Source organism: candidate division WOR-3 bacterium (assembly GCA_039804165.1).
GTDB lineage: Bacteria > Hydrothermota > UBA3072 > UBA3072 > UBA3072 > JAFGHJ01.
Map to the genome: position 1 here is coordinate 1 of JBDRZZ010000005.1, position 57671 is coordinate 57671.

Here is a 57671-nt window from a genome sequence, read left to right on the forward strand (position 1 = left end):
ATCAAAGGGTTGCATATTTTTATAACCTCGTCCTATTGATAATAAAACATATATCTTCCTTTCATTGTTCATCTTTAAAAGGAGGATATTTATTTTAACAATCATTGCAACTCCTTAATTCTTCTAACCAACAATTTTTAGGTTTATATTTAAGTCTACCCTCTTTATCCCCAAAACCTCCACAAAGTGTCCACCTGCTTTGGATTTAACAGTATTTAACTCCACGACTGCAAACATTCCATCGTAGACATATTAAGTTGTATCAACTTTGGTTGCAGAACTATCTATCTTCCTTATCCTCCACCCTTCCGAGGAATACAGGAATTTAAGTTTATGGATTTGGACACCGGTAGATTGAGTTATCTTTTCAAGTCTTCCTTCTGTGTCGTAGGAGAAAGCATATCCACCTGTTGCAGTAAGGAGGTCTCCTCTATTGTTGTAGGTATATTGTTCCCCGAGTTCGGTTATACTCAACAATCGGTTGTTGTCCGTGTTGTAGATATACTCCAGATGAGAAGGATAACCGATAGCAGTTCTTTCTGTCCTATTCCCAACAGGGTCGTAGGTGTAAACATATTGTTGAGATGTAGGCTTCCCAGGTTCTCTAAAAACCGACTTTTTCAATCTGTTCAAATTATCATATCTGTATATCTGCTCTTCTTCGGTTCCGTCCGGAAGTTTGATGTATGAGTAGTTCCTGTTTGCTCTTCTGTCATATTGGTAAGTTATTTTTGCATTCTGAAGGGTATCTCCTTTTTCAAGCCTGATATCATCTACCCAGACTGCTCCATTACCTCTAATTCTTTCTATATAAAATATCCCTTTCAGGTTGTTGACATCGTATCCTTCATCATCTATGGTAACCGTTACCTTCTTCCAATCCTGCGTTCCCGTAATCCTTTCCGACCACCTATCAGCAAGAACTCTTATGCTATCAGGATAATCAGCCCATAAAATCACTCCTATCCAGACACCATCTTCGAGACCACTTGTTTTTATCCATGCGGAAGCTTCGAATGGGTAACCATAATCTGATAAATCGAAGTGCTGAAGGAGAAATTCTACATCGGAATATGGCTCTGTAGGAGAATAGGGGGAATATAACGAGTAATTACCTTCCTTTTTGACTGAACTCGTTACCTGCCAGGAATGATACGGATTTCCAGTTCCGTGAGTATTTCCGCAGGAAAATTCTACAATATTATCCGTAGCGTCAATATACCATTTTGTTGCTCCAGCTTGCGGATAACCATTCCAGCCTGTTAAATTCCCTGTTTCAAAGCCAGGATTAGTGAGGAGATTTGTTATATTATGATTCAAACCTGTAAAGATTTCGGTTATTTCTCCTCTCTTTCCAATTTGATAAGATTCCGAGAGTCTATTTGAACCTCCGGATATTTCCGGATATGAGATTTCTTTTAAGGCATTATTGTCATAGTAGGAAAGATCCCACCTCTTCCCGGCTACGGTTGTGGATATATCTCTTCCTGCATCATCATACTGGAAGGTCTGCTCTAAATATACCTGGGACGGATTCCCGTATTTGTAGGATTTAAAGTGTGTTTTTCTTCCAGAGAGGTCGTATTGGTAAACATTGGTATATAGGGAGTATACCTTTACAGTGTCAAGATTTCCAACATCATCCCGTTTGTAGATAATATCTCCTGTTTTATCTTTTGTTCTTATTATCTCACCGACTTTGTTGTAATAGTAAACGAGAGAATCGGATGGATTGTAACTATTGTAATCCGAGAGGCTGTTGTAATACAGTTTCTTTTTGAGTCTGTCTCGTTTATCATAGAGATATTGTGTAACTTCTCCATTTCTATCCATTTTAAACAGTAAATAACAACCGCAGGGATAGTAACCGAGAGAGTCTTTCGTTCCATCGGGATAATGAGTGGAAACGAGTTTGTCTTGTTTATATTTGTAATTTATCGTTTTATTGTTCGCATTGGTAAATTTTACAAGTTTTCCATCCTGATTGTAATCGTATTTCGTTGTATAAGTCTGGGCTCCTGCATATTCCTTTACCTGTTTTAGTTTCCCAAAGGGACGGGATTTATATTCATGGGTTGTGACCGAGTTGCCCAGTGTATCAAGGGATTTTTTCTGAATCAGGTTTCCTGCTTTATCATAGATAAATTCTTCATAATCACCATTTGGATAAACAATCTTTGATAGTTTACCCATAACATCATATTGATAGCGAGTTGTGTCAATTACAAGAGGATTAACTCTTGCTTCTATCTTCTTTTCGATTTTACCAAGATTATTGTATGAGTAAATTGTAAGAATGTCATTATCTTCATCCCCATCTCTTCCAATATCTACGCCGCTCTTCAAAAGGAATGGACCATTGTCGTTATCGCTGTACTGGTAGTATGTTATAACCCCTTCTGGGTCTTCAACCCGAAGGAGATTACCAACAGCATTATAGTCGTAGTCCGTGACTATGTCCACAACCCCTTTTCCTGCAACATATCTATCATCAAGGATGATTTTATCTGTGTAATTATTTGCGTCGTAGGTATATACGGTCTTTCTTCCTTCCTCGTCAATGGTCCAATCGAGGCGGATATAGTAAGGATTATCAGGGTCTGGACGGGAATAATGATTGAGAACCGAATCTCTTCCGGGATATACGATTTTGGTTGGATAAGAAGAATATCTTGTTTTATTTCCAACTGTGTAGGCGTAATATTCGTATCGAATGGTATCACCGTCGGGTTCAACGACAAGAAGAGGATTATAATCGGAGTCATAGCTGAGATAGCGAGTTGTTTTACCTGCAACTGTTACCGAAGAACGCGTTCCAATGGGATTGTATCTGATTATCTCTAAATAGTCATAACCCGTGGTTGAAGGGGTGAAAGAGGTATCATTCGGGTCGTGAGCCCCAAGCTCTGGCAAATCTTCCCAGTGGTAAACATATACGGAGTCAACACGATGATTTCCAGAATAGAATCTCTTTATATAACTCTTTTCCAGAATTGTATCTCCGGATACTACTTCCTGATAATAAACGCCTTCAACCGGGTATTTCCCATACCAGTTATTTACTCTATAGCCTGTTAGACGATGGTTGTTGTAAGCTGTTAGGCTCGTATCATTGTCCTCGTTATACGCTCTCTGGGGAGGAATCCAGGTAACTATATCGGTTTTTAAATCCACACCAGTATCTACTCCGGGAACTAAATCTCTATTGTAATAGTATCTATCAAAAACGATTATTTCATTCCCTGGGGTGTGTTTTATTATCTGAGATAAACGGCAAAGAGTATCTATAACTCCCTGATAAAGAGAGTTAATTTTTATATATTTATATTCCATCCACTCATTTTTTCCTGAAATTTTGACTTTCTCCAGCATTGGGGAACCGCAGTAAATTTTGTAATAAAATTTTAAACTATCTCCCCATTTATCTATTACATATTTTAAAGTGTCTGCGCTATATCCAAAACGCAGAGTTGTTTCATCAAATTGTCTTACAGAATCAATTAAAGCAACCCGAGGAAAAACACTGCTTCTTGAATAAAATTCAATAGTTCCATCCGATTTTATGTATTTCCAGTGATTCGCATCTATTTCTACGAGACCGTTGTGAACTTTATAGACATTTGCAAAGACTATGGAATCACCACCGCTTTTTTTAACATAAATCACATCGCGGATCTCGTTTCCATCCCTAATCTTATAATATATATTCCCAGAATCTTCCATTATTACTAGAAACTTAACATAATTATGCATCCAGCCACCTTCCCCGAATGGAAGTAATAATTTGTGATATGTGGGTTTATCTACAAAGTAAATATTCCTTTCCCTGCTTTTATAGGTTCTAATTAAACTTACGCCATTGGAATTACCCGAAGAAAGGTCCGTTGATTCCAAATTGAAAGACCCATCCATAATATTTACAGGGTCACCTGCCTCTGAACATTCATCAGGTATCTGGTCAGCTTTAATAACTATAGTCCAAGGAGGACCGTCCAATTCTCCGGAAAATTGTCCGCACCTACCCGGATATACTTTATCAGTTACAGAAGAACTAATCGACGGAGGGATAAAAACACCTCCTTGAATATACCTAACACAGCCTGATTCTCCTACTACTCTTCCCCAAGAACGCATACCCCCTACTCCTAAGTAGCAGTAAGGATTAGGATAGGGAGCTTTAAAAACCATGGTACTTGGTGGGTCAAAACATTGCCCTCCACCTAAATAAATAACACAACAAGAGAGATGTATTACCTGACCTGGAATAGCATAAATTGTATACCCACCGTTCATATTTGTCCATCCTTGAGCCTTTAACCCAATCGCTCCCATCATCAAACAAAAGACCAAAATACTTAATTTTCTCCTGAAAAACATATTACACCTCCTAACAAAATCAAATATCAAAATTTAAAATGCAAAATGACAGCCGTCGGCGAACGGCATAAAAAATTTGTGTCATTAGTGTGATTCGTTGTTTCTATTTTTAATTCAGTTTTGAATTTTAATCTGTCATTTTGCATTTTGATGGTTGATTTTTGCGTTATCTAGTTATCTTTGATATTTTCTGCCTCAATTCTCTATTTTCTCTCCTTAAATCTCCAAGTTCCTTCTTTAATTCAGTTAATTCTTTATTTTGCTTGATTACATACAGTGTCAATTCTTCAACTTTTTCTAAAAGTTTTGCCTGTAGTTCTCCAACCGGGATACCTTCTTCTGTTACCTCCTTGGCTGTTGGAATACCAGGAAGGCTCTTTTCTTTTTTGATATGCTGTTCAAGTTTATTAAGAGGCATTAATCGGTAATTATCCGCAAAAACAAAATCAGGCCAGCCTGTTAATTTAACTTTTATTTCCTTGGTCGTAATTACTCCATTGACAGTTAGTTCCGACTGAGGATTTGTTACTCCGATACCAACTTTACCTGCATTGTAATAAATATTGTTTCCGTTCTTCAACCACTGCAATTGCCAGGTTCCAACACCACTACCATTAGAGGTTAAAACATAACCATTCATTGCACCTGTTGGTAATCTGAAACCTGTCATCTGAACTGTTCCGGCTACATCTAATTCATAACTGGGATTTGTTTTCCTTATACCAACACGACCCCATGCTTGAGAACCTGTGTGAGCGAGGATTACATGGTGCTGGTCACCTCCTCCGGTTCCTCCGTAAAGGTAAGCTTCACTGGAACTATTCAGCTTGAGAGTAGCCGGAGAATAACTTCCAGGGCTACCTTCGATAGTTAAATTCCCACCTGAAGTGATTTTATAGTTACCTGAAATTTTGAGGTTTCCATTAACTTCCAGTTTCTCTTCCGGATTCGCCGTCCCGATTCCGACTTTATCCGAGCTTGTTGTTAATCTGACAACAGTTCCATCATCAGTCCAACCACCTTGTCCATAGGCAACCCAACTAACCAACAACAACACGACAACTAAACTTAACTTTTTCATAGAACCTCCTTTCGTATAAAAATCAAATATTAAAACATTTAATTGTTTCGGGTTTCGAGTTGTGAGTTTTGGCTTGTCCATTCATTTGAACTTGCTCCCTTTTAAAAATCTCGTAACTCAAAACAGCAGTTGATATTTGTGGAGTTTGTACAATTTGTTGTTCCTTTGCTAAATCCTAAACTCGAAATCCTAAATCCTGATTCCCGATTTCCCATTTTTATTCCTTTTGCAAAGATAAATCTTTGCCCGCCAGTTGATTTTGCAAAGCCTTTTGGTTTGCCCTACATTTCTTATCTTTTTTGCAAGGCTTTTGCCTTGCCCTACGGTTAATTTTTCCATTTATAGAAAATTATATGGAAAAATAATGCAATTTTTGTCAAGGGGAAAATATTGCATTAAAATTTTTTTTTATTATATTAAAAAACAAAGATAGAAAAGGAGGTTCTTTTTATGATTTCATATAAAGAATTGGGTTTTGTGAATACTCGTGAGATGTTAAAAAAGGCTCTAGAAGGAGGTTATGCTGTTCCTGCTTATAATTTTAATAATATGGAACAACTCCAAGCAATTATTACAGCTTGTGTGGAAACTCAGTCTCCCGTGATTTTACAGGTTTCAAAAGGTGCGAGAAAATACGCAAATCAAACCCTTTTGAGATATTTAGGTGAGGGTGCTGTTATGATGATGAAAGAATTGGCAAAAGAAAAGGGGTTAAAGGAAATACCCCTCGCTTTACATCTTGACCATGGAGATTCTTATGAACTTTGTGTTTCTGTTATTGAGTCGGGTTTTTCCTCTGTAATGATAGATGGATCTTCCCTTCCTTTTGAGGAGAATGTTGCGCTTACAAAAAAGGTTGTGGATTTTGCTCATAAATATGATGTTACAGTAGAAGGAGAACTTGGAGTTTTAGCTGGTATAGAAGAAGAAGTCTCTGCAGAGAAAACCCATTATACAAAACCTGAAGAAGTTGAAGAATTTGTTGAAAGGACAGGGGTTGATTCTCTTGCAATTTCAATAGGAACTTCTCATGGCGCAAACAAATTTAAGCCTGAACAATGCACAAGGAATGAGGATGGAATATTAATTCCACCTCCTCTTCGTTTTGATATCCTTGAAGAGGTTGAAAGGAGAATTCCGGGATTTCCAATAGTTCTTCATGGTTCTTCTTCGGTTCCTGCTGAAGCTGTGAGAATTATTAATGCAAATGGTGGTGAACTTAAAGATGCAATAGGGATTCCAGAGGAGCAGATAAGAAGAGCTGTAAAATCAGCAGTTTGTAAAGTGAATATTGATTCTGATGGTAGACTTTGGATGACTGCAGCGATAAGAAAATACCTAAAGGAACATCCTGCTGAATTTGATCCAAGGAAATATTTAGGACCAGCTAGGGAAGCCTTAATAAATATGTATAAACATAAAAACGAAAATGTCTTGGGTTCAGCAGGAAAAGCTTAAGAAATTTTCTTTCTGGCAAGAGCTGCACCTTTTACCATATTTTCAAGCTTTTTAAAGGCTACTTTCCAACTTCTTGTTCTAAGGCCGCAGTCAGGATTTACATAAATTTGCTCGGGGTCTAATATTTTAGCGGCTTTTAAAATTCTATCTCTTATTAGTTCTGGAGGTTCTATTTTATCGGAATGAACATCGAGAACCCCAAGGCCAATCTCTTTATTATCAGAATATTTCTTCATCAGTTTGAGAAAATCATAGTTTTCACTCTGGGCGAATTCAAAGGCGTATTGAGAGCAATTTTTTACTTTCAGAATTTCGGGATAAAGAATAGAATAGTCGCTAAAACATATATGGAGAATGAATTTACATTTTTTAATCCCCTCTATTGAGTTATTTAAACTTTCTACGAATATTCCTATCTCTTCAGGTTCGGTAGTGGCGGCAGGTTCATCTATTTGGATAATTGTAGCCCCTGCTTTAAATAGAGCGAGAATATTTGGCCGAATTACATTCTTTGCAAGATTTACGGCAAGCTCATAATTTGCTTTATGGAGTGCCTTTTTTCTATTTTTTTCTTTTTTAATCCATTTTTTTAGATAATATTCATTAAAAGACCAGTTAGTAAATGTGTAGGCTCCTGTTATTGGAATTTTAACTGGTTTTTTTGTGAGAGTTTTAACATAGTTAAATTCTTCAAGATGATAAGGGAATTTCAGTTTTGGCTTTCCAATACATGCTGCTTTTTTGTAATATTTGTTGTCAAAACTTCTAACTTCTCCGTAAAACTTAAAACCTTCAATCTTAGAGATTGGTTCTTGATACATTTCAGTTCTTTGTTGTTCTCCATCATATATAATGTCAAGACCAATCCTTTCAAAACATCTTACCACAAGAAGACTGGAGAATTTTTTTAATTCTTCTTTGTCTTTTTCTTCCAAAATTTCTTTATTTATTAGAAATTCTAATTCTTCTTTTCTTTCAATTTGAGAAAACTTAATCCAGTGCTGAAGTTCTTCATAATCCTCTTCTTTAAGAGGCAGATTTCTCATTTTTTTTATAAGCCAGTTAGGTCTTGCAATACTACCAATTTCTTGAGTAAGGAATTTCATAATCTCTCCTTAAGAGAAAGCCTCTGCAATTCTTCTTAATACCTCAAGTTTACTAATCGCTATCTCATAGGGTAAGAATTCTAAACTCATATTTGGACATATAAAAAATTTTTCTATCTTAAATTTTGAGATAACTTTTTCTACAAATTTTTTTGTTTGAAGTTCTTCTTCAATAAGAGAGATTTGAGCATCAATACACCCTATTCCTATTCTTTTTTCCATTCTTAAGTTGAGATTTTCAATAGAAGTAGATAAAAAATCTATAATAATAGAGTTTACAGGTAAGAAAAGCAATTCTTGAAGGTGAGAAAAATCTCCCCACGGAATGTGGAGGGTAGTTTCTATTTTAAGGTTTTTCGTTAAGAGGGTATAGCATTCCTTCCATAAGGGATCGAATTTTAAAAAGGCAATTGAAGGTTCTGAAAATTGGATGCAACTTACTCCCTTTTTTTCGAGATATTCAGAAACATCTCTAATGACTTCTGTAATCATAAATAAAGTGTCTTTTTTGTAAAAGTCTTCACTCAAATAAAAAAAACTGATGGGTCCTGGGATAATAACTTTTCTTCTTTCTGGGATTAGAAATCCATAAAAGAAATTTTCTATCTCCTCAGGATTAAATTTAATTTTTCCTTTTATTAAAGGTTTTCTATAAAACGTATTTGTTCTGAAAAACCTTGTTAACGCTCCACATTCAATTCCATTTGCTTTTACAAAAGGTCTTAAAAGATCCTGCCATAGGAGATTGCCATCAGTTATATATTCAAAGTCTTTTTGATAATCAATAAGTTTTCTCACATCTTTTTCTCTAATCTGTTCAAGTTCTTCTTTATCCAACCTTCCTCTATCATAGTCTCTTGTTGCTTTAATAAGCTCTGGTGAACGGGGGAAAAATCCTGTAAGTTCGGCTATAAGCATTTGTTTCCTCTATAAGTCTAATAAATTTTTTAAGAGTTCAATTTTCTTCTTTGGAAGCATTAAACACACTCCATTTGTAATTTCTTTTAAATTTCTTATAATTTCCTTTGCTATTTTTATTCCTTCTTTATCCGCTCTTTTTCTAATTTCCATTGGGATACTTATTCCTGGAACTTCATTATGGAGATATTCTGCTTGTGTAGAGTTTAAAAGGGGCATAACCCCTGCAAATATTGGAATGGATAATTTTTTTACTTCTTCTGCAAGAGGAATAAATTTTTCTAAATCAAATACAGGTTGTGTAATAAAAAATTCTGCACCGAGTTCTATTTTTGAATTCATTCTTGAAATTTCTATGTTATTTAATTCTACGCCTAAGGCTGCCCCAACCCATAAATTCGTTGGAGATTCAAGAGGATTCCCAAATATATCTTTTCCTGAGTTTAAGGTTTTAATAATTCGAATGAGTTCTTTTGATGTTAATTCCTGGGGAGAAGATAAAATAGGAATTTCTATAGTTGGAGTATCTCCTGTTAATGCTAAAATATTTTCTATTCCAAGAGCGGAAATAGATAGACACTCAGATTGTAATCCAAGAATGCTTTTGTCTCGGGTTGTTTTATGTAGAATGACCTCAAGGGATGTTTCTTCTTTTATTCTATGGGCTAAAGCGAGTGGGTCCATTCTAACTTTTCCCATTGGACTATCCGAAATAGAAACAGCTGTAATTCCTATTCTTTCTAATTCTTTGGCGATTTTTATCTCTTCGTCTAAGATTGTCCCTCTTGGGGGTTCTAATTCTACAATTAAAATAAATTCCCTTTTTGTTTTTTCTTTAAGAGTTGTTGTTACAACCTTTGGTTTATAGACCTCTTTTGTTTGAAGCCTCCCATTAAAGGAAATTTTTTTTCTAACAACTTTTTCTCCTTTTAGGTTTTCAGCAAGCATTTTTATGTGTTGGGGTGTTGTCCCACAACACCCACCAATTATTGATACTCCAATAGAGATTAACTTCTTAGCGTAATGGAGGAAATATTCTGGATTGTATGGATAAATGAATTTTCTATCTATAAATCTTGGTAGTCCTGCATTTGGCATTGCGGATAACCATTTTGGTTCGACGAGTAGAAATTTCTTTGTGGAAGAAAAACTTTCTTGAGGACCAGAGCCACAATTTACACCCATAATTTCTACATCTTCTTTTTTAAGAAAGTTAGCAATATCTTCTGGATCAAAACCTTTTAAAGTTCTCCCTTCATTTGAAAAGGAAAAGGAAACGATGAAAGGAGAATTTTCTTTCCTTACCGCATTTATGGCTGCTTTAGCCTCTTCTATATCTGACATTGTTTCTATGATTATTAAGTCAACCCCTCCTTCGAGAAGAGAAGTAATTTGTTCGGAGAAAATCTCTTCGATTTGAGAAAAAGGAACTTCTTCTTTTCCGTTGAGCAATCTTGTTATTGGTCCAACAGAACCAGCCACAAAGGCTCCTTTTCCTGCCTCTTTTGCAATTTTTGCTCCTTTATAATTAATTTCTTTAGTCTTTTTTCCAAGACCATAATAGAGGTCTAAAACTAAGCGATTTGCTCCAAAGGTGTTGGTTTCAATGATTTCTGCTCCAGCTTCGCGGAAAGCTCGATGAACCTCTTGAACGATATTAGGCTCAGAGATGTTAAGTTCTTCGAAACATCTACCTTTTGGAATACCAAGAGAATAAAGAGAGGTTCCCATTGCTCCATCAGCTATAATAACTTTTTCCTCTTCTAAAGTTTCTAAAAAATTCAATTTTTCTCCTTTGGTTTTCCAATAATATTAAATCTTATTGAGCTGTCAATAGGAGATTCTAAATTAAGTTTACTTCATAAGAAGAAGAATTTCTTCAAGGATTGAGATAGTTGCAATTTTATCAAGAGGTTCATTTTCATTTCCGCATTTAGGCGAAAAGATGCAAGATGGGCATCCATTTTCACATGGACAATTTCTTACAAGCTCATAGGTCATTTTTACTATTTCTCTAATTAAATCAAAAGCTTTTTCTACTAAGCCTATCCCACCTTCAAAACCATCATAAATGAAAATTGTGGGTTGGATTGTGTCAGGATGGAAAGGAGTAGAAACGCCTCCAATGTCCCATCTGTCACACATAACATAAAATGGAATTACCCCGATCATTGCATGTTCAGCCCCATGAAGACCTCCCATAAAGCACTCTAAAACATTCTCCGAATTCTTTTTTATTTTTTTATCTTCTTTTCTTTTTTTCCATATTTTCTCTTGAATTTCAGGAAGAGAGAACCAAAGACTTAATGTTTTAAATTCAAGAGGTGGTAAGTCAAGCTCTTCTTTTCCTATTACCTTATCGTATTTCATTATTTTATATTCAGTGTATTGCTCTTTCACATTTACTCTTCCTAAACATACAGAAAAGCTCCCAATTTCCTTTTTCTTGATTTCTTCTAATATTTTTATTTCTACATTTTTTAATGCTTCTGTATGATAATCGACCTCTTTTTTCTCTACCTGGACTATACCTTTCTCTAAATCTAATTTTTCAACAATGTAAGTTTCTCCTTGGTGAAGGAAAACAGCTCCTTTATGAGCTTCTCTAAAGGCTTGTAATCTATCCATTGTTTCAATTACTTTTCCGTTAGAGATAACTTTAAAAATTGAAGAAGAAATATTATCAAGGCTAACACCTAAAGTAGCTCTTGTTTTGCCTATATAAACCCATCCATTTTTTGTTTTTTCTACTAGGCCTTCTTTTCTCAGAGCTTCTAAAAATTCTCTGGTTTTTTTGCCAAAATAGAGTTCATCTTCTGGCAGTTTAATAGGTAATTCTGAGGCAGCACAGAGAAGATGTCCAGAAACTATGTATGGATTTGATAAATCAATTATTGCATTTTCGTGAGATTTCTCAAAGAAAATTTTTGGGTGTTTCATAAAATATTGATCCAAAGGATTCTGGAAGGCAATAAGAACTGCAATTGAGTCCCTATTTCCTCTTCCTGCTCTACCTATTTGTTGCCAAGTTGAGATGATTGTTCCTGGATAACCTGATATAATTACACTATCTAAAGAACCAATGTCTATTCCTAATTCTAACGCGTTTGTTGAAGTAATACCTTTTAATATGCCATTTTTTAAATTATTCTCTATCTCCCTTCTTTCAGAAGGAAGATAACCGGCTCTATAGGAAGTTATTTTACTGATCAAGTTGGGTTCTTTTTCCTTTAATTCCTCTTTTGCCCATAAAATGATTAGTTCAGCCATTTTTCTTGAGGAGGTAAAACAAAGGGTCTGAAGATTGTTTTTTACAAAAAGTAATAATAAATCTTTTGCTTCTTGATGGGTAGAGAACTCTCCAGCTCCATCATAATAAGGATTATAAAAAATAAAATATTTTTTCCCTTTTGGGGAGCCATCTTTATTTATGAGAGTAAATTCAAGACCTACTAATTTATTGGCAAATTCAAGAGGATTGGCAATTGTAGCTGTAGAGATTACAAATTGAGGATTTGAGCCATAGAAATTACAAATTCTTTTTAACCTTCTTATTAAAAAGGCAACATTTGATCCAAAAACACCTCTATATCGGTGAGCTTCATCCAGGACAATAAATTTTAAGTTACTAAGGAAATTTTCCCACTTGTAATGCCAGGGTAAAGTTTGGTGGAATTCGTAGGGATTGCTTATTATTATTCTTGAACTTTCTCTAATTTTTCCTCTCTTACTAGAAGGAGTGTCTCCATCGTATATTGCAGGGTTTACCGATATTCCGGAGAGATTTTCAAACTCTTTTATCACTTTAAGTTGGTCATTAGCAAGAGCTTTTGTAGGATATAAATAAAGAGCAGTTGCATTTTTGTCTTGATTGAGTTTTTCAAATATTGGAATTGTAAAAGAAAGTGTTTTTCCAGATGAAGTGGATGTTGTTATTATAACATTTTCCCCTTCAATTAAGGCTTCTATTGCTTCACACTGATGGTTATAAAGCTTAATTTTCTTTTTGTTAAGATAATTATTTATTTTTGTAGAAAAAGCCTTCTTTACTTCTCCAAAAATGGGATTTTTTTGGGGTAATATTTCAATATGTTCTATTCTTTTTTTGTATCTTGGATTTTCTTTTAGGAATTTTAATACTTTTTCTATAAAGTTTTCCATTCTTCGTGTAATTTTGAGAAGATTTTGGTAAGAGTTAGAAGGTCCTGCCTATTATGCTCAATTATTGGAATTAATGGACCTGGATTTCTATTTCTTAAGTATGTGTTATAAAATTCCGGAACAAGAGCACTTGGAACATTTACTTTTCTATTTAGGCCAAGGAGTTTTTTTTCTAATGTTGTTAATCTATAATCCGGAAGTTTTTCTTTCCAAGCTCTCCTTGTAAAGAAAAGAAGGTCAAAGTGAAGATTATCAAAATTCTTTTTTATTCCATAATATGCAAGGCGCTCTTTTATATAAGGGATATCAAAGGTTCTTCCATTAAATGAAACTATAGCAGAGTTCTCTTTTAAATTGGTAAGGAAGCTTAAAAGAGCAGCAGGTTCTTCTTTAATCTCGCGGACAAGATACTGATTTATTAAGGCTTCGTTTCCTTTTACATGTAAAACTCCGTAAAGGATAATAGGCCTTGTAAAAAGCCCCATTGTTTCTACATCTAAGATAATGAAATTCTCTTTTTCGCAAAAGCAAGAAATTTGGAAATTTAGAGGATGAGAGCTTGGGAATCTTTCCTTAATTGCCTCAATAATCCCCTTTATATTGTTAGTATTAATAAGCTTAAGAAGTCTTTTTGCGCTTTCTCCAAAGCGTGGATGGTTTTTTAAATCTTCCAATGTTTTATAACCTTTATGTTTTAATAGATTCTCGTTTTTTTCTCTTATCCCATAGATTAACTTGAAGTTTAGGAGTAAATTCTCTTTTATCTTATTTTGATTAATTATATTCAGGTTCAATTTCTCTATACTTTTAACAAGGTAACATTTTCCCCTTTCTGTTTCTATTTCTTCTCCTGGGATTACTTCTTCCAGGTTTTTCCCCTTATATTTTTCTACCAACATCTGTTTTAATCTTTGTGCATATTTATACTCATAAAAGTTTATCCCGTAGGCAAAGTAAGGAAATTTGAAATCTTCTTCCTTATCAATAATTTCATATTCTCTCTTATCTAAGATTTCTTTCCATTTTTTCCCTATTTGAGTAAGATCTATTCTTTGGTTTTTTATATTCATCTTTAACTTTTGCTTTTTTAATATTCTACATTCACTATTTATTTGTCAACTGGATTAAGTTTCTCTTGACAAAATTTTGTGCTCAAATATTCTTTTTAAAGTAGGTTTTAGATAAAATGCGGATAAAAATAATAGAAGTTGGTCCATTAAGGACAAATTGTTATATAATAACACAGCAGGGGATAGGAATAATTATAGATCCTGGGGGAGAGGAAGATAAAATAATTAAAGGGGTGAAAGACTTTAAGATAAAAATGATACTCCTTACTCATAACCACTTTGACCATATAGATGCTTTAGTTCCTGTTGCTAAAGCCACAGGAGCTCTTATTGCAATTCATCCTTTAGATTCTATTAATATTTCATTTAGAGAACTCAAGGATGGAGAAAGGCTTTCTTTTGAGAATAGAGATATTTTAGTGATTCATACACCAGGGCACACTCCTGGTAGTTGTTGTTTCTATATTAATGGATTTCTTTTTTCGGGAGATACTATATTTGCTGGTGGTTGGGGTAATACAATGTTTCCGGGAGGGAATGAAGAGGTTCTTTTTGATAGCATTAGAAATAAAATAATGAACTTGCCAGAAGAGACAATTATTTATCCGGGGCATGGAGAAAATACAATTTTGGGAAAAGAGAAGCCTTTGTACTTTTAAGAAGATGTTAAGAAGGAATAAGAATCTAAGGATAGAGTGGAAGCCTATCCCAGAGATTGAGGAAGAATGGAATGGAATTTTTAAACTCACAGAAGAAAAAGCTCCTTTTCTTTCTTTTGGATGGTTTTATTCTTTAAGTAAATATTTATTGAAGAAAGATTTTAATGTTATGGTTTTATATGATGAATCTGAAATCGTTGGAATTATTCCAGGAGAAATAAAAAATAGAAAACTTTCATTAATTGGAGACGAGAGAGTGACGGATTTAAATGGAATCTTATTTAATCCTAAATATTCAGAAGATGTAATTAATACTTTGTCTTCCTTTATAAAAGAGAAAGAATTAAGATTTGAACTATATCCAATTCTTCCTGAATCTCCTCTTATGAAGATTTTTCCAAATGAGTCTAAAAAAGAATTAGTTAATATAATTCCAATTTTGAAGCTTCCAAGAAGTTGGGAAGAGTATTTAGAGAATTTACCTTCAAAAGAGAGACATGAGGTAAGAAGAAAATTAAGGAAAGTAGAAGGGTTAAAGATAAGGAGCCTTAAGGGAGAGGAAATAAAAGAGTTATTTATAATGATGGAGTCTTTCCCTCAAAAAAGAGAGTTTCTAACTAAAAATATGAAAAAATTTTTTTTAAATCTTGCTTTATACTTGGAAGGGGAAAAACTCTTAAGATTAAAGGCTTCTTTTTATAAAAGAGAGATTTTAGCGATCTTATTTTGTTTCCAGAGTGAAAATACAATTTATGCTTTTAATTCTGCATATAACACTAAATTTTATAAACTTTCTCCAGGTTTTGTTTCTTTTGCAATGGATATAAAAGAAGCTATTGAAGAAGGATTTACTTATTATAATTTTCTTAGAGGAGAGGAGAGATTTAAATTTGACCTTGGTGCAAGGAAAACATACACATGGAAAATAAAAAGATGAGAATCTGCGTTATTTCATATCACTCGTCACTTCTTCATCCTGTGGGAGAGGGATTCACTGGGGGAATGGATATTTATCTTTCCAATTTATATAGAAGGTTAAGTAAGGATTTAGAGGTGGATATTATGTGTAGGGGAGAGGGAAATAGAAGGAAAATTGAAAATTGTAATTTAATATATATTAACTCTATAAAACCAGAGGATTTTTCAGAAAAAATCATTCATTTTTTGAGTAAGAAAAGATACCACCTCATTCACTCCCATTACTGGCTTTCTGGAATTGTTGCCATGAAAATAAAAGAGCTATTCCCTTTTATTCCCTGGGTTCATACTTTTCATACAATTGAAGCTTTAAAGGGAATTTCAAAGGATTCTTTAAGGATGGATATAGAAGAAGAAATAATTAGAAAATGTGATTTGATAATCTCCTCTACTTTAAAAGAAAAAAATTGGATAAAAAAGATTTCTCCAAAAGCCTTTGTGGAGGTAATTCTTCCCGGTGTATCTTTTAATGATTTTCCTTTTAAGAAAGACGGAAGTAAAAATATCCTCTTTGTGGGAAGATTAGATCCTATAAAAGGAGTTGACATTCTCATTGAATCCCTAAGGTTTTTAAAAGGGGATTTTTCCTTGACCATAGTTGGTGGCCCTTCGAAAGATGAATCTTATTTTGAATACTTAAAATCTATAGCGCAAAATTATCCCGTGAGATTTTTAGGAAGAATTCCTCACGAAAAGCTATATAAGATTTATTGGGAGTCTTGTATGTTGGTTCTCCCTTCTTATTATGAGTCTTTTGGTCTTGTAGTTTTAGAGGCAATGAGCTCTGGAAGACCTGTTGTTGGTTTCTCTGATACATCTATTTCTGAAATTTTAGGAAAAAGAGGAGTTCTTACAGAAAGGAAACCCAAAAGCTTAGGAGAGGCTATTAATTTTCTTCTTTCTAATCCCTCTAAGAGAAGTGAACTTGGTGTAGAGTTAAAAAATAGGGTTTTGAAATTTAGTTGGGAGGAAACTGGAAGGAGGTATATTGAAGCCTATGAGAAAATTATCAAGAATCACTCTATTGGTAATGGCGCATCCTGATGATCCTGAGATGAGTTGTGGAGGGAGTGTTGCGAAATGGGTAAAAGAGGGGGAGGTTTATTATGTTATTGTTTCTGATGGAGGAAAAGGGAGTTGGAATAAAGATGAGAAACCTTATTCTGTATCAAATAAAAGAGAGGAAGAACAAGAAAGATCAGCTAAATATCTTGGAGTTAAAAGAGTGATATTCTTACAACATCCAGATGGAGAATTGGAAAATATTCCTACCCTAAAAATTGAAATTGCTGCTCTTATAAGGAAAATAAAACCATATAGAATAGTGACAAACGATCCTTGGGCAAGATTTTTTCATCCTGATCATAGAATTGTAGGACTTGCAGTAATTAGTGGAATTATGATTGCAAGAGACTGGCATTTTTATCCTTTTTTAAGAGAAATAGGTTTAAATCCCTTTAGACCAGAAAAATTATTACTTACTCCAACAGATACACCTAATCTTATAATGGATATAACAGAAACGATAGAAAAGAAAATAAAAGCTCTTAGATTTCATAAAAGTCAGATAGAAAATCATCCTAAGTGGGAAAACAATATTAGAAAATGGGCAAGAGAGATTGCGAAGAATTCTGATTTTGAATATGGAGAGGCTTTTTATGAAATGGATCTTTAAGATTAAAAACAATGATTTAGAATTAGATAGGTATGATTATTATATTCTCTTATTTTTCTTGGTAGGGGAAAATCAAGTTCTATACCTTGACGGATAATTAAAACAGTATTTTTGGAAAAATCTATTTCTACTCCAAAGATAGCTCTTTGCTCAGTTTCTTTTTTTTCGTTTAATTCTCTTCGCGTTTTTTGGAATCCTGTTTCAAAAGAAATCAACTCTGATTTAGAAAAATTCCAAATTAAACTCATTCCCAACCACCTTCTTTTATAAAAAAGAGAGTCCTTCTCAATTGCTTTCCAATTCATTGGTAGTCCTAAATAAAATAAATTTTTTTGTGAGAGTTTTATATTTACAAAAGGTTCTGTAAAAAGGTTTATTTTCTTTTCTTTCAATGTATCCATTTTTGAAAATTCTAAGAGGATTCCCGGGTGAAACTTTTCAATCAACCTGTAATAAAGAATGTTTGTTATTTCCATATTTCCTTTATCAAGACTTTTATAATAATTGTAAAACAAATCGGCTTCTCCATTGCTTATAATACCTTCCAAATTAATTTTAATAGGGGTTTCTTCTAAGTAATTATTATTTTGAGAAAGTATATTTAAAGAGTGATTGTTTTTTATTTCTTTCCAGAATCCAATTCCAATCCCTATGTATTTTTCTTTTGAAATAAGGAGAGAAAGGGAAAGAGGATTTTTGCTATTTACCCATCTTAATCTGAATAAATGCTCTTCTTCAAATTCATCTTCTTCCTTTTTGCTGAAATTATATTGAAGAAAAAAAACTTGAGAAAGAGGGATCCAGAATTTTGCTTTATATGTCCAAGACCATATATCTTTTCCAAGCCGGTTTTCTATTACTTTAAGTCCATTCTTAGAGGAGAGAAATTGTATCTCTTTTTCTATGGGTAGAAAAGAGGAGCTTTTATCCATCAAATAAAGAGTGTTATCATCTCCAAATAAAGAAATTATGAGTATTATTATCATTTTATTAAAAGAGATAGATCTATAGATTTATAAGAATGAGTCAAAGCCCCAATAGAGATATAATTTACTCCGGTTTCTGCTATTTTCCTTACGTTGCGTAGAGTTACGTTTCCAGAATATTCAAGAGTAATATCCTTCTTTTTTGCGATTTGGACAACTTTTTTTACTTCTTCTAAAGACATATTATCTAAAAGCAAATGAGTTGCTCCACATTCGATAGCCTTTTTGGCTTCTTCTATAGTTCTAACTTCAATTTCCCCTTTTACAAAAGAAAGAGCATTTTCTATTCCTCCAGCAATTTTTATGTGGTTGTCTTTTATTAAGACTTTATCGTAAAGTCCCATTCGGTGATTATTTCCTCCTCCAACACAAACCGCATATTTCTCTAAATATCTAAGATTAGGGGTTGTTTTTCTGGTGTCAAGAATTAAAGCATTTGTCCCTTTTATTTTTTCTACAAATTTTCTTGTTAAAGTGGAAATTCCACTTAGTCTTTGAATGAAATTTAAAACAACTCTTTCTCCTTTAAGAATTGCTCTAGTATTTCCTTTAAGACGAATAATTTCTCTTGGAGGAATCCATACTCCTTCTTCTACAAGAATTTCTGTTTCTACTTTTCCTAACTCATTAAAAACCCAATTTGCAATTTCAAGACCAGAAAGAACAGCTCTTTCTTTGGTTTTAATTATTCCAAAAGATATGTGATTCTTAGGAACTATTTTTTCGGTTGTTATGTCTTTTTCACCTATGTCTTCCTTTAATGCTTGTCTTATTAAGGGGAGAACCTTTTCTTTCTCTAATCTGTTCACGCATTATCCTCCTTATTTCATCTCTTATTTTTGCTGCTTTTTCAAATTCAAGGACTTCTGCAGCTTTTTTCATTTCCTCTATAAGAGACTCAAGAACTTCTATCTTTTCTATTTCTGATGAAAATTCTTTTGGTATTTTGAGTTCTATTTTTATCTCCTCTTTCTTTTTCTTTTCTCCTGCGACCATAGTTGTCATCATTATTTGTTCCTGAGTTTTTTTTATGCTTGTTGGAGTAATGTTGTGTTTTTTGTTATATTCTAACTGGATTTTTCTCCTTCTTTCAATCTCTTGAATTGCTCTTTTTATAGCAGAAGTTTCTTCGTCAGCATAAAGGATTACACGACTTTCGATATTCCGAGCGGCTCTTCCGGCTAATTGTATTAAAGAGATCTCTGAACGAAGAAAGCCTGTTTTATCTGCATCAAGAATTGCAACAAGAGTTACTTCTGGTAAATCTAACCCTTCTCTTAAAAGATTTATACCAACAAGGACGTCAAAATCTCCTAATCTAAGTCCTCTTATTAGATCCATTCTTTCTGGGGCATCTATTTCAGAATGTATATATCTAACCTTTAAGCCAACTTCTATTAGATATTCTGTAAGTTCTTCTGAAGACTTCTTTGTTAAGGTGTTTACAATAACCCTATTTCCTTTCTCAACTTCTTTTCTTATTTCTTCTATGAGATCATCAACCTGATTTTCCGTTTTTCTTATTTCTATTGGTGGATCTACAATTCCAGTAGGGCGAATTAATTGTTCTACAACTACTCCACCAGATTTCTTGATTTCCCATTCTTGAGGGGTTGCAGAAACGTAAATTACCTTATCAAGTTTTGATAGAAATTCTTCAAAATTTAACGGTCTATTGTCCAAAGCGGAAGGAAGACGAAATCCATACTCAACCAAGGTTTCTTTTCGCGATCTATCTCCTTCATACATTCCTCTTATTTGGGGGATGGTTCTATGAGACTCATCAATGATAACTAAAAATTCAGATGGGAAATAATCTATTAGTGTGTAAGGAGGTTCTCCTTCTTTTCTTCCTGATAGGTATCTTGAGTAATTTTCGATTCCGGGACAATACCCAACTTCTCTTAAAAATTCAATGTCATAGCGTGTCCTACTTTCTATTCTTTGCGCTTCTACATATTTTCCTCTTTCAAGAAAATATTTTATTCTTTCTTCAAGTTCTTTCTCTATTTCTTCTATAACAATTAAAGTCCTATCTCTTGGAACAACAAAATGATTTGCTGGATAAATATAAAGTTCTTCTACATCCTCTAACTTTTTTGCGCTTATCGGGTCTATAGAGTATATTTGCTCAATTTCATCTCCAAAGAACTCAATGCGATAACCCTTAAATTCGTAAGAAGGAAATAAATCAATTATATCTCCTTTAACCCGAAAATTACCCTGTTCAAATTCAATGTCATTCCGCTTGTATTGATTTGCAATTAATTTTTTTATTAGTTCGTCTCTCTCTATCTCCATATCCCTAAAAATCTTTATTGTTTGACTTGAAAAGTCTTCTGGGGAGCCAATTCCATAGATGCAGGAAACAGAAGCAATGATAATTACATCTTTTCTTTGCAAAAGAGAGGTTGTTGCTCTTAATCTTAAGCGTTCTATTTCTTCGTTAATGGATGCATCTTTTTCTATATAAGTATCACTTTCTGGAATATAAGCTTCTGGTTGATAATAATCGTAATAAGAAATAAAATATTCAACAGCACTTTCTGGAAAGAATTGCTTAAATTCTCCATATAATTGAGCCGCTAATGTTTTATTATGAGAAATCACAAGGGTTGGAAGTTCTAACCTTTCAATTACATTTGCCATAGTAAATGTTTTTCCTGAACCTGTTACTCCTAAAAGAACCTGATGCTTCCTTCCTTTTTTTATGCCTTCTACGAGTTTTTCTATGGCTTCTGGTTGATCCCCTGTTGGTTTATAATCGGAAAAAAGTTTGAATTTACCTGTCATATAAAAAAAATAAGATAACTTAATTTTTTCGCAAGGAGTTTAAAAAAGTTTGAATGGAAAATTTATTTTTCTAATAAACTTGTGAAATCTCCTGTTGTAATACTAAGCTTTATATACCATTTATGAAGTGGAAATTTTGGAGCTTCTTGGACCTCCAATTCTTTTTCTCCTTCTAAAGTTAATTCTGGACTTCTTAAACTATGAATATAACCAAGAGAAACACCTAATCCTAAGTAATCTGAGATTGCAAGCATCCCCATCCCACTTATAGATAAAACAAAAGAAGAACTTTTATATGATATTCCTCCCATAGGATTCATTAAAGATTCGGAAAAATTAATGTTTAAGTTTTCTTTATTAGAGTTAAGATTTAGTGTGGAATATCCACCTCCGCCATTAATGGAAATAATAAATGGAGAAAAAACTCCCCCATAGCCAATTTCAACTAATTTCGTATTAAAGGAGAGATTTAAAAAGATAGAGTCAAGATCCATTGTTTCATTCCCTCTTAGTAATTTTCCAGACATTGCGAGATGATTATCAAGAACAAATACAGAGCCTCCAAAGCCCCATTTTTCTTCCTTAAATGGAATTGGAAGACCTGTTTTATCATTAAGTTCATTTATTCTAAGGAAAACGGTATAGTCTCTATCAAAAGAGAGATATCCTGTGGATAAACCTAATAGCAAAAGTATCATTATCACCTCCTTAAAATTGCTTACCTACTCTAAAGGTTAACTCGGTGGACCACTCATTATCATCATAATTCCCAAAACCGGTTTCCCAATCTTTATCTTCAGAAAATATGAAATCGGCAAAAGCTTCTATTGATAAGAGGAATCCAAAAAGATTACTTCTTACCCCCCCTCCTCCTCCAATAAAAAGACTTATCTTCTTAAACTCGTTTCCGTTAAGACTTTTAGCTATTTCCTTTTCACTTACAAAACTCCATGAGATAAGACCCAATCTTAAAGAGAGAGAAGGAGAAATTATTTTACTAAAAGGAAGCCAGTTTGTAGAGAGAATCCCCTTATTGTATTTAAACTCTTCTCCAACCACTCCTGAAAGAACAGTTCCAACTCCTAATGAATCATAAAAAATAGCAGCAGTTCTGGTAGAGGCACCTCCACTTCCTTTTTGAAGAGAAAGAGTATAGCTTAGATTAGGAATAAGAGGAAAATCACAAAAAATTCCAAAAGAAGGTCCAAAGGAAGGGGAGACAACATCTTTCCCTTTTAATTCGAAAAAGCCACCTTCAATCCCAAGCGTAATTGAAAATAAAATGTAAATTATCATTATGAACCTCCACATCTTTCTTCGATTTTTCTAACTGTAAATAAGAATCCTTCTTTAATCCAATCTTTTTTTTTCTTTTCAATCTTTTTTCGAAAACTTTCATATTTTTTGTCTTCCAAACAGAACTTATACTGAACGAAAAATCCTGGCCATATATGAGTATCAAGTTTCGGCTCACTTCCTTTAAGTTTTCCTATAACTTTTGGTATGATGAAATATTCATCAATTTTTTCTTCTTCTAAGATACTTTGGAGTTGGTCTTCTAAACCCATAAATATTATAATTTCTATCTGTTTCATTCTAAGCTCCTTTTTATCTTTGTTTCAAAAATCGTGTATAAAGTCGGAATTAAGAACAAGGTTATTAAAGTGGATACTATCATGCCACTACTAACAGAAATTCCAAGGGATCTCCATAAACCGGAACCAGTTCCTCTTGAAACTGCAAGAGGTAAAAGACCAAAAATCGTGGTTCCTGAAGTTATAAGAATGGGACGCAGCCTTCTTTTTGCTCCCTCTTTAACCGCTTCAACAAGTTCCATACCTCTTTTCCTTAAAATATTAAAGAAATCAATCATAACAATTGCGTTATTAACAACAATTCCAACAAGCATTGCAATTCCTACCATCCCCATAAGACTCATTGATTGGAGAGTTATCCAATAACCAAGAGCAACTCCCACAAATCCAAAGGGAAGGGAAAACATTATGATAAATGGGTCTAATAGAGATTCAAATTGGGCTGCCATCACAAGATAAACAAGGATAATTCCAAGGATTATTGCGAATACCAAACTCTTAAAAGTTTCCATTTGTTGTTTTGCCTGTCCTCCATAGCTAATAGTAAGACCTTTTGGGATAGAAGAAGAATCAACGACTTTTTTTACTTCTTGCATTATAACACTAAGAGGCCCAGATACACTTATTTTTAGTCTTACGGTTCGTGCTTTGTTGTTTCTTTCAATAGAAATTGGAGCTCTTTTTTCCATAGGTTTAAGAAAGTTTGAAATATGGATTGGTGTTCCAAGTTGGCTTCTAAGTTGAAAATTGTCTATTGTTTCAAAAGAGTTTCTGCTTTCGTTGTCTAGTCTTACAATAATTGGGTATTCTTTTCCTTCTTCACTAAATTTTCCAGCTTCAGTTCCATAGAACGCCGTTCTTAACTCATATCCTACAGAATAAGCTGAGAATCCATAAGAATACATTTCAGAACTTTGTGGAATGAGCCAGAGTTCTTTTCCTCCTTTTTTCCTTGAGATTTCAATAGAAGAGATCCCTTCAACATTTAAAAGCCTTTCTTTTAGGACCTCTGCAAGAGAATCAGCTTTTTCAAGGTTATCTCCAATAATTTCAACTTCAATAGGGGCTCCTCCAAATGCGATTTCTTCTTCTCCTCCAAAGATACCACCTATAACAGTGAATTTGGATTCCTTTATTCCAGGGATTCCTTTGGTTTTCTTATTAAGTTCATCTGCAATCTGAAATTTAGTTTTTTTTGTTTTCCCAATTGTAATGTATAAGGTAATTGTATGAGAACCTTCTGTCATACCAAAAATTCCTCCACTTCCTCCTACTGCAGTCGTAATACTTTTTGTTTCAGGGACTTCTTTCCAGATAAGTTCTTCCACTTTTTTTGCAATTTCGTTTGTTTTCTCTAATCTTGTTCCTTCAGGTAGTTCAATTTTTCCATGAAGTTGATCACTTCCTGTGTTTGGGAAGAAATCAAGGGGAACGAATCTAAATAAGAAAATGCCCAGCAAGAAAACAATTATGAACCCTCCTATTACTTTTCCTTTATTTGATAGAACCCAATCTAACATATTAGAATATCCAGATTCTAAGATACTGAAAAATCTATCTGCAAGACTTTCTTTGTTTTCCATTTTTAGAAATCTGGCAGAGATCATAGGAATAAAGGTAATTGCGGTTACTAAAGAGACTGAAAGCATTAATGGCATTGTAATGGAGAGTTCTTTAAAAAGAACTGAAACAAATCCTCTTGTAAGCATCAGAGGCAAAAATATTACAATTGTTGTTAGAGTGGAAGCAAGTATTGCTTGAGTCACTTCTTGGGCTCCAAATATAGAAGCTTCTTTTGGAGTTTCTCCTAATTCTCTATGTTTATAGATATTTTCAAGAACGACAACTGCATTGTCAACAACCATTCCAACTGCAATTGCAATTGCAGAAAGAGAAACAATATTTAGGCTGCTATCTGATAAGTATAAATAGATAAAAGATATAATTAAGGAAATTGGGATTGTAATCGCAATTATTAAACTTGCTCTAAGATTTCCTAGAAGTAAAAAAGAAACAATAATAACAAGAAGAACCGCTATAGAGATTGTATTCTTAAGATTATTTACCGAATCTTCTGCAATTTTTGAAAGATCAAAGATAACTTCAAAATTTAAACCAGGATATCTTTTGGTAAGTTCTTCTACTCTCTTTTTTACCAATTTTGCAACTATGACAGTATTTGCTCCTGGCTTTTTGAAAATTCCGAACATTCCTGCATCTTCTCCATTTCTTCTAAAATATCCCCTTTTTTCTTCTACGCCCCAACTCACAGTTGCAATGTCTTGTAATTCTACCAATTTTTCATTACTAACTCCCACAACAATTTTTTCGATTTCTTCAAGACTTTTAAATTTTCCAGGAAGACGGAGATTGTATTCAACACCTCCTTGTTCCAATTTTCCTAAAGGAAAATTCAAATTGTTTGCCTTAAGAACCTGAACTATTTGAAGAAGTGAAATTCCAAATTCTTCAAGTTTGACCTGAGAGACATCGATATTTATTTGTTTTGATGCTCCACCTCCCCAATATTCTGCAGAACCAACCCCGGGAACCCTTTCGAGTTCGTCTAAGATTTCTTCTTCTAAGACTTTTTTGAGATCAATCCCAGGATTTTGAGAGGAAACTGTAAATGCTATAACCGGAGCCATTGAACCTGATATTTTTAGTAATTTTGGTTCTCCTGCATCTTCTGGAAGGAAAGCAAATCCAAGAGCGTCTCTAACGTCATTTGCTGCCTCATCAAGATTTGTTCCATATTCAAATTCAAGGGTGATAAGTGAAATATTCTCTCTGGACTCTGATTTTATAGTTTTTAAATTTGATAGGCTGCTGAGAGCGTCTTCTAAGACTTTGGAAATCTGTTCCTCTACGTCGAAAGCAGAAGCGCCTCTATATTCTGTTAAGACTATTAAGCTTGGAAGAGTGATATCAGGGAATAAAGAAACGGGCAACTTTGTCCATCCAAAAATTCCTAAAAGGATTAAAATGGCAAAACATACAGCGGTTAAAACTGGACGATTTACAGCTCCTCTAATCATCTTATCTCCTTTATATCAATAATTACACTATCTTTAACAATATCTTGTCCTACAATAATAATTGTATCTCCAGGAGATATCCCTTTCTTTATTACAATTTCGCTATCGGTTGTAAATCCTGTCTCAACAGGGGTAAGAATAGCTTTTCCTTTTTCTGCTTTGAATACAAATTTTTCTTCAAGCCCCAAAACAGCATCAATCGGCAAGGAAATTGCATTATTTTCTCGTGCTACCTCAACCCATACTTTTGCAAACATCCCTGGTAGGATTTCTTTTTTTGGATTGTGAATTATTCCTACGACTTTTTGAGTTCTTGTTTTTAAGTTGTAAAAAACAGAAGCCTTTACAATTTTTCCCTCAAAAATTTTAGATAGAGAAGGTATTTCAACTTTTATCGGTAAATCGTTTTTAATATAAAACTTCTCGGGAACGTTGAATTCTACTTTTATTTTGTCTATTCTGGCGACTTCTGCAAGAGGAGGTTCTGGAAACATAGGGTCTTCTTGACGAATAAGCTCCCCTTTATTTACTACTCTTAAGGAGATTATTCCAGAGATTGTGCTCCTTACTGCAATTGGCTTCCTTTCTACTCCTGGAATATCTTGCTCAACAAATCCTATGATTTGGTCTTTGTTTACCCAATCTCCATCTTTTACCGTAAATCTTAGGAACTTCCCTGGAATGTCAGGATAAATTCTAGCTTGTTCAATTCCTTCTGCTTGCGAAGAGAAACTCATAATTTTCACGACCTCTTTAGGTTTAACAACGGTAACAACAACAGGGACACCTTTAGTAATTTCTTCAGTTTTATGAATTCTCCTTCTTAATCTAATTAATCCAGGAACAATTAAAAGCAAAGAGAAGAGAATAATAAAAATCCATTTTTTCATACTACCTCCTAATTCATCATTGTGGCTATTTTAACCTGTTCTTTTGAAACAATAAGATTATAAAGAGCGTTTAGCCGTGCAAATTCTGCACTTCTATATCCTAATTCTATGTCTTTATACTCAAGAGTTGATATATAACCTATTTTGTATTGCGTCTCTGCCATTTGGTAAGCTTCTTTGGCCCTTTTCAATTGCTCTTCCGCAAGTTTTAAATTCTCTTTATGTAAACGATAAGTAAGAAATAAATTTTTTATTTCCATTTTTATTCCTTCTTCAACAAGTTCCTTTTTTATTTTTGCTTGTTCCACAGAAAGCCTATATTTCTTAATGTTATTTGTTCTTGAAAATCCTTCAAAGATTGGTAAAGTAATTGCTATTGTGGCTGTGATATCATTGTCCCATTCATTTATAAATCCGTGTGGTTTGTCATAAGAAAAATTTCCACTGAAAATTACATTTGGGAGGAAAGAAAGATATTGTAATGATTGACTTAAGTTTGATAGCTCGGTTAACTTTTTAATGCTTTGGATTTCCGGTCTTTTGTTTAGAGCTAAAATTGTAAGAGAATCCAAATTAAAACTGTCAATTTCAACTTCCATTTTGTCTTCTATCTCTACAACGGAATCAAGAGGAAACCCCAACATTATATTTAAAGCAGAATGGGCCTGAGTAAGACCATTTTTTGCATTTAACAATTCAGTTTTTTGTTTGTTGTATTCTGTTTCTGCTGAAAGTAAGTCAAGTTTTGTAATTCTCCCAACACTATACTGAATCCGAGCAGTATTTAAGTGTGCTTTTGCTCTTTCTAAGGCTTCTTCTGCAATCTTTACTCCTTCTTTTGCAACCACTACTCCATAATAAACTGTAACAAGATCTTTTAATAAGCTAATCTTATCAGCTTGATATTGGAAATCTTGAATTTCTTTGCTTCTTTCCCCAATTTCTTTCGCAATAAGCCTCTTCCCAAATGTAAAAACGGGAAAAGTAATTTGAAGGGAATTTTTGAAATTGTCAGGATACCCAAGAGATATGTACTGCTTGCCAAAGGGTGTTTCCATCTCAAATTGTGGAACACTTAAGAGTCTTGTATAACTGGATTGAAAATTGACTGTAGGATAGAAAGAAGCCCAAGATTCTCTCATTACAAGCTCTGCTTTTTTAACTTCAAGTTCTGAGATTGTGAGCTCTCTATTTTTGGAAAGAGCAATTTCTTTTGCTTCCTTAAAAGTTAAAGAGAATAAGCCAAAATTTAGTAATAGAAGAAAGGGAATTTTAATTCTTAGCATTTGACCTCCTCTTTCACTCCATTTAAGAGAACAGAAATAGCAGTATTTTTCAATGTTTTTGAGTCAGAGTGTTCAATAGCTAAAATCATTGCAACAATTATTTCATAAAGGTCGTTAAGATTTAATTTACTATTAGGCATATACTTCTGGATAGCTTTTACAGCTTCTTTTTCGAAAGACTTAATCAATTTAATCACAGATTCATTTATTTTTTGAAAACACTCAGTAGGGATATGACTTCCTTTGAAGCCTTTTTGGACCTTACCAAATCTAATAAAAAATTCGTCCCTTCTTATAAATTTCTCAAAATAATCAAAAACTTCAAAAATCATGTCGAAAAAAGCTTTGCCAGATTTAATAATGCTTTGCACTGTTTCTATAATTTTCCTATGAGCTTCTTCAAAAATTTCTATAAAGAGAGTAGCCTTAGAATCAAAATAAAGATAAATCGTTCCTTTCGCAACATTGCAAGCTTTAGCTACTTCTTCCATTGTGACAGCATAATACCCTTTTTTTGCGAAAAGTTCTTTCGCAACCTCCATTATTTGTTTCTTTCTAACTGACTGGTCAGTCATAGCAAATGATAATATATGGGTATCTTTTCAGTTGTCAAGGGGTATTTTTATAGAAAATTCTTATTATAGGGAAATTCTATTGAATGGGGAGTGGTTTATACTTTTATTGAAGCATTATGGTTTTCTGAAATAAACAAAAAGAAGCGGGACCGCTTCTTTTTGTTTTGTTAAAAAATTCTTGTTTTACCTAATTAACACCGTTTTTACTTCTTTTCTAATATCAGGGCCTTTCATTAAAACAAAGTATATATCAGTTGGGATGTTTAATACTTTTAGAGATGTCTGGTAATATCCGGGTTTCATTATTCTGTGGATGAGCGTTCCGACTTCTATTCCTGCTTTGTTGTATACTTTTATCTCAACCAGCCCTTCTTTTGCTAAAGAGAATAAGATTTCTCCACTTCCAAATTTCGCATTTATATTTGAGACAAGAGGAAGTTCTCCTATACCGGAACCTTCATCTATAACCACGATCGGGTTTGAGCTTCCAGAAATATTTGAATTTGAAGTGTCCGTAACCGTTATTATTAACTCAGAACAAGCTATCTGAGCAATAAATGAGAACGAATCGACCGGGTTGAGAAGAGTTTGTATCTCTCCGCCTGGGAATACAACCCCAGGTTTACTTGCACTTAACCTTACGTCAATCGGCAACCCAAAATTGGTGATATTACCAAAGGTATCAAGAGCTATTACCCGAATATTCGTTGTGTCATTTAAACTTATCGTATCCACTTTGGCAGAAAGAAGTTCCACGAGGAATCTATCCAAACCACTGGAAAGCCAAGTTATTTCGGAAGATGTTCCTGTATGGCTTTCTTTATCTAAGGCTTTTACACCGTTTATCTTTTCTGCTTTCTTGTTTGTAACATAAACTGTGCAGATCCCTGCAACAAAAGAGCTTTCTGGAATGTTTGCAGAAAGTTCATTTAAAGTGTCTCCTAAGATAATCCATGAAACTTGGGAGGGTTCTGCTGTAGTTCCAATAAGGGAAAGTGTAACTGGATCAGGGTTTGTGTAAAAGGTAATTGTATTATCATACCTATCTTTAGCGGTTATTTCAACCATAGCATATTCGGAGACATAAAGAGTATCAGGTTTAACTGAAAGAGAGAAATGGTGAAGGGTAAAAGGTCCTTCATTGAAGACAACCACTATATCTGCATGGCCTCCAGTGTAAGCCATTATATGAGCGGTATCAGCTTCTGTGGCACAGGAAGTATAATCTATCTTTACATTATTGCTATCTGATAAGGTTCTCGCTCCTAAGGTTCCCTTTCCATCTATTTTAATAAATAAAACATCTGTTGTATCAGCTGCATCAATATGATTCCCATACTGGTCAAGCTTTTCTGCTGTAAGTGTAATAGAACTCCCTGCAGGGATAAAAGCTGAGTCAGGTGAAAGAACTACACTAGCAAGAGGAGCAGGGATTTGAGTTATATGAATAGTATCGGAGGCTACTCCACTTGTTCCTGTAACTGTATAAACACCAGCCACCGTTGAGGAAAGGTAATTCACTTCTGCTATTCCATTAGGATCAACATTTACGGTATCCGGGGCAACAATACCCGCTCCTTCGGAGCAGGTAAAAATCACCTCATACATTAAATTTTCATAGTAATTAGCATAAGCACTCGGATTGCCATACTGGTCAAAAAGCTGAATCCTTAACGGTTCTATTTCAGTTTTATTAGAAACGACAACAGTTGAATCTTCAGCACTCAGAACTGCACTCGTTGGACTTCCACCAATTGTAGTAATATAAGTCTCATCCGTAAAGCCACCTTCTTTTGTTGTGGCTGTTATTGTATCTACCGCAATTAAATCATCCGTGGTATAGACCATCTGAATCTTATTCTCAGGAGTCAATGACCTTGGGCCAATAGTTCCTAAACCAGAAGTAGTAAAACTAATATCCGTTGTGTCCGTTGCATCTATGTGATTTCCATAAGCATCTACTAACTCAGCAACTACTATTACTTGATTTGTAACAGGAACCACAGTATCCACGGGTGTAATCCTCACTCCATTTAAATCACCAGCTACTACCTCGATATCAAGAGTATCCCGGACATATTGCCATCCTCCTCCCCACGTCCGATATCTATACCATCCATAAACTTTATTGATTCCAGCAGTGTGTCCTGCAGTAAATACTGTGTATGCGTGACCAGCTCCATCTGTTGTATCTACTAAAGGAGATACAGAACCATCGCCCTGGATTACCGAAAAAGTAACAATTCTATTAGCATAAGGATTTCCATTCCATAAAGCAGTCGCAGTTAAATTTAAAGAGCTATCAACCTTAATTGATTGTCCTTCCGGTGTTATATTGAGAGTTCTTTGAGCACTTGCTTTACCAATGAAACCAAACATAAGAATTAATGAGAAGATAAGCAATCCCTTTCTTATATTAAACTTCATAAACCTCCTCCTTAAATTTTATTTTTATATAGTGGATTATTATAATTAATAATAATTTAGAAAAAGTCAACAGTTTAATTTTTTCTAACTTTTTTATATTTAAAATATAGGAAAATTAGTCCAACAAAAAGATGTTTCAAGGTTTATGAATCTAATTCTGAATTCAAGATGGGATTTATATTCTATTCAAGTTAAAGGGCTAATTCCAAAATAAAATCCGCCTTTTAATCCTAATATTTTAAGAATAAGAAGAGAGGGTTATTATTCAGAGGTTTTGTGCTTTAAGAGAGCCCAATTGGCGGACCCAATAATTCCTGCTTTATCTTGTAATTTTGCAATTTTTATTTTAACTTTTTTAAAGCTAAGGGACTCCAAAGATTGATTTTTTTTGATTAATTTTAAGATCATATTTCCTGCTTTTGCTATACCTCCTCCTATTATAACTAAATCTGGGTCTAAGGCTTTAACAATGTTATTAATTCCAACTCCAAGATAGAAGCCAAAATCATTTACTACCTTTAAGGCTATTGTTTTTCTTTTTCTTGCTTCATCAAAGATTTCTTTAACACTTTTCTCTTTTCCTGAAAGGACTTTATAACGATTAGATATGGCATAGCCTCCAACAAAAGCTTCAAGACAACCTTTGTTTCCACACCGACATTCAGGACCCTCTAAGTCAATTATCATGTGCCCAAATTCTGAGGCGAACCCTTGAGTTCCTTTATATACTTTTTTATCTATCACGATGGCTCCACCGACTCCTGTCCCAAGAGTTAAACCCACAACAATTTTGGCATTTTTTCCATTTCCAGCTAGGACTTCTCCAAAGATGTAAGCATTGGCATCATTGAACACATAAACAGGGAATTTTGTTTTCTTTCTTAGATATTCTTGTAGTTCAAACCCGTAGATAGAGGATAAACTTGTTACATTGTATACTTTTCCATCCTCAATGAATCCAGGGAATCCAACACCAATTACAGAAAAATGGAAGGAATTATAACTTTTAATTATATCTACCAACTCTTCTAAAATTTTTTCTTGATTAGAAGGAAGAGTTTTAAATTCCTTTACTTTATTTTTTAAAACAAGCCCTGTTTTTATGTTCGTGGATCCAACATCTATTCCTAAAGCTAATTCTTTCAATTTTTGATATCCTCCTCTTTGGTTTGATTTATTTTTATGATGTTTGATTGAGTTCCTAATTCTTGTTTTTAAAAATATCTTTTTTTTGTGTTTTGTCAATATGGCGAAAAACCTAAGAGCCTATAAGTCAAATAGATATCCCAAATAAAAAATAGAAAAGTTTAACTAATTTGTTTTCCTTTTCCTTATTATAATTTAAGGTTTTGTATTATTTCTATTATTGTAAGCTACTGAAATTTAATTGTTTATTTACTCTTGACAAATAGAAAAAGTTTATTATATATTCTCCGAAAAGAGGAGAATTTGTGAAATTTGGATATTTCGATGATGAGAATAGAGAGTATGTAATTACAACTCCAAAAGTTCCTTATCCCTGGATAAATTATCTTGGATATGATAATTTTTTCTCTTTGATTTCCAATACAGGTGGGGGATATAGTTTTTATAAAGATGCGAGACTTAGGAGGATAACTCGGTATCGTTATAACAATATTCCTTTAGATGAGGGTGGAAAATATTTTTATATAAATGAAAATGGGGATGTTTGGTGCCCAGGGTGGAGGCCTGTTAAGGTTAGTTTGGATAAATATGAATGTCATCATGGTCTTGGTTATACAAAAATTATTGGGAGAAGAAATGGACTTGAAGCGGAAGTTTTGTATACCGTTCCATTAGGGTTTGATGGGGAGGTTGAATGGGTTCACTTAGTAAATAAATCAAATTATAAGAAAAAATTTAAACTTTTCTCTTTTGTTGAGTTTTGTCTCTGGAACGCCTTGGATGATATGACAAATTTCCAAAGGAACTTTTCAACTGGAGAAGTGGAGATTAAAGGTTCGGTCATTTATCACAAAACTGAATATAGAGAAAGAAGAAATCATTTTGCTTTTTATTCGGTAAATTCAGAGATAGAAGGTTATGACACGCAATTAGAAGATTTTCTTGGACTTTATAATGGGCTTTCTTCTCCAGTAGCAGTTTTTGAAGGTAAGCCAAGAAATTCAGAAGCTCATGGTTGGCAACCTATTGCTTCTCATTGTATTGGAGTGGAACTTTTACCTGGAGAAGCAAAAGATTACATATTTATTCTTGGTTATGTGGAAAATTCTCCTGAGGAGAAATGGGAAAGTCCAGGAGTTATTAACAAAAAGAAAGCTGAAGAGATGATAAATAAAATAAAGACAAAAGAGGATGTAGAAAGAGAATTATCTTCTATAAAGAAGTTTTGGGATGAGCTTCTTTCAGTTTATGAACTTGAACATCCGGATGAGAAACTTGTAAGGATGGTAAATATTTGGAATCCCTATCAGTGTATAATAACATATCATATGGCAAGAAGTGCTTCGTATTTTGAATCTGGTATTGGAAGAGGAATTGGTTTTAGAGATTCAAATCAGGATCAATTGGGTTGTATACATCAAATACCTGAGAAATCAAAACAGAGGATTCTTGATCTTGCTGCAACTCAGAAAGAGGATGGTAGTGCTTATCATCAATATCAACCTCTAACAAAGAGAGGAAACAATGAGATTGGAAGCAATTTCAACGATGATCCTCTTTGGCTCATAGCTTCTGTAGCTGCTTATATAAAAGAAACTGGAGATTATTCTATTTTAGAAGAGTCTGTTCCTTTTGATAATGACGAAAGTAAAAAAGGAAGTTTGTTTGAGCATATTAAAAGGTCCTTTTATCATGTTGTTAACAATTTGGGTCCTCATAATTTACCTTTAATAGGGAGAGCCGATTGGAATGATTGTCTCAATCTTAACTGTTTTTCAACAAATCCTGATGAAAGCTTCCAGACGACCACAAATAAAGAAGGGAAAGTAGCGGAGTCCATTTTAATTGCAGGGATGTTTGTTTATTATGGAAAAGAATTTAAAAAAATATGTGAGAATATTGGAGAAAAAGAAGAGGCTGAAAAAGCAGAAGAACATATAAATAGGATGATAGAAAATATAAAGAAGTATGGATGGGATGGAGAATGGTTTTTACGGGCTTATGATGATAATGGAAATAAAGTTGGAAGTAAGGAAAATGAGGAGGGTCAGATATTTATAGAACCTCAAGGGTTCTGTGTAATGGCAGAGATTGGTCTTGAAGATGGAAAGGCAATAAAAGCTTTAGATTCGGTGAAAGAAAGACTTGACTGTGAATATGGGATTGTTTTATTAAACCCTGCTTATACAAAATATTATTTGAATCTAGGTGAGGTTTCTTCTTATCCTCCTGGTTATAAAGAGAATGCCGCAGTTTTTTGTCATAATAACCCTTGGATTATGATTGCCGAGACTGTTTTAGGAAGAGGAGATAGAGCTTTTGAGTATTACAAAAAAATTGCTCCGGCTTATCTTGAGGATATAAGTGAAATTCATAAAACAGAGCCTTATGTTTACTCTCAGATGATTGCTGGGAAAGATGCTTATAAAAAAGGTGAAGCAAAGAATTCCTGGCTTACTGGAACTAGTGCTTGGAATTATGTAGCAATAACTCAGTATATTCTTGGGATAAGACCTGATTATGATGGTCTTATTGTTGACCCTTGTATTCCTTCTAATTGGGAAGGTTATAAAGTTAATAGAAAATTCAGAAATGCAACTTATCAGATTGAGGTTAAAAATCCTGAGAAGGTTTCTAAGGGAGTAAAAATTTTAAGAGTGGATGGAGAAAAGATTCAGGGAAATAAAGTTCCAGTTTTTGGGGATGGAAAAGTGCATAGAGTTGAAGTAATACTTGGAAGAAAGGAGGCATAATGAGTATTATTGATATAAGTATTATAATAGCTTATTGCGTTATTGTAGTTATTATTGGATTTGTCGTTAAGAAGTGGGCTTCGGAAGATATTAGATCTTATTTTCTTGGAGGAAATAAACTTCCATTTTATGTTTTAGGAGTTGCAAACGCTTCAGGTATGTTTGATGTAACAGGGACGATGATGTTGGTTACCTGGACTTTTATTTATGGTGTAAAAGGAGCGTTTTTGCCTTGGGTTTGGCCTGTATTTAATCAGGTTTTCTTAATGATTTATCTCTCTATGTGGTTGCGCCGGTCTAATGTTATAACAGGAGCGGAATGGATAAGGACAAGGTTTGGGCATGATCTTGGAGCAAAACTTGCTGATATAAGTGTGGTTGTTTTTGCTATTATCAGTGTTATTGGATTTCTTGCTTATGATTTTCAAGGGATAGGAAAATTTGGACAGATAATTCTTCCCTGGAAGCTTTCTGCAAATACTTATGCAATGATATTTATGGGTGTTGCAAGTATTTATACAATTATGGGTGGAATGCTTGCAGTCACAATAACTGACCTATTTCAGTATTTTCTTATGACAATTACCTCTATTGGAATCGCATTTATTGCGATTAAACATTCATCCCCTCTTCTTATAAAAAATTTAGTTCCTGATGGTTGGTTAAGTTTAAGATTTGGTTGGAGAAATCTTGGATTAGATTGGGCGAATTTAATTCCAGAGATAAATAACAAAATAGCGAGTGATGGTTTTTCTCTGGCTGGGATTGCCTTAATGATGATGCTTTTTAAAGGTTTTCTTGTAAGTGCAGCAGGACCTGCACCGAATTATGACATGCAAAGAATTCTTGCAACAAGAAATCCAAAGGAAGCTTCTTTAATGAGTTGGTTTGTCTCTGTTGTTCTTTATTTCCCGAGATATCTACTTGTCACTGGTATTTGTGTTTTGGGTCTTATTTATTTTAGCCCTCAACTAAAAGCGATGGGAAGTGGAGTGGATTTTGAGCAAATTCTTCCATATGTAATCCACAACTTTGTTCCTGTTGGTCTTTTAGGGCTTCTTCTTGCAGGACTTTTAGCAGCCTTTATGAGCACTTATGATGGAACGGTAAATTGTGGTGCTTCTTATATTGTTAATGATATTTATAGAAGATACATAAATCCAAAAGCTCCTGCTAAGAGATATGTTACGATAAGCTACATAAGTTCTTTTGTTATCATTGCTCTTGGGATTATTTTTGGAATTATGGGAAAATCAATTTACCAAATTACAATGTGGCTTGTGGCTGGTCTTTGGGGAGGGTATACAGCCCCAAATGTTCTTAAGTGGCATTGGTGGAGATTTAATGGTTATGGATACTTTTGGGGGATGATTTCTGGGATAGTTGCTGCTCTATTCTTGCCAATTCTTTTTGGGAATCCAGATGTTTTATTTGGGGTGCAATTTAATCTTGCTCTTTTCCCACTTATTCTCGTAATAAGCACGGTTGCTTCTATCTTAGGAACCCTTCTTACTGAGCCAGAGAAAGACGAGATTTTAATGGATTTCTACAAGAAGGTTCGTCCTTGGGGTCTTTGGAAACCTATTTATGAGAAAGTTAAGAAAGAAGATCCTAATTTTGAAAGGAATAAGAATTTCTTTAGAGATATGATAAATGTTATTGTGGGTATTATATGGCAGACAAATTTTGTATTAATTCCTATCTATCTTGTTTTAAGAGAATTCGTTCCTATGTATGTAAGTATTGGTTTGCTTATTGTAACCTCAATATTTTTGAAGTTCAACTGGTATGATAAACTGGAGAAAGAATAGAAGATAGAATTCAAGAATTGGGTTTTTGGGATGAGGGGTTTTGAAAAATTAAGAAGGAGGAATTTATGAAATCAGAAAATAGTTCTTTATCCATAAGAGAAAAAATTTGTTATGGTTTTGGAGACCTTGCCTCAGTTCTTTATTGGCAAACTTTTATGTTATATTTTACTTATTTCTACACAGACATTTTTCTTATCCCTGCTGCTTCTGCGGCTTATCTTTTTCTTTTGAGTAGAATCTGGGATGGAATAAACGATCCTATAATGGGAATGATTGCAGATCGGACAAAAACAAGATGGGGAAAATTCAGACCTTATTTACTTTGGATTGCTTTCCCTTTTGCTGTTGTGGGCGTTCTTACTTTTACTGTCCCTAATCTTGGCACTACTGGGAAACTAATCTGGGCCTATATAACTTTCAATCTTATCATGATGCTTTATACAGCGATTAATATACCTTACACAGCCTTACTTGGTGTTATCTCTCCTGATTCAAAGGAGAGGACTACAGTCTCTTCTGTGAAATTCATTTTTGCATTTTTGGCAGGAACAATAGTTTCTTTTACCTTGCTTCCAATGACAAAGGCTCTTGGTAAAGGTAATGACGCAAAAGGTTGGCAGTATTCTTTTATAATATATGGAATTGCAGCGATTATCTTCTTCCTCATTACTTTTGCTGGAACTAAAGAGAGAGTTCAGCCTCCTAAGACTCAAAAATCTTCTGTTAAGAAGGATATATTTGAATTAATCACGAATGGTCCATGGCTTATTCTTCTTGCAACAACAATAACTTTTATTCTTTTTGTTGCTGTTCGCAGTAGTGTTACAGTGCATTATTTTAAATATGTTATTGGGACAAGGGAAATTTTTATTCCGTTTTTAGGGAAAATAAAGTGTGATTTCAATAAGTTGGCTTCCTATTTTAATGGGGTTGGGCAAATTTCAGCACTTATTGGAGCTCTTTTGGTAAATTGGGTTGCAAAGCGAATTGGGAAAAAGAGAGCTTTTATTACACTATTCATTATCGCAATTTTTAGCACAGCAATCTTCTATTTTTTGACTCCTACACAAATTGCTTTAATTTTCCTTTTTCAGTTTACAGGTTCTATAAGTGGTGGTCCTCTAAGTGTTCTTCTTTGGGCAATGTATGCTGATACAGCAGATTATGCTGAATGGAAAAGAGGGAGGAGAACAACGGGTCTTGTATTTTCTGCTTCTACAATGTCTCAGAAAATTGGATGGGCTCTTGGGGCTTTTGTTGCTCTTCGCCTTATGTCTGGGGTTGGTTTCCAGCCTAATGTAGAGCAAACCCCAGAGAGTCTCAGAGGTTTACTCCTACTTTTTAGTTTAATTCCTGCTGGACTTGGGATTTTGTCTCTTCTAATTTTGTCGTTTATATACCCATTAAGTGACAAAAAAGTTGAACAAATTGGTATGGAGTTGAAAGAAAGAAGAAAGTTAACTGAGGAAGTATAAGGAGGGAGAGAATGGGTGTAAGAATAATTGGGAAATCTTTACCTAATATTCCTTGGCAAGATAAACCCAAGGGTTCTAAGGATGTTGTTTGGAGGTATGATAAAAATCCAGTTATTGGGAGAGAAGCCCTAAATGGTGCAAGAATTTTTAATAGTGCTGTAATTCCTTATAAAGAAGAATTTATTGGCGTTTTTAGGGTTGAGCATAGAAATGGTTATCCTAAATTGCATCTTGGTAAGAGTAAGGATGCGATTAAATGGAAGATCGAAGAAGAGCCAATAAAGTTCTTAAAAGAAGATGGTTCTTCGGCAAAGCCTATTCTTTATGGTTATGATCCGCGAGTTGTAGAAATTGAAGGCATCTATTATATAACTTGGTGTAATTATTTTTATGGACCAACAATAGGTATTGCCAAGACCGAGGATTTTAAGACTTTTATTCAGCTTGAAAACGCTTATCTTCCTTTCAATCGTAATGGGGTTTTATTTCCAAGAAGAATAAATGGGAATTTTGTAATGCTAAATCGTCCAAGTGATAATGGTCATACTCCTTTTGGAGATATTTTCTTAAGTCAAAGTCCAGATATGACATATTGGGGGAAACATAGGCTTGTAATGAGAGCTGGGCACTATTGGTGGAAGAATTTAAAAATTGGAGCAGGTCCTATTCCCATAGAGACAACAGAAGGTTGGTTGATGATTTACCATGGAGTTTGTCAAACCTGTAGTGGTTATATTTATAGTATGGGAGCAGCTCTCTTAGACATTGATGAACCTTATAAGGTTCTTGTTGATTGTGAAAACTTTTTGTTAACCCCGGAGGAGCCTTATGAAAGAGTTGGTTTTGTTCCGAGTGTTGTTTTTCCTTGTGCTACGCTTCATGATGCAGAAACAGGTAGAATAGCGATATTCTATGGGGCTGCAGATACCACTTGTGCGCTTGCTTTTACTAAAGTGGATGAACTTGTTGAATACATAAAAGCAAATCCTTCTAAGCCTTTGGATTGGTAAAATGCAGTTTGGTTATTTTGACGATAAGAATAAAGAATATGTTATAGAGCGCCCAGATACTCCAAAATCTTGGAGCAATTATCTTGGTTCTACTGAATATGGAGCGATAATAACGAACAATGCAGGAGGATATAGCTTTTTTAAATCCAGTGCTCAGGGTAGATTTATTAGATTGCGTTTTAATTCAATCCCAATGGATCAGCCGGGACGCTATATCTACATTCATGATTGTGAAAGTAAGGACTATTGGTCTAGTTCTTGGCAACCTGTGGGTAAGCCCCTTGAACTTTATAAATCTATCTGTAGGCATGGAACTGCTTATACGGTTATTTCCTCTGAATATTCAAAGATAAGAACTGAAACAACTTATTTTGTTCCTTTAGATCGTTATTTTGAATTTTGGCTTTTTAAGATTATAAATAAGGATTCTAAGAAACGTTCCTTAAGGTTATTTACTTTTGTAGAATACGCCAATAATTGGTTTGTGTGGCAGGATCTTATTAATCTCCAATATACCTTAGGTATTTTGAGTATGGAGGTTGTGGATAATATAATTGATCATGGGATTAATGTTCTTTTACCTGACGATACAAGAGGCGATTTTGAGAGTCACGATGGGAATAGACACACTTTTCTTGGGGTTAGTGGGGTAGAGGTAAGCGGGTATGACACTGATAGAGATATTTTTATTGGACCTTATCGTTCTTATCATAATCCTTTGGTTGTAGAAGAAGGAAGATGTAGAGGTTCTCTTGCAAAGGGAGATAATGGTTGTGGAACTTTGCAAATTGATCTTGATTTAGAACCAGAAGAAGAGAAGGAATTTGTTGTCATTATGGGAATTGGTAAGGCAAAAGTGGAAGGGAAACAGGCGATTTGTGAGTTTAAGGACATTAGGAAAGTGTATGAAGAGTTTGATAAACTAAAAAAATATTGGCATAGCCGTTTAGAAGGGATGAGTGCTCTAACACCTGATTCTGAATTCAATAGTATGATAAATATGTGGAATCCTTTTAATTGTCTTATTACTTATACCTGGTCGAGAGCTGCGAGCCTTGTTTATAGTGGAGAACGAGATGGCCTTGGATATAGGGATACAGTTCAAGATATTTTAGGAGTCTTACATTTAATTCCTGAAGAAGCAGGAAAGAGATTAGAACTTATGATAACAGGACAAGTTTCAACAGGTGGGGCGATGCCTCTTGTGAAACCTTGGTCCCATAGTCCAGGAAAAGAAAAACCGCCTTCTCCAAAAGAGTACCGTTCCGATGATTGTCTTTGGTTATTTAATACAATTCCTGCTTATGTTAAAGAAACAGGAGATATTTCTTTTTATGATAAAGTTCTTCCTTATGCAGATAAAGGAGAAGATACTGTTCTTGGTCATATGAAGAAAGCGATTCAATTTAACCTAAGCCATCTTGGTGTTCATGGACTACCTTGTGGTTTATATGCCGACTGGAATGATTGCTTGTCAGTTGGTTATGAAGGGGAATCGGTTTTTGTGGCATTTCAGGTTCGGTATGCTTTAAAAACATATATAGAAATTTGTGAAATGTTGAACAGAAAAGAAGAGGTAGCTTGGGCAGAATCTTACCTTAAAAAATTAGATGAAAATATTGGAAAATATGCTTGGGATGGAGAGTGGTTCATTAGGGCTTACAAAGATGATGGAATGAAAATTGGTTCAAAGGAGAATGAAGAAGGTCGGATTTGGCTAAATCCTCAATCTTGGGCAGTAATAAGTGGATATGCAACTAAAGAACAAAGCATAAAAGTGATGAAGGTTGTGAGAGAAAATCTTGCTACAGAGTATGGAATTATGCTTGTGGATCCGCCTTTTGAGAAGACTGACCATAGGGTTGTGAAAGCATCCCTTTTCAATAAAGGAATGAAAGAAAACTCTTCTATATTCTGTCATACTCAAGGCTGGGCAATAATGGCTGAAGCAATGCTTGGGAATGGAGAACAGGCTTACAAATATTATCGTGCTTATTTACCTGCGGCTTACAACGCAAAAGCTGAGATTAGGCAGATCGAACCTTATGTTTACTGTCAATATACTCACAGCAAATACAGTCCTCGTTATGGAGCTTCCCGTATACCTTGGTTGACTGGTTCGGCAGCTTGGGCTTATTATGTGGCTACTCAATACATTCTTGGGATTCAGCCGGATTACCATGGGCTTAGGATTGATCCTTGTATTCCTTCTTCTTGGAGAGAGTATAAAGTTAGAAGAAAATTTAGAAATAAGATTCTTGAAATCAAAGTGGAGAATAAAACTGGAGTCCAAAAAGGAGCAAAAAGAATCATAATTAATGGAGAGGAAATAGAAGGTAATTTCATTCCAATTGATAAGTTAAAGGAGAATAATACGGTTTTTGTAGAAATGGGATAGTGAATGGAACCTTCAACCTCTTTTGATACTTATTATAAAGAGATTGAGGGAGAATTAAGAACTAATATTCTTCCTTTTTGGGATAAGACAATTGATTTAGAAAATGGTGGATTTTTTGGAAGAATTTTGAATAATGGAGAGGTGAAAAAGAAATCTCCAAAAGCATCTGTTCTAAACACAAGAATTCTCTGGACATACTCTGCTGTATACAGAAAATTTAGAGAAAAAAGATATATGGAATTAGCCCAAAGAGCTTATAGTTATCTAAAGGATTTTTTTTATGATAAGGAAAAAGGAGGAATTTTTTGGCTTCTTGATTGCAAAGGTAATCCTATTGATACAAAGAAACAGATCTACGCTCAAGCTTTTTGTTTATATGCTCTAAGTGAATTTTATAAAATTTATAGAGAAAAAGAAGTTTTAGATTGGACAAGTGAGATTTTTGAGTTGATAGAGAAATATAGTTTTGACCCTGAATATTTGGGTTATTTTGAGGCTATGGATAGAAATTGGAATTGGATAGAAGATGTTAGATTAAGTGAAAAGGATCAAAATGAAAGAAAAACAACTAATACTCATCTTCATCTCTTAGAAGCATACACAAATTTTCTTGAGGTAAAAAAGGACGAAAGAGTAAAAACTCGATTAAAACAGTTAGTTCAAATTTTTCTTGATAAAATTATAGATCCAGCAACTGGACATTTTAATTTATTTTTTGATGAAAAATGGAATAAAAAGTCACAGGTTTTTTCCTATGGTCATGACATTGAAGGTAGTTGGTTAATTTGGAAAGCTTCTTCTTTATTAGGAGACGAATCTCTTAAGAGGAAAGTTAAGGAAGCTTCTTTAAGGCTTGCCGAGGCAACTTTAAGGGATGGGGTAGACTCTTCTGGTGGAGTAATGAACGAAGGGAATATAATGGGTGTTTTTGACTCTGATAAACACTGGTGGGTTCAAGCTGAAGCTATGGTAGGTTTCTTTAATGCATTTGAGTTGTCAGGGGATGATAAATTTTTTAATGCATCTTGGGATTCCTGGAATTTTATAAAAAAATATATTATAGATTATAAAAATGGAGAATGGTTCTTTAGAGTAAATAGAGAAGGGATCCCTTATTATGAAGAAGACAAAGTCGGACCTTGGAAATGTCCTTACCATAATTCAAGAGCTTGCTTAGAATTAATGGAAAGGTTGGGGCCTTTTAGAAACAATTAAGGGAGGAAGAATAAAAATGAAGAGATTTTTAAAAGAATTATTGTTGTTTGGAGTTTTTTTTCTTGGAGAAGGTTTAGTTGCTCTTGATGATGGGTTAGCTCGAACACCCCCTATGGGATGGAATAGCTGGAACAGTTTTCAGACAAACGTTAATGAAGAAGTAATAAAAGAGATTGTAGATGCTATGATAAGAACAGGAATGAGAGATGCTGGGTATGAATATATAATTATAGATGATGGTTGGGAGGCTATGGAAAGAGATAAAGAGGGAAAAATAGTTCCAGATCCAAAGAAATTCCCAAAAGGGATGAAAGCCTTGGGAGATTATATTCACTCTAAGGGATTTAAATTTGGGATTCATAATGATGCTGGAACAAGAACTTGTGCAGGTTATCCTGGTGGACGAGGGCATGAATTTTTGGATGCAAAGACTTATGCTTCTTGGGGCGTTGATTATTTAAAATATGATTGGTGTAATACAGGTTCAGCGAATGCAGAAGAAACTTATAAAACAATGAGGGATGCATTAAAAGCGACTGGTAGACCAATTATTTTTAGCATTTGCGAATGGGGAAGCAATAAACCTTGGTTGTGGGGTAAAGATGTTGGTCATTTATGGAGGACAACAGGAGATATAATGAATTGTTATGATTGCCAAGGAGTTTATTCTTTGGGGTGGAAGGTAATTTTGGATGAGCAGGTTGGTCTTGAGAAATATGCTGGACCTGGACACTGGAATGATCCCGATATGTTAGTGGTTGGAATGGAGGGTTTGAGCTTAGCTGAATCTAGGTCTCATTTCTCTTTATGGTGTATTTTGGCAGCTCCTCTAATAGCGAGTAATGATATAAGAAATATGTCTGAAGAGATTAGGCAAATTCTTACCAATAAAGAAGTCATTGCCATAGACCAGGATTCATTGGGAAAACAAGGTTATAAGATAATGGATCATCCTGGAAAGGAAATTTGGGTAAAGGAGCTTTCGGGAGGGGCCTGGGCTGTTTGTTTCCATAATACAGGAGAAGAACCTCTTAAAATGAAAATTATCTGGGGTCATCTCTGGATTTTAAGGGGTAAATACAATAAGTATAAAGTTAGAGATCTTTGGGAAAAGAAAGATTTAGGAATAATAGATCTTGAGAAGAAAGGAGATGAGTTTTATATAAAAGAGATTTCTCCTCATGATGTTTTGCTTTTAAAATTTACCCCCATTAAGTGAGTATTAGGAAGAGTTGACAAATTTCCTCTTTTTTGTTATTCTTAATTAATGGTTGATTTTCTTACAGAAATCTTTAAAGGGCTAGGGAAAGAAGAAACTCAAAAAGTTAAAGAATTATTTGAGGAAGTTACTTTTGAAGAAGATAGTCCAATAATTAAAGAGGGAGAGTTTGGAGGGGAAGTTTACATTCTGAAAGAGGGAAGAGCTTTGGTGACGAAAAAAGGCAAATTTCTTGCGGAATTACATCCAGGGGATATTTTTGGGGAAATGTCTCTCTTAGAAGAAAAAGTTCATTCAGCCACTGTTTTTTCAAGAGAAAAAGTGACTCTTCTAAGAGCGAATAAAGATAGTTTCTATAAACTTCTAACTATAAATCCTAAGATTTCGATTTATCTTCTTAAGATGCTTTCGAGTAGATTAAGATCCATTGACGAAGACATTGTAGAGAAAGCCCTACAGGAGGAAAGGCTTGCGGTTCTTGGTAAGCTTGGTTCTACAATAATTCATGATATAAAATCTCCTCTTGCTGCTATCAAAGCTTACGCAGAACTTTTGAAAGAGAAAGAGGATGATAGAGTTAGAAGATATGCTGAGTCAATTAATAAAGCAGCTAATTTTGCTCTTGAGATGATAGAAGATATTTTGGAGTTTGGGAGAGATAAAAGTTCTTTGGATGTAAGAAAAGTTAACATTTACGATTTCCTCAAAGAAGTTGTTGAACTATTTGGAGAAGATTATGATGGGAAGGAAATTGAGTTTAAAATCGAAGTTCCTTCTTATTTGAGTTTTGAATTTGATCCTTTTAAGTTGAAAAGAGTGTTTATAAATCTTCTGAAGAATGCAAAAGAGGCTATTAAGAATAAAGGAACAGTTGAAATTGGAGCAAAAGAGATAGGGGATGGGGTAGAGTTATATGTAAAAGATACAGGAGTCGGAATGCCTCCAAATATAAAGGATAGAATTTTTGAGCCATTTTTTACTTATGGGAAGAGAGGGATAGGTTTGGGTATGAGTGTTGTGAAAAAGATTGTTGACGAACATAATGGGAAAATAGAGGTTGAGAGTATAGAAGGGAAGGGAACAACATTTAAGATTTTTTTGTTTAAGGAGGAAAGGAATGATCAAAGAATTGATAGAGAAGAATAGAAGTTATCGGCGTTTCGAGAAGAATTTTAAAATTTCGAAAAAAACACTAATTGAATTAGTTGGGCTTGCAAGACTTGGGGCATCCGCTGCAAATCTTCAGCCTCTTAAGTATATTATTTCAAATACAAAAGAAAAGAATGAGAAAATCTTTTCCTGCACAAAATGGGCAACTTATTTAACGAATTGGGAAGGGCCTTCTCCAAGTGAGAGACCCTCAGCGTATATTCTAATTCTTGGTGATACTCAAATTACTTCTTCTTTCGGTTGTGATCATGGAATCGCGGCCCAGAATATTCTTCTTGGAGCTGTTGAAAAAGGATTAGGAGGATGCATTTTAGGAGCTCTTGATAGAAAAACCTTGCATAAGAATCTTAATATTCCTTCTCGTTATCAAATCTTACTTGCAATTGCTCTTGGTAAGCCGAAAGAAAAAGTTGTAATTGAAACCGCTAAAAATGGAAATATAAGATATTGGAGAGACAAAAAAGGTATTCATCACGTTCCCAAAAGATCTCTTAAGGAGTTAATTCTTGATTTGTAAAGTTTTTCCTCTCTATAAAGAGCTCTTGACAAAGGAATTCTTTCTTTTATATTATTTTTTAAATAAGCGGGAATAGCTCAGCGGTAGAGCGTCACCTTGCCAAGGTGAAAGTCGCGGGTTCAAATCCCGTTTCCCGCTTTTTATTTGGCGGCATAGCCAAGTGGAAAGGCAACGGTCTGCAAAACCGTTACACCCCGGTTCGAATCCGGGTGCCGCCTGAAAGAGAAAAGATTTTATTTAAAAATGGAGGTTTCTTAATGCCGAATACGAAATCAGCTAAGAAAAGAGTAAGAATATCAGAAGAGAGAAGGAGAAGAAATAAGGGTGTTAAGACCCGAATCAAAAATATTGGAAGGAAAATAAGAGAAGAGAAAGATCCTGAAAAAGCGAAAGAGTTACTAAAATTAGCTTATTCGGTGATAGATAAAGCTGTTAAAAAGGGTGTCCTTCATAGAAATACTGCGGCACGGAAGAAGTCAAAGTTATCTAAGGTAGTCCAGCTTAAGGCGATATAGCAAGGACAAGCCCATATACCTTTTTGAAACCTACTTCTTTTAATTTCTTAGCACATTCATTTAAAGTGCTTCCTGTTGTTAAAACGTCATCTATTATGATGATGCTTTTTCCTTTTTCTAATTTTAATTTTTTTAATTCTTTTTCCTTTATTTTATAAGCTTCTTTTACATTATTTATTCTTTTTTCTTCTGGTAGTTTTGTTTGAGAGGGTATGTTAGAAGCCTTATATAATAATTCTACACATTTTAAGGAAGAAATCTTTGCAAATTCCTTTGCAAGAAGCTCACTTTGATTGTATCCCCTTTCTCTTGTTTCTGCTCTTCTCATTGGCACCCAGGTTAGATAATCTATTTTCCCTAAGTGAGAATGAGCGAGATAAGAGGAGTATAGTTTTCTTGCAAGTTTGGAAGAAAGGACCGGTCTATTTTTGTATTTATAAATTTTTATTATTTCCGAAAAAGGAAAAACATAATTTCCTGAGCTAATTAAAAAATCGAAAGATGGTCTTTCTCTTCTACAAAATTTACATGTTTTTCCGTTTTTTATAGGTCTTCCACAAAATTTGCATTTCTTTGATGAAATGAAATAAACTTTATCGAAGCATCTTTGACAAATAACCTCTCTTTTTTTTAATTCATTATTGCATATCATACATAAAGGTGGGAATATAAAATTTTCTAAATCTTTGAATATTTTAAACAACTGAATCACTTTTAACCAAGGTTAAAAGAGAAATAGAAATGGTTGAAATTAAAAGAGAACTTCCACCATAGCTTAAAAAAGGAAGGGGTAAACCCACAACTGGTAAAAGTCCCACAGTCATTGCAATATTTATTATTACTTGGGATGAAAAATAGAAGAAAATTCCATAAGCAAGGTATTTGCTAAATGGCTTTTCAGCTTGTTGGGCGATGTAAAGAATACGGAGGAGAAACAAAGTAAATATTATAATTACAGCAAAAGTGCCTATAAATCCAAATTCTTCTCCTAAAACAGAAAAAATGAAGTCTGTTCTTGTTTGGGGGAGAAATCCAAGATTTTTAATTACTCCGTTTAAATATCCTTTTCCCCAAAGACCTCCAGAACCTATGGAGATTTTTGATTGAAGTAGTTGCCACCCTGCACCGGTGGGATCCTTAGAGGGATTTAAAAAATTGAGAAGTCTTGCTTTTTGATATGGTTTTAGAAATTTTGTGATAACAGGTGCAGATGCACCTACTCCTGTATTAAAAAGAAAAATCAAAATAGAAGACTTTAAATCTAATTTTGCCAATAATATTGTTGTAATAAGTAGGATCATAAATAGAATCCAAGAAATTAGATGGAATCCGCACAAAATGGAAATTAGAGGCGAAAGGAGTAGGATATAAAGAGGGATGGTTATATTTATAGTCCATATTAAGCCTAAAAATGTGAAGAGAAAAATGGCTGATGTGCCGATATCTGGTTCTATAAAAACAAGAAATGTTGGGATACCAGCAACTATAATGGGTAATCTTAGATCTTTAATATTTACTTTTTTATCTTCAAACTCTGAAAGTATTTTTGCGATAAAGATTATGAAGAAAATTTTCATCAACTCGGAAGGTTGAAATTGAAAACCTCTCATTCTTATCCACCTTCCATCACTATTTGGCAGAAAAATTACAATAATTAAGAGAAATAAGCCTATTAAATATAAGAATAAAGAAATTTCTTTTAACCTGTGTAAGGATAAAAAGAGAAGGAGTGGGCTTAACAATAAAGAGATTCCAACCCAAATTAAATGGTTTTTAAAGAAAATAGGATTTTTTGGATAATTTGCTGTATATTGGAGTAAAATTCCAATACTTACCAGTAATAAAAAAAGAATTAGTAAATTTTTATCAAACTTTATCTCTTTAAACATTTTCCCATCCTTTTAATATAATTTTCTCAGGATAAATTTCTAAATATGCGTTTATTTTCATAGAAGCTGGAGGTATTTCTCTTATTTCTGTAATAAGAATAGAGGCTTTTTCATTGGAAAGAAAAGAAGAATTTCCCTCGTTAAAGTAGTTTACATTCCTAATTAAGAAAATTGGAAAATAATTTCCAATTCCAAAAGGCTCCATTTTTTTTATCAATTTTTGTAAATCAGGAGTTATTTCTTCAAGTTTGAGTTCTACAGTAGGTGGCTTCTCTTTTTTATATTCTTTAAGAAGGAGTTCCATTTTTTCTTTAAATTCTTCTATATTTTCTCTTTCTAAAGTGAAGCCACAAGCCGATTTATGCCCTCCATAGTCAATCAATAAATATTCTAATTTTTTGAGAAGAGAAAGTAAGTCAGAATCGCTTGGGCCTCTACATTCACCTCTAATTGATGAACCTGTAGAGTAAATTACTACAACAGGGGCTTTACAGAAATCCTTAGCTCTATTTGCCAGTCCACTTGCTATCTTATAATTGAGGTTTTTTCTAAATACAACTCTTTTTCCATTTTCCAATTCTTCCTTTATTGCCAAGAATTCCTCTCGCACATTTTTATCCCAAGCTTTATAGTTAGATTTTAAGATTCCATAAATTCTATCTGCTTCTTCTATTGAATCCGCAGAGAAAAACTTAAATATAAGATTACTTTTTCCTGAAGAGATGGGTTTTAATTCGTTCAAAATGTCATTCTTATTTGAGAATAAAGAAAAAGGGGGTTTCTTTGCTTCTTTTAATAATTTCAATCCTTCACAATATAAAATTCTATTCTCATCCACTAAAGGAACTTTATCTACAATTGTTCCTATAAAAGCAAGAATTGGAATCTCAGGGATTTTTTTTGTCCAAGTTTTGGCTTTTTCTCCTTTATATTCATAATAAATACAATCCGCAAATTTAAAAGCCACCCCAGCTCCGGCAAGATTCTTGTAACCAAAAGGTAAAAATTTTGGATTTAGAAAAGGAACTTTTGGTATTTTTTCTTTTAATTCGTGGTGATCTGTTATTATTACTTCCATCCCTTTACTTTTTAGATACTCTACTTCTTCAAAGCTATCTGTCCCAGAATCAACTGTTATTATTAAATCTATTCCTTGCTCTTGAGCTTTGTCAATTCCCCCTTTGGATAGACCATAGCCTTCTTTTTCTCTATTCGGAATATAATAGGAAACTTCAATATCAAATAAGTCTTTAAAAAGAAATTTCATAATTAAAGTAGAAGTTATACCGTCGATATCTTCGTCTCCCCATATAAGTATTCTTTTCCCCTTTTTTATAAATTCTTTTACCATTTCTATTTCGGGTTTTAAAATTTCATAACAAGGACGGAGGTGATCAAAGGATGGATTTATAAATCTTTCTAGTGTCTCATCATCATATACTTCTCTTTTTCTCAAGAGTTCTTTAATACCCTCTGATAAATTGTCAAATTTTATATTCATTTCCTTTCAATTATTATATCATCAAATGGTTCTTTTTGAAAAACTTTTGCCTTACCCCTTTTTATTACTTCAAGAAGAGCAAAAAATAGTCCAATTTTTTCTTCCTTTTTGGTATCTTCTATAAGACTTGAGAAGAGAAATCTTTTAAACCTTTTTAGGGTATTTGTTATTTTCTCAATAAGATTATCTATATGAAATAGAATCGTTGCAGGTGGATTAAATGAGGATTTCTTTTTTATCTCTTTTAAGAGGGAATTTAACTCCTCAATTGAAATAGGAATTTCTTTCTCTACATTTACCAAAGGTCTTCCAAACATCGTATTTGCAATTTTTAATTTTTCCCCTAAATAAATTCCTGCTTCTTTGAATTTTTTGTATTTAGAAAGTTTCTCGATCAAGGATTCCTTTGTTTCGAAATCTTCTTCAGATTCTTCTCTTTTCTCTTCATAAGAGAGTTCTTTTGCTTTTATCGAGAGAAGAGTAGCAGCATATCTTATAAAATCTCCAGCACCATCAAAGTCTATTTTTTGAAGATCTTTTACAAAGAGTAAGTATTCCCTTGTTATACGGGAAAGAGAAATATCTCGAATGGAGACTTCTTGCTTTTTTACAAGATAAAGTAATAAGTCAAGGGGACCTTCAAATTCTTCGCAAAAAACCTGATAACTTTCAGTGATCATAATTGACCCAATATTACTTTTGCAATATTATAAATATGATAATTTATTCTATCAAAATCATTCAATAAATCAAGATGTAGAGCACTTGTATCTATGCTTTCTTTTTTTCCTTCTTTTAGACGGTTTATGTGACTTTCTTTATAATTCTTTAAGAGTTCTTGAGTCTTTTCTTGTGAAAGAAGGAGCTTTTTTGCTATATTTTTGTCCATCTTAGAGAGTGCGTTTTCTACCTCTTTTATATTTAAAAGAGTCATTTTATAGCACTCTTTTATTTCTTTAAATCCCTCTTTTGAAAAATAGTAAGCCCATTTTATTTTCTTTTCTGCGCTTCTCATAATACTTTTACTAATTAGGTCTCCTATATGCTCAATCTCATTTTGTATTTTGAGAATTGTTACGCATTTATTACTTTCTTTAACTGATAGTTCTTCTCCAAGGAGTTTGGAGGTGTAGGCGATTAGTTCTTCTTGATTTTTGTCAATTATGTTGTCTTTAGAAATTATAAGTCTTCTCAATGGATCGTTATTTTTTTCTAAAACTTCTAATGATTCTTCGAGCATACTTCTTGTTATCTCAATGGATTCCTTAAGAACCTCATAGGATTTTGAGATTGCCACTGGAGAAGAGGAGAGGTAAAGAGGATCAAGTTTTAGCTTGGATTTCTCTTCCCCAAAAATCTTCTTTAAAAAAGCTCCAAGAGGGAAACATAGAGGGATTAGAAATATTCCCCAAGAATTTACAAGTGTATGGAAATTGGCAATTTCTCTTCCAGTAGGAATTAAGTTTTTGGGAAAGAAAAGCATATAGGAGGATAGAAGCACAAAGAGAAGTTTTAGAAAGAAGTAGCCTACCCCCATTGCCTTTCCGGAAGAAGAAGAAAATCTTGTAGAGCTAAGCAGGATTGAGAAAGTTGTTCCGATATTTATTCCAAGAATTATAGGTATAACTTTTGATAAGTCTAAGATTCCTGCAAAAGCAATGAGTAATCCAAGAGCTCCTGCACTTGAATATAGCAAAAAGGTGAGGAATGCAGAAAAAGAGAAAAGCAAAACAGGGTTGATTTTTACAGCAAATAAATCCTTAAGAGGTTGAATGTTTTCTCTTATTAACCAGATAGAAAAAAATATTAAACCAAAACCAAATAGAATTCTTCCAAGATAACTCCATTTTTTCTTAGATTGCCATAGAATGAAACCTAAAAGAACAATAAATGGGCTATATTGAATTATTTCTGTTGCTATAATTTGGACTGTAAAAGTAGAACCAAGAGCTGCTCCTAAAAGTATAATAAGGGAAGTGGATAGTTCTATAAGAGAGGATTCAAGTAAGCTAAGTAACATTACACCTGTTAGGGTACTAGATTCAAATAAAATTGCAAGAATTATTCCTGAAGTATAAGCGAGAATTGGATTTTTTGTTGTTTTCCAGAGCATTTGTCTTATTTTTTCACCACTTAATCGGGAAAAACCTTTATTTGTATGATCAAGACCTGTTAAGATGAGAATTATTCCTATTATTACAGATAACATAAATTTTATTAAATTTTCTCTTTGAACCTGAAATTGAGTATTAAAAAATATTGTAATCGAGAAACTCATCTTATTTCAAAGTATATTGTCACAATTCCTTTTTGATTTTCTTGGGGAAGAGTAGGAGAAAGAGGTTGAAATTCCCATTCTTGGACCGCTTCAATTGCGCTTTTATCAAATGAAAGACCTCCTGTCTTTATAACTTTAATGCTTTTGATTTTTCCTTCTGGTGTTACTTCTATTTCCAATTTTACTTCAGTATTTTCATTTTCATCTTTAGGATATTTCGGATTTTCAAAATGGATTAATTTCCTTTTCGAGAGTTCTCCAGAAATTCTATACCCACTACTTTTTCCCTTTTCTTCTATTTCTCCTTCTTTATAAGGAGGTTTTAGAAGAGGAGACAAACCTTTTTTAGGTTTATTTTCTATTATGGGGAGATCTCCAATGGAAGAAAAAACATCTTCTGCTCCACCTACTTCCCGATTTACTTCTCTTTCTTCTATTTCTTCTGTTTCAAAGCCAAGAGTTAAGATTTCTCCTCCTAAGGGTTTAAGTTTAAAAGTAATAACGGAGAGAAGAAGGATTAAAGTTGAATATGTTAAGATAGTTAATGTTAGAGAGGTTAATTTTGTTTTCACTCTAATTTTGGGGTTGTGGCTATTACAAGTTTGCTTGCGCCACTTCTTCTGACCATTTCCATTACTTTTACAGCCATCTCTATAGGGAGTTCACGATCTGCTTTTATTAAGATTATCTTTTCTATATCATCTTTAAGCAAATATGGAAGGTTAGAAATTTGGACTGGGTTTTCTCCAAGATAAACGGCCCCACTTTTTGTTATCGTTATTATTACTTTTTCTTCACTTACAGCTTCCTTTGTAGTCGTTCTTGGAAGATGAACTTGAATTCCAGGTTGAATTATATAAGTGGAAGTAAGGAGGAAGAAAACAAGAAGCAATAAGACAATATCTGCTATAGAGATTATGGGGAATACAGAGATTCTTTTAAATCTTGAGTTCATTTCCATTTGTTACTCCAAGAATATTGATATTTCGGAGATTGCTTTATTTATATCTCTTAGAATAGAATTCATTTTATCGGATAACCCATTATAGATTAGGATAAACAAAATTCCAACTGGTAACCCTGCTGCAGTGGTAACAAGAGCCTCCCAAATTCCTCCTGCAAGATTGGAAGGGTTCACACTTCCTCCTAAGATTTCAATTTGCATAAACGCCTTTATCATTCCTAAAACGGTTCCAAGAAAGCCGAGCATAGGAGCTATGGATCCCATTGAAGCTATAACTCCGAGGCCATTTTCCAAATTCTTTAGCTCTTCAGATGCGGTTGCAAACATAGATTCTTTTTTCCCTGAGATAATTCCTTTTGCTATTACTCTTGTTACAGGAACATCATAATTTTTGGATTCTTTAACTGCCTCTTCTATGTTTTTCTCCTTTAGCCAAGCACAAATTTTTTTTAGCAAGTTATCGATTGAGATTTGACTTTTTTTATAGTAAAGGAATCTCTCAATAGAGAAGTAAATTCCTACAAAAAGGGTAATTCCTATGGGGATCATTGTCCATCCGCCTTTTATTAGAATCTCCATTAAACTCATTTCTCCTCCTTTTAATTTTTTATATTTTATTTAAAATCTCTTCCAAAGTCAAGTTTATTTCATTGGAGAAAAATTTTAAAAAGAAATAAGTTTATTTTGTGATTACCGAGAGTACCTAATCTTTATTGAGTTCTTATGGGCAGATAGTCCCTCAATTTCTGCGAGTTTTTCAGCTATTGGTCCTATTTCTTTGAATCCTTCTTTTGTTACTCTTAATGTCGTTTGGAGTTTCAAAAAATCTTTAACACCAAGACCTCCTGTGTATTTGGAAGCAGTATTTGTGGGTAAAGTGTGATTAAGTCCACTTGAGTAATCTCCAAGAGCTTCAACAGAATATTTTCCAATAAATAAAGAGCCGTAGTTCCTAAGCTTATTTAAAACATTTTTTGGATTTTTTATGTGTAATTCTAAATGTTCCGGAGCCATTTTATTTGCAAAGATAATTCCTTCCTCCATATTTTCTAAGAGAACTATGAGCCCTTTATTTTCTATGGATACTCTTGCTATTTCTTTTGTTTGAAGATTTTCTATTTGTTTATTTATTTCCTTTATTACTTTGGATGCAAGTTCTTTAGAAGTTGTGGCAAGGATTGGGAATGCTTCCTTATCGTGTTCGGCTTGGGATAGTAAATCCATAGCTATTAGTTCTGGTTCTCCACTTTCATCTGCAATTATCATTATTTCTGTTGGTCCTGCTATGAAGTCTATCCCTACATCTCCGAAAACTTCCTTTTTTGCAGATGCTACATATTTGCTTCCTGGACCGACTATTTTATCAACTTTTTTAATGCTTTCAGTTCCATAAGCTAAGGCTGCAATTGCTTGGATTCCTCCTATTTTGTAGATTTCTTTTATTTTGAGAAAATAAGCAGTTGCTAAAATTAAAGGGTGAATACTATTTTCAAATCTTGGAGGGGAGACTACGGCTATTTCAGATACTCCGGCTACTTGAGCAGGTATTGCACACATAATCAAGGTAGAAACCAAGGGGAAATTCCCACTCGGGACATAAATTCCTATTCTTTCAATCGGAATTACTCTTTGTCCTGTAAATACACCTTTTTGAATTTCAAATTCGAAATCTTTAAATTGCTCTTTTTGCTTTTCTGAAAATTTTTTTATATTTTTAGCTGCTTTTTCTATTGCTTTTAAATCTTCTTTTTTTGCTTTTCTATAAGCATTTTCTATTTCTGATTGACTAACTTTTATTTCCTTTAGAGAGACTTTATCATATTTTTTTGTATATTTTATAAGAGCTTTATCTCCTTTTTCTTTTATTTCTTTAATTATCTTTTGAATAAACCTTTTATCTTCAATTTTTTTATATTCAAAAAAATCTTCTTTTATTTCCCTATATTTTATAATCTTCATTTTATATTTCTCTTTCTTTAATAAAATTTTTTAATATATTCATCCCTACCTCAGTTAAGATTGACTCAGGATGGAATTGAATTCCTTCAATGTTATATTTTTTGTGTCTTATTCCCATAACTATGTTGTCTTCTGTCCATGCTGAAAGTTCAAAACAGCTTGGAAGGCTATCCCTTTCTACTATTAAAGAATGATAACGAGTGGCAACAAAAGGATTTTCAATATTTTCAAAAATTGTTTTTCCATCATGATAAATTATAGAAGTTTTCCCATGGAGAATTTTCTCAGCTCTTTTAACTTTTCCTCCAAAGACTTCTCCAATTACCTGATGCCCAAGGCAAACACCCAAAATAGGAATTTTTCCTTTAAAATGGAGAACGACTTCTGGGCTTATTCCTGAATCTTTTGGGGTTCCTGGGCCTGGTGAGATAATTATGGTTGTTGGGTTCATTTTCTCTATTTCCTCAATAGAAATTTTATCGTTTCTTTTTACTTTAATTTTTGCTCCTAATTCTCCCAAATATTGAGCGAGATTATAAACAAAGGAATCGTAATTGTCTATTAAGAGAATCATTGGGAAAAATCGATTGCTCTTTTTAAAGCGCTCATTTTGTTAATTGTCTCTTTATATTCGAGTTCAGGAATTGAATCTGCAACTACTCCACCTCCTGCTTGGATATATAACATTCCTTTGTATATTACAATTGTCCTTATGGCAATACAAAGATCCATATTTCCTGCGAAACCAAAATACCCTAATGCTCCCGCATAAATTCCTCTTCTTACTGGTTCTAATTCATCAATTATTTCCATTGCTCTTATCTTTGGTGCGCCAGAAACAGTTCCTGCCGGAAATGTTGCTGCCACAAGATCAAAAGCATCTTTATCAGAAAGGAGGTTCCCATTAACCACAGAAATAATGTGCATAACCTGAGCGTATTTTTCAATTCGCATGAATTCTGAAACCTTAACACTTCCAAATTCACAAACTCTTCCAATGTCATTTCTTGCAAGGTCAACAAGCATCACGTGTTCTGCTAATTCTTTCTCGTCATTTAATAATTCTTTTTCTAAGAGTTTGTCCTCCTCTTCTGTATTACCCCTTCTCCTTGTTCCTGCAATTGGGTTGCTTGTCACAAGACCTCCTGGTTCAAGCTTTATTAAAGTTTCTGGAGAAGACCCAAGAATGAATAAATCATTGAACCTGAGGTAATACATATAAGGCGAAGGGTTTGTAATCCTGAGAGCTTTGTATATATTCATTGGATCTTTTTTTATTGGAGCTTTAAATCTCTGAGAGGGAACAACCTGGAATATATCTCCTTTATAAATATATTCTTTTGCCTTTTTCACCATCTCGCAATATTCTTCTTTTGTAAAATTTCCAATAAGTTCTATTGGTTCTCCTTCTTTTATTTTATATTCTTTTTCTTCTGCCCCTTTTATAATTTTTACCAGTTCTTCTATTCTTTTGTTTTCTTCTTCCTCATCATTTGTGCTGTAGAGTATTATGTCCACAGTATCATTTTTATGACTAAAGAGGATTATTTCCGAAGGGAACATAAAATAAGTTTCAGGAGCTTTTATCTCGTCAGGATTTTTATCCGGTATTTCTTCAAAAAATCTAACTGTGTCATAGGAAAGATAACCCACTGCTCCTCCTGAGAAACCAGGAATGTATGGATAGTTGGTTACTATAGAGATAAGTTCTCTAATTTTATTAAGAGGGTTTCCCTTTTCTTTATATTTTTTTCCATAAACTTCAATTTCTATGTCTTCTTTATAACTTTTTAATATAATAAAAGGTCTTCCACCTAAAAGAGAATATTCCCCTCTTTTTTTGAGGTGAACAATTGACTCATAAATAAAACTATAAGGATCTTCTTTATAAATTCTTTCAAACACTGCCTCAGGAGAAGATTTTGCTTTTATTTTCTTATGTATAAACTTAATTTTTTTCGACAATATTGTTTTTACCACTAATCCTCCTGAGTGTCCGGATAAACTCAGGGAAGGAAACATTGATACACTCTGCTTCCAAGATTGTTGTTTCTCCTTCTGCTAAAAGACCGCCAATTGCTAATGTCATTCCAATTCTATGATCTCCAAAGCTTTCACAAATATTTCCTTTTAGTTTTACTGGTCCTTCTACTATAAAACCATCTTCTTTTTCTTCAATTTTTGCTCCTAATTTTCTTAATCCCTCTGTTATTGTATGAATTCTATCGCTCTCTTTTACTCTAAGTTCCTTAGCGTCCCTTACAATTGTTTTCCCCTTCGCCTGGGTTCCTGCAAGAGCAAGGATAGGAAGTTCATCTATTAGTTTTGGTATAATATCTCCTCCAATTTCTATTCCTTTTAAACTGCTGCCTTTTATAAGTATATCAGCTACTGGCTCATTACAAATCTCTTTTTTGTTTAAGATAGAAATCTGGGCGCCCATTTTTTTTAGAATTTCAATGATTCCTGTTCTCGTTGGATTTATTCCAACTTGTTCAATTAAGAGTTCTGAATCTTCTTGGCAAGATGCAAGAACAATGAAAAAAGCCGCTGAGGAAATATCTCCTGGGATAAAAACCTCTTGAGCGTTTAGCTTATTTTTTTCTTTTAAGATTATCTTATTGCCCTTAAATTCTACTTTTGCCCCAAATAAATTTAACATTCTTTCTGTATGATCTCTACTTTGAGTAGGCTCTTCTATTATTGTATTTCCCCTAGCATAAAGGGAAGCGATCAATAAAGAAGATTTCACTTGTGCGCTTGGAATAGGTAACTTAT

General features: G+C 33.8%; 46 protein-coding genes and 2 tRNA genes (1 of these 48 running past the window's edge). 17 read left to right on the forward strand and 31 right to left on the reverse strand.

Translation table 11 applies throughout. The annotated features are described in order from the left end of the window. Window positions 1-252: 252 nt before the first annotated feature. Window positions 253-4377, reverse strand: a complete 4125-nt coding sequence (locus tag ABIN61_03205) for a hypothetical protein (protein MEO0293215.1) — start codon at window positions 4375-4377, stop codon at window positions 253-255. Between the two features lie 166 nt (window positions 4378-4543). Beyond that, the gene (locus tag ABIN61_03210) at window positions 4544-5539 is read right to left on the reverse strand and encodes a hypothetical protein (protein MEO0293216.1); all 996 of its coding nucleotides are present in this window, start codon (window positions 5537-5539) and stop codon (window positions 4544-4546) included. Window positions 5540-5908: 369 nt separating this feature from the next. Between ABIN61_03210 and ABIN61_03215 the strand changes: the two genes are divergently transcribed. Further along, window positions 5909-6916 (forward strand): class II fructose-bisphosphate aldolase, encoded by a 1008-nt coding sequence (locus ABIN61_03215; protein MEO0293217.1) that lies wholly within the window; start codon window positions 5909-5911, stop codon window positions 6914-6916. Here ABIN61_03215 and ABIN61_03220 read toward each other — a convergent pair. The 5 genes from ABIN61_03220 to ABIN61_03240 all read right to left on the reverse strand — a co-directional run bounded on the left by ABIN61_03220 (window position 6913) and on the right by ABIN61_03240 (window position 14171). Continuing rightward, window positions 6913-8022 (reverse strand): hypothetical protein, encoded by a 1110-nt coding sequence (locus ABIN61_03220; protein MEO0293218.1) that lies wholly within the window; start codon window positions 8020-8022, stop codon window positions 6913-6915. The genes ABIN61_03215 and ABIN61_03220 overlap by 4 nt on opposite strands. Window positions 8023-8031: 9 nt before the next feature. Next, on the reverse strand, window positions 8032-8940 hold the full coding sequence (locus ABIN61_03225; protein ID MEO0293219.1) for a hypothetical protein: 909 nt from the start codon (window positions 8938-8940) through the stop codon (window positions 8032-8034). A gap of 9 nt (window positions 8941-8949) precedes the next feature. Next, on the reverse strand, window positions 8950-10725 hold the full coding sequence (locus ABIN61_03230) for a bifunctional homocysteine S-methyltransferase/methylenetetrahydrofolate reductase (protein MEO0293220.1): 1776 nt from the start codon (window positions 10723-10725) through the stop codon (window positions 8950-8952). 69 nt (window positions 10726-10794) lie between these two features. After that, window positions 10795-13101, reverse strand: coding sequence for a DEAD/DEAH box helicase (locus ABIN61_03235; protein MEO0293221.1), 2307 nt, complete (start codon window positions 13099-13101; stop codon window positions 10795-10797). Further along, a complete protein-coding gene (locus ABIN61_03240) occupies window positions 13086-14171 on the reverse strand; it encodes a ribonuclease H-like domain-containing protein (GenBank protein ID MEO0293222.1) in 1086 nt (361 codons plus the stop codon). Before ABIN61_03240 ends, ABIN61_03235 begins: the two co-directional genes overlap by 16 nt. A gap of 116 nt (window positions 14172-14287) precedes the next feature. Between ABIN61_03240 and ABIN61_03245 the strand changes: the two genes are divergently transcribed. From ABIN61_03245 to ABIN61_03260, 4 genes are read left to right on the forward strand one after another with little or no spacing between them, the layout of a single operon-like run. After that, on the forward strand, window positions 14288-14830 hold the full coding sequence (locus ABIN61_03245) for an MBL fold metallo-hydrolase (GenBank protein MEO0293223.1): 543 nt from the start codon (window positions 14288-14290) through the stop codon (window positions 14828-14830). Between the two features lie 4 nt (window positions 14831-14834). Beyond that, window positions 14835-15767, forward strand: coding sequence for a GNAT family N-acetyltransferase (locus ABIN61_03250; protein ID MEO0293224.1), 933 nt, complete (start codon window positions 14835-14837; stop codon window positions 15765-15767). Further along, complete coding sequence (locus ABIN61_03255; protein ID MEO0293225.1) at window positions 15749-16852, forward strand: glycosyltransferase; 1104 nt, start codon at window positions 15749-15751, stop codon at window positions 16850-16852. Before ABIN61_03250 ends, ABIN61_03255 begins: the two co-directional genes overlap by 19 nt. Further along, window positions 16806-17483: a PIG-L deacetylase family protein gene (locus ABIN61_03260; GenBank protein ID MEO0293226.1), complete on the forward strand. Its 678-nt coding sequence runs from the start codon at window positions 16806-16808 to the stop codon at window positions 17481-17483. The genes ABIN61_03255 and ABIN61_03260 overlap by 47 nt, the downstream gene beginning before the upstream one ends. Before the next feature lie 2 nt (window positions 17484-17485). On the opposite strand, the gene ABIN61_03265 is transcribed toward ABIN61_03260, so the two are convergent. The 12 genes from ABIN61_03265 to ABIN61_03320 all read right to left on the reverse strand — a co-directional run bounded on the left by ABIN61_03265 (window position 17486) and on the right by ABIN61_03320 (window position 32219). Continuing rightward, the gene (locus ABIN61_03265; protein ID MEO0293227.1) at window positions 17486-18469 is read right to left on the reverse strand and encodes a hypothetical protein; all 984 of its coding nucleotides are present in this window, start codon (window positions 18467-18469) and stop codon (window positions 17486-17488) included. Continuing rightward, window positions 18466-19278 (reverse strand): carboxylating nicotinate-nucleotide diphosphorylase, encoded by an 813-nt coding sequence (nadC, locus tag ABIN61_03270; protein MEO0293228.1) that lies wholly within the window; start codon window positions 19276-19278, stop codon window positions 18466-18468. Before nadC ends, ABIN61_03265 begins: the two co-directional genes overlap by 4 nt. Then, a complete protein-coding gene (uvrB, locus tag ABIN61_03275) occupies window positions 19211-21262 on the reverse strand; it encodes an excinuclease ABC subunit UvrB (protein MEO0293229.1) in 2052 nt (683 codons plus the stop codon). The genes nadC and uvrB overlap by 68 nt, the downstream gene beginning before the upstream one ends. 62 nt (window positions 21263-21324) lie before the next feature. Next, a complete protein-coding gene (locus ABIN61_03280; protein ID MEO0293230.1) occupies window positions 21325-21960 on the reverse strand; it encodes a hypothetical protein in 636 nt (211 codons plus the stop codon). Window positions 21961-21970: 10 nt separating this feature from the next. Then, window positions 21971-22558 carry a hypothetical protein gene (locus tag ABIN61_03285; GenBank protein ID MEO0293231.1) on the reverse strand — a complete coding sequence of 196 codons (588 nt, stop codon included), beginning with the start codon at window positions 22556-22558 and terminating at the stop codon, window positions 21971-21973. Next, the gene (locus ABIN61_03290) at window positions 22558-22857 is read right to left on the reverse strand and encodes a PG0541 family transporter-associated protein (protein ID MEO0293232.1); all 300 of its coding nucleotides are present in this window, start codon (window positions 22855-22857) and stop codon (window positions 22558-22560) included. Before ABIN61_03290 ends, ABIN61_03285 begins: the two co-directional genes overlap by 1 nt. Beyond that, window positions 22854-25895, reverse strand: a complete 3042-nt coding sequence (locus ABIN61_03295) for an efflux RND transporter permease subunit (GenBank protein ID MEO0293233.1) — start codon at window positions 25893-25895, stop codon at window positions 22854-22856. Before ABIN61_03295 ends, ABIN61_03290 begins: the two co-directional genes overlap by 4 nt. Continuing rightward, window positions 25892-26785 carry an efflux RND transporter periplasmic adaptor subunit gene (locus tag ABIN61_03300; protein MEO0293234.1) on the reverse strand — a complete coding sequence of 298 codons (894 nt, stop codon included), beginning with the start codon at window positions 26783-26785 and terminating at the stop codon, window positions 25892-25894. The genes ABIN61_03295 and ABIN61_03300 overlap by 4 nt, the downstream gene beginning before the upstream one ends. Window positions 26786-26793: 8 nt before the next feature. Further along, complete coding sequence (locus ABIN61_03305) at window positions 26794-28071, reverse strand: TolC family protein (protein MEO0293235.1); 1278 nt, start codon at window positions 28069-28071, stop codon at window positions 26794-26796. Further along, window positions 28065-28646, reverse strand: a complete 582-nt coding sequence (locus ABIN61_03310) for a TetR/AcrR family transcriptional regulator (GenBank protein MEO0293236.1) — start codon at window positions 28644-28646, stop codon at window positions 28065-28067. Before ABIN61_03310 ends, ABIN61_03305 begins: the two co-directional genes overlap by 7 nt. A 183-nt stretch (window positions 28647-28829) precedes the next feature. Then, the gene (locus ABIN61_03315; GenBank protein MEO0293237.1) at window positions 28830-31073 is read right to left on the reverse strand and encodes a hypothetical protein; all 2244 of its coding nucleotides are present in this window, start codon (window positions 31071-31073) and stop codon (window positions 28830-28832) included. Between the two features lie 261 nt (window positions 31074-31334). After that, entirely contained in the window at window positions 31335-32219 is an 885-nt protein-coding gene (locus ABIN61_03320; GenBank protein ID MEO0293238.1) for an ROK family protein, read from the reverse strand. Window positions 32220-32524: 305 nt separating this feature from the next. Between ABIN61_03320 and ABIN61_03325 the strand changes: the two genes are divergently transcribed. From ABIN61_03325 to rpsT, 12 genes are all read left to right on the forward strand, one after another. Then, window positions 32525-34972 carry a glycosyl hydrolase family 65 protein gene (locus ABIN61_03325; protein ID MEO0293239.1) on the forward strand — a complete coding sequence of 816 codons (2448 nt, stop codon included), beginning with the start codon at window positions 32525-32527 and terminating at the stop codon, window positions 34970-34972. Then, the gene (locus ABIN61_03330; GenBank protein ID MEO0293240.1) at window positions 34972-36783 is read left to right on the forward strand and encodes a sodium:solute symporter family protein; all 1812 of its coding nucleotides are present in this window, start codon (window positions 34972-34974) and stop codon (window positions 36781-36783) included. Before ABIN61_03325 ends, ABIN61_03330 begins: the two co-directional genes overlap by 1 nt. A gap of 65 nt (window positions 36784-36848) precedes the next feature. Continuing rightward, window positions 36849-38258 (forward strand): MFS transporter, encoded by a 1410-nt coding sequence (locus ABIN61_03335; protein ID MEO0293241.1) that lies wholly within the window; start codon window positions 36849-36851, stop codon window positions 38256-38258. 11 nt (window positions 38259-38269) lie between these two features. Beyond that, the gene (locus tag ABIN61_03340; GenBank protein ID MEO0293242.1) at window positions 38270-39268 is read left to right on the forward strand and encodes a glycoside hydrolase family 130 protein; all 999 of its coding nucleotides are present in this window, start codon (window positions 38270-38272) and stop codon (window positions 39266-39268) included. A 1-nt stretch (window position 39269) separates the two neighbouring features. Beyond that, on the forward strand, window positions 39270-41666 hold the full coding sequence (locus tag ABIN61_03345) for a glycosyl hydrolase family 65 protein (GenBank protein MEO0293243.1): 2397 nt from the start codon (window positions 39270-39272) through the stop codon (window positions 41664-41666). Between the two features lie 3 nt (window positions 41667-41669). Next, entirely contained in the window at window positions 41670-42881 is a 1212-nt protein-coding gene (locus ABIN61_03350) for an AGE family epimerase/isomerase (protein ID MEO0293244.1), read from the forward strand. 16 nt (window positions 42882-42897) lie between these two features. Continuing rightward, window positions 42898-44100 carry a glycoside hydrolase family 27 protein gene (locus tag ABIN61_03355; GenBank protein MEO0293245.1) on the forward strand — a complete coding sequence of 401 codons (1203 nt, stop codon included), beginning with the start codon at window positions 42898-42900 and terminating at the stop codon, window positions 44098-44100. A gap of 48 nt (window positions 44101-44148) precedes the next feature. Continuing rightward, window positions 44149-45246, forward strand: coding sequence for an ATP-binding protein (locus ABIN61_03360; protein MEO0293246.1), 1098 nt, complete (start codon window positions 44149-44151; stop codon window positions 45244-45246). Next, window positions 45218-45787: a nitroreductase family protein gene (locus ABIN61_03365; GenBank protein MEO0293247.1), complete on the forward strand. Its 570-nt coding sequence runs from the start codon at window positions 45218-45220 to the stop codon at window positions 45785-45787. The genes ABIN61_03360 and ABIN61_03365 overlap by 29 nt, the downstream gene beginning before the upstream one ends. Window positions 45788-45853: 66 nt before the next feature. Further along, window positions 45854-45925, forward strand: a tRNA-Gly gene (locus ABIN61_03370). A gap of 8 nt (window positions 45926-45933) precedes the next feature. Further along, window positions 45934-46005: transfer RNA gene (locus ABIN61_03375), tRNA-Cys, on the forward strand. 39 nt (window positions 46006-46044) lie between these two features. Next, window positions 46045-46302, forward strand: a complete 258-nt coding sequence (gene rpsT, locus ABIN61_03380) for a 30S ribosomal protein S20 (protein ID MEO0293248.1) — start codon at window positions 46045-46047, stop codon at window positions 46300-46302. Here rpsT and ABIN61_03385 read toward each other — a convergent pair. The 12 genes from ABIN61_03385 to aroA form a co-directional block, all read right to left on the reverse strand. Then, entirely contained in the window at window positions 46289-47014 is a 726-nt protein-coding gene (locus ABIN61_03385; protein MEO0293249.1) for a ComF family protein, read from the reverse strand. The genes rpsT and ABIN61_03385 overlap by 14 nt on opposite strands. Then, entirely contained in the window at window positions 46998-48191 is a 1194-nt protein-coding gene (locus ABIN61_03390) for an FtsW/RodA/SpoVE family cell cycle protein (GenBank protein MEO0293250.1), read from the reverse strand. Before ABIN61_03390 ends, ABIN61_03385 begins: the two co-directional genes overlap by 17 nt. Beyond that, window positions 48184-49692 (reverse strand): DHH family phosphoesterase, encoded by a 1509-nt coding sequence (locus ABIN61_03395; GenBank protein ID MEO0293251.1) that lies wholly within the window; start codon window positions 49690-49692, stop codon window positions 48184-48186. The genes ABIN61_03390 and ABIN61_03395 overlap by 8 nt, the downstream gene beginning before the upstream one ends. Then, window positions 49689-50372 carry a segregation/condensation protein A gene (locus tag ABIN61_03400; GenBank protein MEO0293252.1) on the reverse strand — a complete coding sequence of 228 codons (684 nt, stop codon included), beginning with the start codon at window positions 50370-50372 and terminating at the stop codon, window positions 49689-49691. Before ABIN61_03400 ends, ABIN61_03395 begins: the two co-directional genes overlap by 4 nt. Next, entirely contained in the window at window positions 50369-51970 is a 1602-nt protein-coding gene (locus tag ABIN61_03405; GenBank protein MEO0293253.1) for a Na/Pi symporter, read from the reverse strand. Before ABIN61_03405 ends, ABIN61_03400 begins: the two co-directional genes overlap by 4 nt. Then, window positions 51967-52542, reverse strand: a complete 576-nt coding sequence (locus tag ABIN61_03410; protein ID MEO0293254.1) for an energy transducer TonB — start codon at window positions 52540-52542, stop codon at window positions 51967-51969. Before ABIN61_03410 ends, ABIN61_03405 begins: the two co-directional genes overlap by 4 nt. Continuing rightward, the gene (locus ABIN61_03415) at window positions 52539-52931 is read right to left on the reverse strand and encodes a biopolymer transporter ExbD (protein MEO0293255.1); all 393 of its coding nucleotides are present in this window, start codon (window positions 52929-52931) and stop codon (window positions 52539-52541) included. Before ABIN61_03415 ends, ABIN61_03410 begins: the two co-directional genes overlap by 4 nt. A 3-nt stretch (window positions 52932-52934) precedes the next feature. Next, window positions 52935-53522 (reverse strand): MotA/TolQ/ExbB proton channel family protein, encoded by a 588-nt coding sequence (locus ABIN61_03420; protein MEO0293256.1) that lies wholly within the window; start codon window positions 53520-53522, stop codon window positions 52935-52937. A 102-nt stretch (window positions 53523-53624) separates the two neighbouring features. Next, window positions 53625-54893 carry a histidinol dehydrogenase gene (gene hisD / locus ABIN61_03425; GenBank protein MEO0293257.1) on the reverse strand — a complete coding sequence of 423 codons (1269 nt, stop codon included), beginning with the start codon at window positions 54891-54893 and terminating at the stop codon, window positions 53625-53627. A gap of 1 nt (window position 54894) precedes the next feature. Next, a complete protein-coding gene (locus ABIN61_03430; protein MEO0293258.1) occupies window positions 54895-55467 on the reverse strand; it encodes an aminodeoxychorismate/anthranilate synthase component II in 573 nt (190 codons plus the stop codon). After that, window positions 55464-56873: an anthranilate synthase component I gene (gene trpE / locus ABIN61_03435; protein ID MEO0293259.1), complete on the reverse strand. Its 1410-nt coding sequence runs from the start codon at window positions 56871-56873 to the stop codon at window positions 55464-55466. Before trpE ends, ABIN61_03430 begins: the two co-directional genes overlap by 4 nt. Continuing rightward, window positions 56842-57671: the 3' portion of a 3-phosphoshikimate 1-carboxyvinyltransferase gene (aroA, locus tag ABIN61_03440; GenBank protein ID MEO0293260.1), read on the reverse strand. It continues 478 nt past the right edge of the window; only the last 830 of its 1308 coding nucleotides appear in the window; the start codon falls outside the window, past its right edge — the gene reads right to left on this strand; the stop codon is at window positions 56842-56844. Before aroA ends, trpE begins: the two co-directional genes overlap by 32 nt.

Bases quoted from the DNA above. Each gene is read 5' to 3' on its own strand.
- ABIN61_03285 (MEO0293231.1), bottom strand. From the start codon at position 22,558: ATGATAATTTACATTTTATTTTCAATTACGCTTGGGATTGAAGGTGGC.
- ABIN61_03260 (MEO0293226.1), top strand. From the start codon at position 16,806: ATGAGAAAATTATCAAGAATCACTCTATTGGTAATGGCGCATCCTGAT.
- ABIN61_03310 (MEO0293236.1), bottom strand. From the start codon at position 28,646: ATGACTGACCAGTCAGTTAGAAAGAAACAAATAATGGAGGTTGCGAAA.
- uvrB (MEO0293229.1), bottom strand. From the start codon at position 21,262: ATGACAGGTAAATTCAAACTTTTTTCCGATTATAAACCAACAGGGGAT.
- ABIN61_03350 (MEO0293244.1), top strand. From the start codon at position 41,670: ATGGAACCTTCAACCTCTTTTGATACTTATTATAAAGAGATTGAGGGA.
- ABIN61_03355 (MEO0293245.1), top strand. From the start codon at position 42,898: ATGAAGAGATTTTTAAAAGAATTATTGTTGTTTGGAGTTTTTTTTCTT.
- ABIN61_03305 (MEO0293235.1), bottom strand. From the start codon at position 28,071: ATGCTAAGAATTAAAATTCCCTTTCTTCTATTACTAAATTTTGGCTTA.
- ABIN61_03420 (MEO0293256.1), bottom strand. From the start codon at position 53,522: ATGAGTTTAATGGAGATTCTAATAAAAGGCGGATGGACAATGATCCCC.
- rpsT (MEO0293248.1), top strand. From the start codon at position 46,045: ATGCCGAATACGAAATCAGCTAAGAAAAGAGTAAGAATATCAGAAGAG.
- ABIN61_03400 (MEO0293252.1), bottom strand. From the start codon at position 50,372: ATGATCACTGAAAGTTATCAGGTTTTTTGCGAAGAATTTGAAGGTCCC.
- ABIN61_03215 (MEO0293217.1), top strand. From the start codon at position 5,909: ATGATTTCATATAAAGAATTGGGTTTTGTGAATACTCGTGAGATGTTA.
- ABIN61_03340 (MEO0293242.1), top strand. From the start codon at position 38,270: ATGGGTGTAAGAATAATTGGGAAATCTTTACCTAATATTCCTTGGCAA.
- ABIN61_03345 (MEO0293243.1), top strand. From the start codon at position 39,270: ATGCAGTTTGGTTATTTTGACGATAAGAATAAAGAATATGTTATAGAG.
- ABIN61_03255 (MEO0293225.1), top strand. From the start codon at position 15,749: ATGGAAAATAAAAAGATGAGAATCTGCGTTATTTCATATCACTCGTCA.
- ABIN61_03265 (MEO0293227.1), bottom strand. From the start codon at position 18,469: ATGATAATAATACTCATAATTTCTTTATTTGGAGATGATAACACTCTT.
- ABIN61_03235 (MEO0293221.1), bottom strand. From the start codon at position 13,101: ATGGAAAACTTTATAGAAAAAGTATTAAAATTCCTAAAAGAAAATCCA.
- ABIN61_03335 (MEO0293241.1), top strand. From the start codon at position 36,849: ATGAAATCAGAAAATAGTTCTTTATCCATAAGAGAAAAAATTTGTTAT.
- ABIN61_03280 (MEO0293230.1), bottom strand. From the start codon at position 21,960: ATGATACTTTTGCTATTAGGTTTATCCACAGGATATCTCTCTTTTGAT.
- ABIN61_03415 (MEO0293255.1), bottom strand. From the start codon at position 52,931: ATGGAAATGAACTCAAGATTTAAAAGAATCTCTGTATTCCCCATAATC.
- ABIN61_03300 (MEO0293234.1), bottom strand. From the start codon at position 26,785: ATGAAAAAATGGATTTTTATTATTCTCTTCTCTTTGCTTTTAATTGTT.
- ABIN61_03405 (MEO0293253.1), bottom strand. From the start codon at position 51,970: ATGAGTTTCTCGATTACAATATTTTTTAATACTCAATTTCAGGTTCAA.
- ABIN61_03430 (MEO0293258.1), bottom strand. From the start codon at position 55,467: ATGATTCTCTTAATAGACAATTACGATTCCTTTGTTTATAATCTCGCT.
- ABIN61_03295 (MEO0293233.1), bottom strand. From the start codon at position 25,895: ATGATTAGAGGAGCTGTAAATCGTCCAGTTTTAACCGCTGTATGTTTT.
- ABIN61_03205 (MEO0293215.1), bottom strand. From the start codon at position 4,377: ATGTTTTTCAGGAGAAAATTAAGTATTTTGGTCTTTTGTTTGATGATG.
- ABIN61_03240 (MEO0293222.1), bottom strand. From the start codon at position 14,171: ATGAATATAAAAAACCAAAGAATAGATCTTACTCAAATAGGGAAAAAA.
- ABIN61_03315 (MEO0293237.1), bottom strand. From the start codon at position 31,073: ATGAAGTTTAATATAAGAAAGGGATTGCTTATCTTCTCATTAATTCTT.
- ABIN61_03210 (MEO0293216.1), bottom strand. From the start codon at position 5,539: ATGGACAAGCCAAAACTCACAACTCGAAACCCGAAACAATTAAATGTT.
- ABIN61_03290 (MEO0293232.1), bottom strand. From the start codon at position 22,857: ATGAAACAGATAGAAATTATAATATTTATGGGTTTAGAAGACCAACTC.
- ABIN61_03395 (MEO0293251.1), bottom strand. From the start codon at position 49,692: ATGAATATAAAATTTGACAATTTATCAGAGGGTATTAAAGAACTCTTG.
- hisD (MEO0293257.1), bottom strand. From the start codon at position 54,893: ATGAAGATTATAAAATATAGGGAAATAAAAGAAGATTTTTTTGAATAT.
- ABIN61_03250 (MEO0293224.1), top strand. From the start codon at position 14,835: ATGTTAAGAAGGAATAAGAATCTAAGGATAGAGTGGAAGCCTATCCCA.
- ABIN61_03390 (MEO0293250.1), bottom strand. From the start codon at position 48,191: ATGTTTAAAGAGATAAAGTTTGATAAAAATTTACTAATTCTTTTTTTA.
- ABIN61_03245 (MEO0293223.1), top strand. From the start codon at position 14,288: ATGCGGATAAAAATAATAGAAGTTGGTCCATTAAGGACAAATTGTTAT.
- ABIN61_03360 (MEO0293246.1), top strand. From the start codon at position 44,149: ATGGTTGATTTTCTTACAGAAATCTTTAAAGGGCTAGGGAAAGAAGAA.
- ABIN61_03330 (MEO0293240.1), top strand. From the start codon at position 34,972: ATGAGTATTATTGATATAAGTATTATAATAGCTTATTGCGTTATTGTA.
- ABIN61_03225 (MEO0293219.1), bottom strand. From the start codon at position 8,940: ATGCTTATAGCCGAACTTACAGGATTTTTCCCCCGTTCACCAGAGCTT.
- ABIN61_03365 (MEO0293247.1), top strand. From the start codon at position 45,218: ATGATCAAAGAATTGATAGAGAAGAATAGAAGTTATCGGCGTTTCGAG.
- ABIN61_03220 (MEO0293218.1), bottom strand. From the start codon at position 8,022: ATGAAATTCCTTACTCAAGAAATTGGTAGTATTGCAAGACCTAACTGG.